This is a genomic window from Kingella sp. SNUBH-2017 (assembly GCF_028680565.1).
Taxonomy (GTDB): Bacteria; Pseudomonadota; Gammaproteobacteria; order Burkholderiales; family Neisseriaceae; genus Kingella_D; species Kingella_D pumchi.
The window spans coordinates 55235-110511 of the sequence record NZ_JAPHVK010000003.1 but is presented as its reverse complement, the minus strand read 5'-3'; the positions used below and the strand labels follow the sequence as shown (position 1 = coordinate 110511).

The window sequence follows — 55277 nt, the reverse complement described above, 5'->3', positions numbered from 1 at the left end:
GTGGGTCAGCATTTTGCTGTAGTCCACCGAGCTGGTGGCCACGGCTTTGAGCAGCATTTCGGTGGTGTTGCTGTTGACCAGGCCGGTGGTGATGGCCAGGTTTTTGATCCACAGTTTTTCCAGTTTGAAATCGACCGACTTGCCGTGCACGCCGACCACAGCAATATGGCCGCCGGGTTTGACGATGTCCTGGCACATATCCCAAGTGGCGGGAATGCCGACCGCTTCAATCGCGCAATCGACGCCGTCTTCGCCGACGATGGCAAAAACCTGCCGGGAAATGTCGCCCGACGCGGGATTGATGGTATGGGTGGCGCCCAGTTCTTTGGCCAGTTTCAAGCGGTTTTCGTCCATATCGCAGACGATAATCGTGGCGGGGCTGTAAAGCTGCGCAGTCAGCAGGGCGGACATGCCAACGGGGCCGGCACCGGCGATGAAGACGGTGTCGCCCGGTTTGACGTCTCCGCTCTGCACGCCGATTTCGTGGGCGGTGGGCAGGATGTCGGACAGCAGCAGGGCGATTTCGTCGTCCACGGCGGCGGGCAGCGGAATTAGGCTGTTATCGGCATAGGGCGTGCGCACATATTCGGCCTGCGTGCCGTCGATCATATAGCCGAGTATCCAGCCGCCGTTGCGGCAGTGGGAATAGAGCTGGGTTTTGCAGTAGTCGCAGGTGCAGCATTTGCTGACGCAGGAGATGATGACTTTATCGCCGACTTTGATGTTTTTCACCGCCGAGCCAACTTCTTCAACGATGCCGACGCCTTCGTGCCCCAAAATGCGCCCATCGGCCACTTCGGGGTTTTTGCCTTTCCAAATCCCTAAGTCGGTGCCGCAGATGGTGGTTTTGACGATTTTCACTACTGCGTCGGTGGGGTCAATGATTTGTGGTTTGGGTTTTTCTTCTAAACGGATGTCGTTGGCGCCGTGATAAACCATTGCTTTCATCGTATTCTCTCCTTCAAAAATGAAATAAGGCAGACAAACCGGCTTCACGCCTGCTTATCTGCCTTGTTTATAAAGCACAAAAACCGCAAAGTCAAACAAAAATTAACGAGAATTTGTTATATTATAACAACTCTTAACATTTCAAGCAGCCTGAAAACAGCAGCCAAGCCCGCACTCAGCCTGCTTTCACTTCCTTGGTGCTGCTGGCCACCAAATCCTGCAGCGCCTGAGGCTGCAATAAACGGATGTGCTTGTGATCGACGGCAATCCAGCCGTTTTGGTTGAAGCGCGACAAAGTGCGGCTGACGGTTTCCAGCTTCAGCCCCAAATAACTGCCGATTTCGTCGCGCGACATACGCAGGATAAAATCGCTGGCGGAAAAGCCGCGGTGCTGCAAACGCTGCGAAAGGTTGAGCAGGAACGCGGCCAGGCGCTCTTCGGCGCGCATATTGCCCAGCAGCAGCATCACGCTTTGGTCGCGCACGATTTCGTTGCTGAACAGGCGGAAAAAATGGGTGTTGATTTTCGGCGCGCGGCGGCCGGCCTCTTCCAGACTTTCCAAGCGCACTTCGCACACTTCGCTGTCTTCCAGTGCGATGGCATCGCAGCTGTAGCGGTTCATACCGATGCCGTCCATGCCCATCATCTCGCCGGACATAAAAAAGCCGGTTACCTGGTCGCGCCCGTCCTGCAGGGTAACGGTGGTTTTGAAAAAACCGGTACGCACGGCGAACAGCGAAGAAAATTCTTCGCCGGCGTGAAACAGATATTCGCCCTTTTTAATCCGGCGGCTCTGGCGCTCAACCGCGTCCAGAAGTTCGAACTCACCGTTTTCCAGCGTAACCGGCGTGCACAATTCGTAGAACGAGCAGGTTGCGCATTGCGAAGTCAGGGGGATGGATTTTTTCGTCATTGAGTGTGGCATCGGTTATCTGCTTGACAAAAGTCAATGAATTTTTATAAAAACAGGCTTATTCTAACAAAATTTATACCAACAATAAATAATCCTTATGAACACCCACACCATCCAATTCGACCGGCGCCTGATCGCCTCCCTGCCCGCCAACGGCCCCCGCTATACATCCTACCCCACCGCCGACCGCTTCCACGACGCTTTCAGGCAGCCTGAATACCAAAACACCCTGCGCGACACCCTTGCCGGGCAGCCTGAAAAACCGCTGTCGCTCTATCTGCACATCCCCTTTTGCAACACCATCTGCTACTACTGCGGCTGCAACAAAATCATCACCAAAGACAAAACCCGCGCCGACGAATACCTTAACTATCTGGAAAAAGAAATGGCGCTGCTCGCCCCCCATCTGGGCGGACGGCACCCGCTGGCGCAGCTGCATTTCGGCGGCGGCACCCCCACTTTTCTTTCCGACGACCAGCTCGAGCGCGTGTTCGCCATGATCCGCGAACACTTCCAGCTCTTGGACGACGGCGAATACTCCATCGAAATCGACCCGCGCAAAGTCGGCGCCGCCACCATCGGGCATCTCGGCCGGCTCGGTTTCAACCGCATGAGCGTCGGCATCCAAGATTTCGATCCCAAAGTCCAAGCCGCCGTCAACCGAATCCAAACCGTTGAAGAAACGCGAGAAGTCATCGAAGCCGCCCGCAATTCCGGTTTCAAATCCGTCAGCATCGATCTGATTTACGGCCTGCCGCATCAAACCCTCTCCAGCATCGAAACCACCTTCGATACCGTCCTCTCTCTCGCCCCCGACCGCCTTGCGCTCTACCACTACGCCCACCTGCCGCATATTTTCAAACCCCAGCGGCGCATCGACACCAATGCCGTCCCCTCCAGCGAAGAAAAACTCGACATCCTGCAATACGCCGTGCGCCGGCTGGATGCCGAAGGCTATGTGTTTATCGGCATGGACCACTTCGCCAAGCCCGACGACGAGCTCGCTGTTGCCCTGCGCGAAGGCCGGCTGCAGCGCAACTTCCAAGGCTATTCCACCTATGCCGACTGCGATCTGGTGGCCGTCGGCGTTTCCGCCATCGGCAAAGTCGGCGATACCTACAGCCAAAACGAGCGCGACATCGAAAAATACTACGCCGCCCTCGACGCCGGACAACTGCCCGTTATGCGCGGCTACCATCTCGATCGCGACGACCTTCTGCGCCGCAACATCATCCAAGACCTGATGTGCCGCTTCGCGCTGGATTTTGCCGACTACGCCGCCGAAACCGAAGTCCCCTTTGCGCGCTATTTCGCCGCCGAACTGGCCGACCTGCAGCAGCTGGCACAACTCGGCCTACTCAAAATCAGCAACAACCGCATCGAAGTAAGCGCCAAAGGCCGCTTCCTGATCCGCAACATCGCCATGGTTTTCGACCGCTACCTACGCCACAGCGAAACCCGTACCAAATATTCGCAAACCGTATAGCGCCGCAAAACGCAGCAAAAAGGCAGCCTGAAACTTTTCAGGCTGCCTTTTTCACTATTGTTTCAAATATCTTCCGTTCGGCGGCTGCGCGCTTGCTGGATTTGCGCCGCGAAATACAGCGCCAGGCCGGCGCCGCACAAGTCTGCGGCAAAATCGAGAATATCGCCGCTGCGGGTACGGGTCAGATAATGTTGCGCCAACTCGCTGGCGGCGGCGTAAATCACGGCAAACGCCAGCAGTGCGCGCAGCGGCAGCGGGCGTTTTTCGGCCAGCCAGGCTTTGGCCAGCAGCCAGAGTTGGGCGAAAAACAGCGCGGCGTGGACGAATTTGTCGAAATGGGAAAACGGTGCTTTCAGGCTGCCGTTGTCGTTTTCGCGCAGCACCAGCGCGTAGATGCCGGCCAGCAGCCACAAGAGCGCCAGCAGCAGCCATTTATTGCGCGGCATCGCCGGTTTCCTCCGCATAGCGCGCACAATTTTCGGCCAGTTTGGCAAAACGACCGCCACGCGCGGCAAAAAGCTGCTGCCAGCAGCGGGCTTCGGCGGCATCCGGCGCTTCGTCGCTGCCGGCTTCTTCCAAAAAGAAAGCCAGCGTTTCCGCCACTTCGGTATAGGCTTCTTCGCGGAAAAACCGTTCCAGTTCGTTATCGCTCATTTCAGGCTGCCTTTCTCGTTCTGCACCGCTTCTGCGGCAAAGCGGTCCATGCCGTTTTCGCAGCGGGTCAGGCTGCCTTCCAGCGCCTGCGCCAAGAGCCGGTCGTTTTCCGGCAGCGACTGGCGCGACGCTTCGTGGTGCCACAAATGATAGGTGACGGCGGCGAATTTCAAATTGGCGCGTTTGCCGCCGGCATTGAAAAATCGTGCGGCAAATTCGCTGTCTTCGCGTCCCCAGCCGACAAAATCGCTGTTAAAGCCGTTGATGCGCTGCGCGTCTTCGCGGAAAAAACCCATATTGCAGCCGCGGATGCCGGTGAGGTTACGGTTTTCCCTGCGGATCAGCAGTTTGGCCAGCAGAGGAATGCGGCACAAGCGCAGCCGTTTGTGCCAGGCGTCTGTTAGGCCGCGCCGATACCACGCCGGCAAAGACAAGCTGCCGTTTGCCGCCTGCGCCAGCACGGCATCGGTGGCGGCCTGATCCAATTGCCCTGCTGCGCCCTGCACCAACACGCCTTTTTTTGCCGCCTGCTTGTGGTCGGCGACAAATCGGGGATGCAGCAGGGTTTCGCTATCGGCCAGCAGCACGTAGTCGCAACGGCTGTGCAGCAGCGCGCGGTTTAACCATTCTGCCCTGCTGCCGTCTTTTTCAGGCTGCCTCAGCAGCTTTAAAGACGGTATCAGCGGCCGGTATTGTTCGACCACGGCGTCGGTGCGGGCATCGCATTCCGCGCAGGCAAGCAGCACTTCGTCGGGCGCCGTCTGCTGCGCCAGCACCGACTGCAGCACGGCGGCCAGCGCATCGGCGCCGCTGCGGACGCTGATAATCAGCGAAACGCTGAGCCGGCGGTTGGCTTCGGCCAGCTTGACGTATTTGTAATAGGAACCCTGTGCCTGCACGGCGGAAATCACCCAGCCGGTAGCGCCGTCGCGCCAGCCGCCGCGAAAAAGATAGCTTTTGACAAAAGCCGCGGCACCGTGGCCGACGGCAGACAAAAGAGAGGTGCGCTGTTTGAACTGCTGCTGTTCGGCAAACAAATCGGTATAGCGCTGGACTTTTTTCTCCACCAATTCGGATACGCCGTCAAACGAATAATGCAGCAAGTCCTGCCGCAGGCGCACGATAGCGGTGTTTTCCGGCAGCGCCAGCGATTCGTGGACGCGGCGGTCGTTGTAGCGCACGCGGCCGCGATGGTAGAGCCGCAGCACATAGTCGGGCGACCAGCCGCAGCTGCGGATCGGGCGGCCGCAGTAGTGGTTCAGCCGCGGCAGCGCGTAAACGGTATTTTCGTCCAGCGTCAGCGCGGCGATTTCGGCGGCCAGTTCGGGGGGGACGATTTCGTCGCTGTCGATATTCAGAATCCAGTCGTGCTCGGCCAGCGAAGCGGCTAGGTTTTTCAGCGGACCGAAGCCGATAAACGGGCTTTGGTGCAGGCGCACGTTGGCAAAACCGGCGGCGATTTCCATGGTGGCGTCGCTCGAGCCGTTGTCCAGCACGATGACTTCGGCGAAACCGGATAACGCCGCGAGCGACTGCGCCAGATATTTTTCGGCGTTTTTCACCGGCATGGTTACGCTGATGGGAAGGGGAGCCTGCATCGCTTTATCCTTGGAAAAATCTGCCTTTCAGGCAGCCTGAAAGCCTTTTTGCGCCATCACCCGCGCCACGGTGTCCACCACCGCCTGGGTTTGGGCGTCGATTTCGAGATTGACCGCATCGCCGGCGCGGCGGCTGCCGAACAGGGTACGCTCCAGCGTTTCCGGTATCAGGTGCACGCAAAAGGCGTCGTCGCCAACGATGCCGACAGTCAGGCTGCAGCCGTCGAGCCCGACAAAGCCTTTGGCAAACAGATAGGGTTTGAGTTTTTCAGGCAGCCTGAACCACAGCGTGCGGTTTAAGCCGTTCTCGTCGATGCGGATGATTTCGACGGTGGCCATAATGTGACCGCTCATCACATGGCCGCCGATTTCGTCGCCGAAGCGGGCGGCGCGCTCGAGATTGACGCGATCCCCGGCTTTCAGGCTGCCCAAATTGGTTTTGGCCAGCGTTTCCGCCATCAGATCAAACTCGGCCAGGCAGCCTGAAACGCGGGTTACGGTCAGGCAGCAGCCGTTGTGGGCGACTGAAGCGCCGGTTTCCAACCCACCGGCCAGATGCTCGGGCAATTCGACGGTGAAGCGGCGGAAATCGGGCGCGGGGCTGTCGATGGCACGGATCAGGCCGGTGCCCTGCACGATGCCGGTAAACATGGCGGTATCCTTATTGAATCAGTTTGGAGATGGCTTTGAACTGGGGATGTTTGGCATCGGCCAAAAGCTGGAACAGCACGCTTTCGCTGTTGCTGACAATGGCGCCGGCCACCTGCATCTGGCGCAGGCCGTTGGCTTTGTTGGCTTCGGTGCGCGAAGTAAGCGCGTCTTCCAGCGCGTAAACCCGCATGCCTTGCGCCAGCAGATCCAGAGCGGTCTGCAGCACGCAGATATGGGTTTCGCAGCCGAGCAGCACAACGTTTTCAGGCTGCTTTTGAGCGATGGCGGCAGCCACTTCGGGGGTGTAGGCGGAAAAACGGGTTTTCTCGAAGCGCGGCGCATCGGCGCAGGCGCGGGAAACCGGTTCGATGGTGGCGCCCAAGCCTTTGGGATATTGCTCGGTCAAGAGCAGCGGCACATCCAGCAGGCGGCAGCCTTCGATAAAGCGCACGGCGGCGGCGCTAAAGGCTTCGGCCTGCGACAGCGCGGGCAGCAGGCGCTCTTGGATGTCGATAACGAGAACGAGGGTATTGTCGGCAGTCGGCATAAGCATCTCCTGAAAACGCGGTTTCAGGTAGCCTGAAAACCGCGGGGGTAACAGCTAACGAAGCGTTTAACGGAAGCGTTTTTTGTTCTGGTTGGCAATGCCCATCAGCAGGGCGAGAATCGCCATAATCGACAGGGTGGCGGTGCCGCCGTAGCTAACCAGCGGCAGCGGCACGCCTACCACCGGCAAAATGCCGCTGACCATGCCCATATTGACGAAGGCGTAGCAGAAAAAGGTCATGGTCAGCGCGGCGGCCAGCGTGCGGTTGTAAAGCGTGGTGGCTTTGAACGAGATATACAGCCCGCGGCCGATGATGATGGTGTAAACCGACAGCAGCAGCAGATTGCCGATCAGGCCGAACTCTTCGCCGTACACGGCAAAGATAAAGTCGGTGGTCGATTCGGGGATGTAATCAAGACGGGTTTGAGTGCCGTTGAGCCAGCCCTTGCCCCACAGACCGCCGGAGCCGATGGCGATCATCGATTGCAGAATGTGATAACCCGAGCCGAGCGGGTCTTGGGTGGGATCGAGCAGAGTCAACACGCGGCGTTTCTGATAATCGTGCAGGCCGTAGTTCCAAATCAGCGGCAGCGAAGCGGCAAAGCCGATCAGCGCGGCAGCAATGACTTTCCACGGCAGGCCGGCAAAAAACACCACCAAGAGCCCCGAGGCCATAATCAGGGTGGCGGTGCCCAAATCGGGCTGTTTGAGAATCAGCGCGCCGGGCACCAGCACCACCGCCAGCGCAATCAGATAGTGGTACCAGCGCAGATCGTTTTCATAACGTTGGAAAAACCACGCCACCACCATCGGCAGGGCGATTTTCATAATCTCCGAGGGCTGCAGCCTGAACAGGCCGAGATTGAGCCAGCGGGTCGAGCCGTTGACGGTTACGCCGAAAAAATGCACGCCCAACAGCAGCAGCACGCCGAAAATATACATCGGCGGCGCGAAATTGCTCAAAGTCTGCGGCCGCACCCGCGCCACCACCAGCAGCACGCCGAACGCAAGCACGGTGTGCAGGGTTTTGCTTTCCAGCCGCCCCCAGTCCTGGCCGTCGGCGGAATACAAGAGAAACATGCTCATCAGATACACCGCCAGCATACTGTAAAACAGCCAGGGGTCGAGCGGATCCCACAGCAGGTGCTTGAGCTTCAGCAGCAGGTTTTCGTCGCGTTGCTTGGTCATGGTTGGCCCTTTGCCGGTTGCAGGGTAAGGGGAGCGGAGGCCGGCGCCGATGCTTCGGAGGCGCTTTGCGCGCGCTCTTTGGCTACGGCTTCAAAAGCAGCCTGAACGTTTTGCTGCGGCCTGGCCGTTTTCAGGCTGCCTTCCAACAGCGGATTGGCGGTACGGCGGCCGCCGCCGGATGCGGGCTGCAGTTTGTCTTCCTTCCAGCGCAAAAGATAAAAGTCGCTCAGCTGGCGGGCAATCGGCGCGGCACTGGCGCCCCAGCCGCCGTTTTCCAGAATCACCGCAATCGCAATCTGCGGCTTTTCAACCGGCGCGAAGGAAATAAACCAGGCGTGGTCGCGGTGCTGCACGCGCAGCGCGGCGGCGTTGTAGCGCTTGCCTTGGGCAATCTGCACCACCTGCGCGGTGCCGGTTTTGCCGCCCATGCTGTATTTGAGGCCGCTGTTGATGCGCTTGGCGGTACCGCTTTGGATTACCCGCGCCATCGCCTGTTTGACATAGTTGAAATTGCTTGGTGAAAACGGCAGTTTGTGGTCGGGATTGGGTTCGAGCTGGGTTAAGCGCTGGTTTTCATGGTCGAGCAGCTCTTTGACCAGATGCGGGCGGAATACCACGCCGTTGTTGGCGAGTATCGAAGTGGCCTGCGCCATCTGCAGCGGGGTATAGGCGTTATAGCCCTGGCCGATGCTCACCGGCACCATTTCGGCGATATTCCAGCGGCGGCGGTTTTCAGGCAGCTTGGAGAAGCGCTTGGCCTTCCATTCGGGCGAAGGCAGCACGCCCTGGTATTCGCCTGGCAGGTCGATGCCGGTTTTCTGCCCCAGGCCGAACTGCGCCAGATACAGCCGCGTTTTCTCGATGCCCAATTCAAAACCCAGGCGGTAGAAGAAAGTATCCGACGACACCTGAATGGCTTTCATCAGATTGGCCGAGCCGTGGCCGCTGCGCACCGAATCGCGAAACTGGTGCTTGGTGCCGGGAATGCTCCACGCGCCGGGCGCTGGAATGACGGTGTGCTGGTTGATTTTGCCGCTTTCGAGCAGCGCCATGCCCATAAACGGCTTAAAGGTCGAACCCGGCGGATACAAACCCTGGGTTACGCGGTTGATCATCGGCCGCTGCCAGTCTTCGTTGAGCGCTTTCCAGGTATCGCTATCGATGCCGTCGATAAACAGATTGGGATCGAAGCCGGGCTTGGAAACAAAGGCGATGATGCCGCCGGTTTGCGGGTCGATCGCCACCAGCGCGCCGCGGCGGCCGGCCATCAGGCGGTCGGCTTCCTGCTGGACGCGGATGTCCATCGCCAAACGCAGGGTCTGGCCGGTTTGCGGCGGGTCGGATTTGATTTCGCGGATAATGTTGCCGGCGGCATCTTTCTCCACTTCGCGGTAGCCGGGCACGCCGTGCAGCTGGGCTTCGTAAAAGGCTTCCAAGCCGGATTTGCCGATGTGGGTGGTGCCGTGGTAGGCGGCGGAGCGGCCGGCTTCTTCCAGTTTTTTCTGGTCTTTGTCGCTGATGCGGCCGATATAGCCGAGAAAATGCGCGGTCAGGCTGCCGTAGGGGTATTCGCGGAAGGTGCGGGCGTTGATTTCCACGCCGGGGAAGCGGTAAAGCTGGGCCGCCAGCCGCGAGGCTTCGTCGGGCGTGAGCTTCAGCTTCAGCGGTACTTTTTCATAGGCGCGCATATCGGCGCGGAATTTTTTGAAGCGCTTGATGTCGGTTTCGTCGATTTCGACATAAGCGCGCAGATCTTCGATCAGATCTTCAATTTTGCGGTGGGTTTCTTTGGGAATCACTTCCAGCGAATAGGCCGGATAGTTGCGCGCCAGCACCACGCCGTTGGCATCGATGATTTCGCCGCGCACCGGTGCGGTGGGAATCAGGCTGATGCGGTTGGTGGCGGCCTTAACGGTGTATTCGTCGTATTTGCTGATTTGCAGGTAGAAAAAGCGGGCGCCCAGCACGCCGAACATCACCAGCACCAACAGCAGCGCCGCCAGCAGGCGGATCAGAAAGTCTCGCTGCCGGTTGCGGGCTTCCCGCCCGGGGGCGGATAGGTAACGCGGGCTTTTCATCGTTTCAGACGGCGCAGATTGGTCAGGGAAACCATGACCTTATTCAGAATCGGCCACAGCAGTGCGCCGAGAAAGGGGGAAAGAAACACCAACCAGCCTGAAAAGCGGTGGTCGTAACGCAGGCGCACCAGCACCTGCACCACTTCGCTGCTCATCAGGGCGATGGCCACGACTACCGCCTGCTGGCCGTAGTCGTAAAGCACGATTTGGCGCAGGTTGCGGATCAGCAGATAGGCAGCCGCCATATACGCCAGCGAGTGCATGCCGGTGGGCGAGCCGGTGCCGATATCGACCAGCAGGCCGACGACAAACGCCGCGCCGATGCCGACGCGGTGCGGGGCGTTGATCACCCAATACAGCAGCAGCATCGCCGTCAGCTCGGGCAGCCAGTAAAACAGGCTGCCTGAAAACGGAATAAAGTCAACCATCATCGCAAATGCCAGACTCAACAGCAGCAGGCGTTTGGATGCGGTATCGGGATATTTTTCAAAATGGTTCATGGTTTGGCAGACGGAACAGAAGCGGCTGCGACATCGGACGCGGTTTCGCCGGTTTGCGGCAGCGGCTGCTGCGGCAATACCAGCACATATTTGCTGCTGCGCAGCGCCGCCACCGGTTTGAGCTGGGCGCTGTAATAAGGCATGCCGGTGTTGCGGCCGGTCTGCACCACTTTGGCTACCGGAATGCCGGCGGGATAGACGCTGTCAAGGCCGGAAGTAACCAGCAGGTCTTCAGGCTGCAAATCGGCATCGCTGGGGAAATAGCGCAGGCTGAGCTGGTCGCTGCCGCCGTACACCAGCGTGCGCACGCCGGTGCGCGCCACCATTACTGGAATCACCGCCTTGGCATCGGTGAGCAGATGGACTTCGGCGCTGAAAGGGTAACTTTGGCTGACTTGGCCGACCAAGCCGTTTTCGTCCACCGCCGCATCGCCGGCGCGGATGTTTTGGCGGCTGCCTTTATTGATGATGATGCGGTTGGCCAACGGCTCTTTGCCGTTGGACACCACTTCGGCGGTTTGCGCTTCGCCCAAGCCGTGGCTGCCGAGCGCCGCCAGCGATTTAAGCTGCTCGAGCTCCCGGGCGTTCATATCGGCGCGGTGCAGGTCGATTTTCAGCCGCGAGTTTTCCAAAGTCAGACGCTCGTTTTCGGTGAGCAGATAGTCTTGCGACTGAAACAGCGCGCTGCCGTACTCGTACCATTCCACCGGCTGCTGCGCCATCCACTGCAGCGGATACAGCGCGCCGGCGATATATTCCTTGGCACGCTGCATCGCCGTATAGCGCTCGTCGAGCACCATCAGCACCACCGACAGCAGCGACAGGCAGATCAGCTTATTGACCGGACTGATGCCGCGGCGGGCGAAGGGATAGGGTTGCGACATTTTTCAGGCTGCCTGAAAAATCAGATATTGGCAAAAACGGAATTGACCTTGCCGATCATGTCCAGCGCCTTGCCCGAACCGCGCGCTACGCAGGTGAGCGCATCTTCGGCAATCAACACCGGCAGGCCGGTTTCTTCGGCCAAAAGACGATCCAGCCCTTTGAGCAGTGCGCCACCGCCGGTCAGCACCAGGCCGCGGTCGGCGATGTCGGCGCCCAATTCGGGTGGAGTTTGCTCCAGCGCGTTGCGTACCGCCTGCACAATCTGGCTGAGCGGATCGGCCAGCGCTTCGAGCACTTCGTTGGATGAGATGGTGAAAGAGCGCGGAATGCCTTCGGCCAGATTGCGGCCTTTGACTTCGATTTCGGTAACTTCCAGGCCCGGGAAGGCCGAGCCGATGCGCTTTTTGATTTCTTCGGCGGTGGCTTCGCCGATCAGCATGCCATAGTTGCGGCGCACATAATTGATGATGGCTTCGTCGAAAGCGTCGCCGCCTACGCGCACCGAATGGGAATACACCACGCCGGAGAGCGAGATCACGCCCACTTCGGTGGTGCCGCCGCCGATGTCCACCACCATCGAGCCGGTCGGCTCTTCGATCGGCAGGCCGGCGCCGATGGCGGCGGCCATCGGCTCCTCAATCAGATTGACAATCGACGCGCCGGCATTAACCGCCGAGTCGCGGATGGCGTTACGCTCCACCTGGGTCGAGCCGCAGGGCACGCAGATAACGATGCGCGGCGCCGCCGCCCATTTGCTGCTGTTTACCTTGCGGATAAAGGCGCTGAGCATTTTTTGGGTAACGTCCAAATCGGCAATCACACCGTCTTTCATCGGGCGGATGGCCTGGATGCGGCCAGGGGTGCGGCCGAGCATTTTTTTCGCTTCCGCGCCCACCGCCAGCGTGACTTCCTTGCCGGTATCGATATCGGTCTGCACCGCCACCACCGAAGGTTCGTCCAACACAATGCCTTTGCCTTTGATGTAAATCAGGGTATTGGCGGTTCCCAAGTCGATGGCCAGGTCGTTGGAAAAGTAGCGGGTGAGAAAGCGGAACATAATCAATCCTAAAAATTGAGTTCAAACAATAAGTAAAGCATGACAACGCGGCAGCTTCGCCGGAAAATCGTCATGCCCGGGAAATTTTTTCAGTTATAATCGCGAGCTTTGCGGCTGCGACGGCGCGCAATCATACCCTACTTTCCCCGATTTGCTAAACGAAATTTAAAGGATTTAACCATGCCGCTGAGCATCGCCGATGTTGAAAAAATCGCCCGTCTTGCCCGTCTGACGCTGAGCGAAGAAGAAAAAATCCAATCGGTTAAGGAATTGGACAAACTGTTTGCCACCGTAGAAGCGATGCAGGCAGTAAATACCGACGGCATCGAGCCGATGACCCACCCGCACGAGCTGGCGCTGCGCCTGCGCTCGGACGAAGTGACCGAAAGCGACCACGCCGCCGAATACCAGGCCTGCGCGCCCGAAGTGCGCAACCGCCTGTACGTTGTGCCGCAAGTTATCGAAGAATAAAGCGGCAAAGGCAGCCTGAAAGCCGGCAACGGCGTTTTCAGGCTGCCTTTTCCCTATCCCCGCCTTTTTCAGGCTGCCTGCCGAAAGCCGTTTTGCCATGAACCCGATCCGCCGCGTCCTGCCCGAAACCGATTTTGCCGAACACTACCGGCGCCATATGCGGCGCGTCGGCTACCGCCCCAAGCCCAGCAGCGAGTGGGACGCCAAAGCTCCCGCGCTCAACCGCCGCGAAGGCGGCGAGAGCCGCTACATCCGCGCCCTGCTCGCTGCCATCGACTGGCCGCAAAACGGCACCCTGCTCGATGTCGGCTGCGGCACCGGCGCGCTTGCCCTTGCCGCCGCCGGCCGCTGCCGCCACGTTTATTGCCTGGACTACAGCCCGGTGATGCTGCAAACGCTGGAACAAAACGCCCGCGCCGCCGGCATCGCCAATTACAGCACTTTTCTGCTCGACAAAAACGCCGACTGGCCGCAGGTGCCGCACTGCGATACCGTTGTCTGCTCGCGCGCCGGTTTGGATCACGACTTGGCCGCGCTGTTTGCCAAGCTCTCGAAGCACGCCGCCAAGCAGGTTTATTTCAGCCAAATCGTCGGCGGCCGTTTCGATCTGCCGGAAATCTCCGCCCTGCTCGGCCGCGACCGCGAAGCCTTCCCCGACTACATACTCTCCGCCAATATACTGTACGAAATGGGCTACGACCCCGAAATCCGCTTTATCCGCAGTGAAGGCCGCTGGGCGCACTGCGAAAGCTGGCAGGATTTTCAGGCTGCCGCCACCGCCCAATACGGCAGCCTGAACGACGGCGAAACCGCCGCCCTGCACGACTGGTACCAAAACAACCATCACCGTCTCACCCCCGACTACTGCGGCATGAAATGGGCGCTGCTGTCGTGGCAGACCGCCTGAACCCGCCTTTTTTCAGGCTGCCCCAAGCAGCCTGAACAGCCAAACCGACCCACACGGAAACCCGAATAATGGACACCCTGCAAAACGACACCTATCTGCGCGCCCTGCTGCGCCAGCCCACCGACTACACGCCGGTTTGGATGATGCGCCAGGCCGGCCGCTATCTGCCCGAATACCGCGCCAGCCGCGCGCGCGCCGGCAGTTTTCTCGATTTGTGCAAAAACACCGAGCTGGCCACCGAAGTAACCCTGCAGCCCTTGGATCGCTTCGACTTGGACGCCGCCATCCTGTTTTCCGACATCCTGACCGTGCCCGACGCCATGGGCTTGGGGTTGTATTTTGCCGAAGGCGAAGGGCCTAAGTTTGAAAAACCGCTGCAGCACGAAACCGACATCGCCGCGCTGGCGGTGCCCGATATGGACAAGCTGCGCTATGTGTTTGACGCCGTCGCCTCCATCCGCCGTGCGCTCAACGGCCGCGTGCCGCTGATCGGCTTTTCCGGCAGCCCGTTTACCCTGGCCTGCTATATGGTCGAAGGCAGCGGCAGCAAAGAATGGCGCACCCTCAAAACCATGATGTACGCCCGTCCCGAGCTCTTGCACCGTATTCTCGACATCACCGCCCAAGCCGTTGCCGACTACCTCAACACCCAAATCGAACACGGCGCGCAGGCGGTACAGATTTTCGACACTTGGGGCGGCACCCTTAGCCCTGCCGCCTTTGAAGAATTCAGTCTCGCCTATATGCGCCGCATCGTCGGCAGCCTGAAACGCGAACACCAAGGCCGCCGCGTGCCGGTGGTGCTGTTTACCAAAGGTGGCGGCCTGTGGCTCGAACAGATGGCCGACGCCGGCGCCGACGCGCTGGGCTTGGACTGGACTTGCGACATCGGCAGCGCCCGAAGCCGCGTCGGCAGCCGCGTGGCGCTGCAGGGCAATCTCGACCCCGCCGCACTCTACGGCTCGCCCGAATCCATCCGCGCCGAAACCGCGCGCATTCTCGAATCCTACGGCAAAGGCAGCGGCCACGTTTTCAACCTCGGCCACGGCATCAGCCAGTTCGCCGACCCCGAACACGCCAAAGTGCTGGTCGATGCTGTGCACGAACTCTCCCGCCCCTACCATCAGGCCTAAACTGCGGATAAAGGTTCTCAGGCTGCTTTGCCGATAAGACCAGCAGCCTGAAAAGTTTTGGGCTCGGCAAAAAGCAGCCTGAAAATGCGAAAAAGCAGCCTGAAAGGTTTTCAGGCTGCTTTGCTTTCTGCAAAACAAACTACATCAGAACGAATAACGCATGCTCATATAGTAGCTGCGGCGGCGTTCGTTGTAGGTGCGGGCGGTGCCGGCGGTGCGCAGGACGGTTTTGTCGAACAGGTTGTTCACGCCTGCACGCAGGCTGATGGTATCTTTCCAGTTGTAGCCGATGTTGAACCCGAACACACCGTAGCTGCCTAATTCGTGCTCTTTCAGCTTGCTGCCGCCGTCTTCGTAGTACACGTCGATGAAGCGGATGGGCCGGGAGCCGGTTTTTTGACGGCCGTAGCGGGTGTACGTGGCGTTTAAGTCCCATTCGGGAGTGATTTGCCAGTTCAGTGTGCTGTTGATGGTGTATTTGGGCACAATCGATACGGGGTTGCCGTAGAACTTCTCTTCGTTACGCTGGAAATAAGTGAAGTTGGTGCTGAAGTTCAGTTTGTCGCGGATCAGCGGCAGGGTTAAGTTGCCTTCAAAGCCAGCGAGTACAGCCTTGCCACGGTTGCCCCATTGGTACACGTTGGTGGCGGTGTAGTTGCGCCAAATGTTGATGCCCGCGCGGTTGTTTGTGCGGCGTACATCGCGATCATAGCCGCCGGTGGGGGCGTCGATGGTGGTAATGAATTCACCGTTATCGATAATGCGGTTGCGGTAGTCGTTGTGAAAATAGGCCAGTGAGGCGATATAACCGTCTTTGTTGAACTCGAAACCGATTTCTTTGTTGATACTGGTTTCGGGTTTGATATTTTTATTGCCGACAAAGTAGCAGGCGCGGCCCCAGTCGAAGCCGCCAGGACGGTTGTTGAGATAGGGATCGGTCGGCCTCTGGTCGTTGCCCGCCCCGGTACCGCCGGTGGCGCTGTTATTTTGCGCATTTGGGTTGTCCCAGCGGTTGTGTTCGTCGATCGGACAGCCGTGGCTGGCATTGGTCAGCATGTAGTTGGGCTGGGTTTGGTATAAGTTGGGCGCTTTGAAGGCGCGGGCGATGCCGCCTTTGATCCGCCAGCTGTCGTTCAGGGCGTGGGAGAAGTTGAACGAGGGGGAGAAGGTGGAGCCGAAGGCGGTGTTGTAGTCCCAGCGCAGGCCAGGGATCAGGAAGGTGCGGCCTTGGTTGAGGGAAATATTGTCTTCCACATAGATGGCAAAATCATTCTGACTGCCTTTGCCGCTACGGCCGGTGCTGGCAAGCCACGGGATATTGCCGTAGGTTTGCATGGTTTGCTTCATGGAGGCGGAATCGTCGAGCACGGAGCGGCCGCCTTCCGCACCCACGGTGAGGGTGTGGCGACCCAAAGGCAAATCGGCACGGCTGCCGAAGCGGTAGTTTTTCAGGATACTGTCGGAAAAGCCGGTGGTGCTGTTGTAGGCACCCTCGGTGCTGCCAAGCAGGCCTTCTGGCAGGCGGCTGTTTACGGTTTTGTCGAAGCTGATGTAGCTTTCCAAATCACCCCATTCCCAGTTGCCGTTGTGAGTCAGGGTGTAGCTTTGGCGGTAGAGGCGGGCAGTTTCCGAGCCGATAAGCGGAAAGGCAACGTTGCGTACGGCAGGAACGAGTACGTTACTGCTTTGGGTGTCGCCGTTGTAGATATTGCCTTGGCGGCTGTAGGCGGCATCGAAAGTGAGGCGTTGGGTGGGGCTGATGTCCCATTGCAGGCGGCCGGCGATGTCGCGGTTGCGCACGCCTTCGCGGCCGGCGCTAAGGGCAGTGCCGGTGTTTACGCTGTTGTTGATGTCGAAATCATCGGGGCTGGTTTTGTTGAGGTTGCCGTAGAGGCGGAAGCCAAGTGTGTTTTTTACGACGGGGCCGGACACGATGAAGTTGGCACGGCGGGTGGCGCCTTGATCTGTGCCGCTCTGCGGTTGTTCGATATAAGTGCCCACGCTGCCGTGGAATTCGCGGGTGATGGGTTTGGTGCGGATGTTTACCACGCCACCCATCGCGCCGGAGCCGTAGCGGGCAGCGGCAGGGCCGCGCAACACTTCGATTTTTTCAATCATTTCGGGCGGTACCCAGTTGGAGTCACCGCGCGTGTTGCGCACGCCGCCGCGGCCGTAGCGTTCGGCATTGCGCGAGCGCACGGGTTTGCCGTCGATCAGAATCAGTGTGTTTTCCGGGCCCATGGCGCGGATGTCGATTTGGCGTTTGTTGCCGCGTGTGCCACCGGGCGAGTTGGTGCTGAGAGTAACGCCCGGCATTTTGCTGACGATTTCGGAGATGTCGTTGCTAACGGGCATCTTCTGCAAGTCCTGCGCGGTAATCACCGACGAGCCCAGCTGCTGCTTGGCCTGGCGTTCGGCGGTAACGTGGACGGTCTGCAATTCGCCGTTGTCGGCGGCTTCGGCATTATCATCGGTGTCGGCAGCGGCGCCGGTGGCAATCAGCAGCAGGGCGCTGAGCACATTGAGTTTGAACAAAGCGGGTTTCATGATTTGAGGCTTCCTGTGTAAGATTATGATTTGTCGCTTGAATTTTTGGTTTTCGGCTACGGCTGGAAAAAAGGTGCGAAATTGTAAGGTTTTGTTTGCGTATTGATATAGAACGTAAGGACTAATCCTTTCGACCAATCACAATCCGCCGCGCTTTATGGTCGAATCGCGCCCTTTTTGATTTTTCGTTTTCAGGCAGCCTGAAAAGGGAAAAACCGCCAGCCTTGCACCCAAAGCAGCCTGAAAGCGCAAATGCCGTCATTAGCTTCGCAAGTCCGCTACGCTACCCCCGCGCAGGCGGGAATCTTGTTTGAAGACAAACGACCGACGGTTTCCCAAACCATGCCCAAGCTCCGGCAAGATTCCCGCCTGCGCGGGAATGACGGAACAAATGGGGCAGCCTGAAAAGTCGGTTACGGGTATCCGACCTACGCAAACTGCCTTTTCAGACGGCATAAAAGGCTGTCTGAAACGGCTAATCCGACAGCAATCAAACTCCCTCCCCTGCGCCCGCGCGGGGGCGGGTTGGGGAGGGGGTGGCGGTTCGCAGAACCGCTTTGGCTGCGGAACCACAAACGTTTGTCCAGCCGCAAGCGCCCCCACCCTAGCCCTCCCCCGCAAGCGGGAGAGGGAACGCTGTTACCCGCCATGTTTCAGACGGCCTTTTCAGGCTGCCTGAAAGCACAAGGCAGCCTGAAACCCGCCAAACCCGCCCGCCATCCGAACCATAAAAAAGCAGCCTGAAACCCCGTTTAGGCTGCCTGTGCCACCGTTTCCTATGTCCCGCATTCCCTACCCCGTCCTGCTCGCCCTGACCGCCGCCGCGCTTGCTGCCGCCGCCGTGTTTTCCCTGTCGTGGGGGCGCTATCCCGTGCCGCTCGATGCCGTGTGGCAGACCCTGAGCGGCCACAACGCCGACGAAACCTACCAAAACATCATCTTCAACCTGCGCCTGCCGCGCATTGCCGCCGCGATGCTGGTGGGTATGGCGCTGTCGCTGGCGGGCGCGGTGTATCAGGGCATTTTCCGCAACCCGCTGGTGTCGCCCGATTTGCTCGGCGTATCCTCCGGCGCGTGCGTCGGCGCGGCGGCGGCGGTAATTGCCGGCGGCGGCATGCTTGCCATGCAGGGCGCGGCTTTCGGCGGCGGCATGCTGGCGGTGGCCTTGACCCTGACCCTGCCGCGCCTGATCGGCCGCGACTCGGCGGTGGTGCTGGTGCTCGCGGGCATTGTCGTGTCCGGTTTTATGGGCGCAACGCTCGGCGTGGTCAAATATCTGGCCGACCCCGAAACCGAGCTGGCCGAAATCGTCTATTGGCAGATGGGCAGCCTGGCCAAGGCGCAAACCGAGCAACTGGTGTGGCTTGTGCCGGTGATGCTGCTGCCCGCGCTGCTGTTGCTGCTGATGCGCTGGCGGATTAACGTGCTGTCGCTGGGCGAGCGCGAAGCACGGCTGGTGGGCGCCGACACCCGCAAAGAGCGGCTGCTGATGATTGTCTGCGCCACGCTGCTCACCGCCTCGGCCGTGTGCATCAGCGGCACCATCGGCTGGCTTGGTCTGGTCGTACCGCATCTGGCGCGGATGCTCGTGGGCGACAACAACCTGCGCAGCCTGCCGCTGTCGCTGCTGGTCGGCGCGCTGTTTCTGCTGTTGGCCGACACGCTGGCGCGCAACCTTTATACGCAGGAAATCCCGCTGGGCATCCTTACCGGCTTTATCGGCGCCCCGTTTTTCGCCTGGGTGCTGGTGCGGCAGAAACCGGCGGATTAGGCCGTCTGAAACAGTTAATTCAGCAGCAATCAAGCTCCCTCTCCTGCGCCCGCGCGGGGGAGGGCTGGGGAGGGGGTGGCATTTCGCAGAAATGCTTTGGCTGTCGAACCGCAAACGTTTATCCAGCCGCAAACACCCCCACCCTAACCCTCCCCCGCAAGCGGGAGAGGGAAAAAGAAACCATCTGCCCCAAAGCAGCCTGAAAACCAACACCCGAAAAATGCTCCAAATCCAAAACCTTCACTACGCCTACCGCAGCCGCGCCGTACTCCAAGGCGTGAATCTCGAGCTGCCTGCCGGCACGCTGCTCTCGCTGCTCGGGCGCAACGGCGCGGGCAAATCCACCCTGCTCAACTGCATTAGCGGCCTGTTCAAACCGCAGCAGGGGCGCGCGCTGCTCAACGGGCGCGATACCGCCGATCTTAACCCGCGCGAAACCGCCCGCAGCATCGCCTACGTTTCGCAAAATGCCCCGCAAACCTACCGCTACACCGTACTCGATTACGTATTGCTCGGCCGCGCCGCCCGCCTACCGCTGTATGCCAAGCCCGCCGAAGCCGATTACGCCGTGGCCGAAGCCGCGCTGGAGAAACTGGGCATCGCCCGTTTGGCGCAAAAAATCTACATGGAAACCAGCGGCGGCGAAAAACAGCTCGCCAACATCGCCCGCGCCCTGGCCCAAGAGCCGCGAGTGATTCTGTTTGACGAACCCACTTCCGCCCTTGACTACGGCAACGCCGCCGCCATCCTCAGCCTGATGGCCGATTTGGCCGAAGCGGGCTACACCGTAGTCAATACCACCCACAACCCCGAACACCCGCTGCTGCTGCACGGCCGCCACCCGCAAAGCCAAACCGCGCTGCTGTTGGCCGACGGCACCGTGCAAAGCGGCAACACCGCCGACATCCTGACCCAAGACGCGCTGCAGTCGCTCTACCAAACCGACCTGCGCCTGCTCGACATCCCCGGCTGGAGCCGCCGCGTCTGCGCCCTCGCACCGCTGCCGCCGAAAACGGGACAATAAAGGTTTTCAGGCTGCCTTCCAGACGGCATAAAGGCAGCCTGAAAAGGCCGTCTGAAAAACCTTTCAGGCTGCCGCCGAAACCATCCGGGAAGGAGAGAGCCATGCCCCAAACCGAACGCCAAGCCTTTTGGAACCAACGTTATCAAACCGACGATTATGCCTACGGCACCAGCCCCAACGTTTTTTTCAAAGAACAGCTCGACAAACTGTCCGCAGGCAGCATCCTGTTGCCCGCCGACGGCGAAGGCCGCAACGGCGTGTACGCCGCCGAACGCGGCTGGCAGGTTAGCGCCTTCGATTTGAGCCGCGAAGGGAAACGCAAAGCCGAAGCCCTGGCTGCCCAACGCGGCGTGCCCCTGCGCTACCTTGTCGGCACGCTGGACGACACCGGTTTTCAGGCTGCCTCCTTTGACGTGCTGGCACTGATATTCGCCCACTTTCCCGCAGAGCAAAAATCCGCGCTGCACCGCCGCCTGCTGAACCTCGTCAAACCCGGCGGCACGGTTATCCTCGAACTGTTCGCCAAAACCCATTTTGCCTTGGCAAGGCAAAATCCCGCGCTTGGCGGCCCCCAAAGTCCCGACATGATGTCTTCTGCCGATGAAATCCGCCGCGACTTTTCAGGCTGCGATATCCTGCTGCTGGAAGAAACCCAAACCGAACTGCACGAAGGCCGTTACCACAACGGCCTCAGCAGCGTCGTTCGCTTTGTCGGCCGCAAAATGTGCGAAGCAGCCTGAAAAGTCGGATACAAGTATCCGATCTACGCAAAACTACCTTTTCAGACGGCATCAAAGGCCGTCTGAAACAGTCAATCCGACAGCCACCAAACTCCCTCTCCTGCGCCCGCGCGGGGGAGGGTTGGGGAGGGGGTGGCATTTCACAGAAATGCCTGCACCGCGAACTGTTCAGAAGCTGTAACCGCCCCCTCCCTAGCCCTCCCCCGCAAGCGGGAGAGGGAACAAAAAACCATCCCCGCAACCCCAAACAAGGAAACCCGCCATGTTCCGATTCCCCGCAAAAACCCTGGCCGCCGCCCTGCTCGGTGCGGCACTGCTGTTTAACCCCGCCGATGCCCGCAGCGTGCGCGACATCAAAGGCAACGCTGTCGAAATCCCCGACCAGGTCAACCGCATCGCCGATTTGTGGCCGGCCAACAACCAAGTCGTGCTGCTGTTGGGCGGCGCGGACAAACTCGTCGGCACGGTCGAAGCCATCCACAAGCGCCCGTGGTTTGCCAAAGTCTATCCGCGCATCAAACAAGTGCCCGCGCTTAGCAACGGCTCGAGCGTGCAGAGCGAATCGCTGCTTGCTGCCCGCCCCGATGTGGTGCTGCTTTCCCAGCCGTCCATGCAGCAGCAGGTGAAACAGGCCGGGCTGAAAACCGTGCTGGTCAATTTCCAAACTTATGACGGCCTGAAAAAAACCGTCAGCATCACCGCCGACGTCATCGGCGGCAAAGCGCCGCAGATTGCCAAGCAGTACAACGCCGAGCTGGACGCCAATATCCGCCTGGTTTCCGAGCGCACCAAAGCCATCCCCGCCGCGCAAAAACCGCTGGTGCTGCACATTTCCGACGGCAGCAACCTGCGCAAAATCGACGGCGGCCGCTCCATCGTCGGCGACTGGATACGCATCGCCGGCGGCCGCACCGCCCTGCCGGACACCGCCAACCTGGCCGAAGTGCCGATGGAGGAAATCGTCAAAGCCAACCCCGACATCGTCATCATCGGCGGCCGCAATGCCGCGCAGGCCATCGCCAAAATCCGCAAAGACCCGTCCTGGCAGAGCATTAAGGCGGTGAAAAACAACCGTCTGCACGCCAACCCGGGCGGCACTTTCGGCTGGGACCGCTACAGCGCCGAAGGCGCGCTGCAAGTGTTGTGGGCGGGCAAACTGCTCCACCCCGAGCGCTTCCGCGACCTTGACCTGGCCGCCAAAACCCAGGCGTTTTACCAAAAATACTATCGCTACAATCTGAGCAAGGGCGACGCGCAAAGGATTGTGGACGGTTTGGATCCGCAGTAGTCCGTTCGGGCAAAAGGTTTTCAGGCTGCTTTTCCGTGCAGGAAGGCAGCCTGAAACTTTTGCCAAACCCGCAGACTGCTCCAAGCGGCACCATTCCCGCGCAGGCGGGAATGACGTTGCTTAGGGGGGCGCAATCAGCGTGTTGGCAAACTCAAAAATAAAAAAGGCCGTCTGAACCCGCAATCTGGTTCAGACGGCCTTTTCTTTTCAGATAAACCGCTTTACGCCGGTACGCCCAAAATCACGCTGCCGGCTTTGAACAGCGCGGTGGCGGTTTGGCCGACCTGCAGTTCGAGACCGTCGGAGCTTTCGATGGTGATGCCGGCGATGATGAAGACGCCGCTGCCGAGATCGATTTCCACCAAGGAATACACTGCGCCGCGGCTGATGTTGCTGATGGTGCCGGTCAGTCGGTTGCGGGCGGAGAGTTTGATGTGGGCGGCATCGGTGGCAATGATGACGCTGGTGGATTTAATCAGGGCGACGACGGGTTTGCCTTCTTTGAGTTCGAGATATTCGCGGCTGTCGCAGGTGATGGTTGCGGCCAGTTCCTGGCCGCCATTCAGGGCAACGATGACTTCGTCGTTGACCGCGCCGTGTTTGATGGCTTTGACAGTGCCGACCAATTGGTTGCGCGCGCTGGTTTTCATGTGGAGTCCTTTATCAGTATTTATATGAAATTATTGAAAAATATTTTACTTGAAACGGTCTTGGCGCCGCCTTGGCAAAAACGGGCACCATCTTAGCCGAAGTGTGATTTTTTGTAAATTTGACCGAAAGAATTAGGGTCTATTTCAGCCCAAACGGCGGCGGCGCTTTCAGGCTGCCTGTTGCGCCTGCCACGCAGCCAGCGCGGCGGCAAATTCGGCAGGGGTGTTGAAATTGGCGTAGGGCTGCCACGCCTCGGGCATGGCGGTATCACGGGCTTGGATTTGCGCCACCCAGCGCATCACGCGGCGGCTGCCGCTGTCGAGATAGGCGGCAAGGCCGTCTGAAAGGCACGACGGCCAGTAGGCCAAGAGCGGATAAGCGGTTTCGGGCGAGCGCAGCATCAATACGGTATCGCAATCGGGTGCGCCCGCAGCGTTCAGACGGCCGATCATCGCTTCGGGCTTAATCAAAGTATCGCAGGTCATCACAAAAATGCCCGCCAAACCCTGCCGCTGCGCTTGTTGCAGCGCCGACAACACGGCCGACAGCGGCCCTTGTTTGTCGGGCAAGGCATCGGGCAGGCGCACGGCGCGGGCAGGCGCGGGCAAACCGCTGCCGTCGTCGGCCAGCCACAGCGGGCGCTTGGGCGCGGTGTGCGCGGCAAGATAATCGAGCAGCGTGCCGCCTGCTACGGGCAACAGGGCTTTGGGGCTGCCCATGCGGCTGCTTTGGCCGCCGCAAAGGATAAGGAGCGGGAGTGGTTCGGTGTCGGGCATGGTGTGCGGGGCGGGATCAGACGGCCTTTAGCCATGCTGTTTCACCGTGTGCTGGGGTCGGAGAAGATTCCCGCCTGCGCGGGAATGACGGTGTTTAAGGTTTCAGGCTGCTTTGCGGCCGTCTGAAAAAGCAGCCTGAAAGCCGGTAGCTTGGGTCGGGATCCAACGGTTTTTGAAGCATACGGGATGTTGGGTTCGACAACCCAAGCTGCCTTACTGATTCAAAATATTCGCCAGCTGCGGCCAGCCGATTTCTTTGGCGTAATCGGCCGCGGTGTTGCCGCGCGCGTCGCGCAGCCGGGGATTGGCGCCCATCTCCAGCAGCACGCGCACGCTCTGTGCATTACCGGCGATGGCGGCGTGGTGCAGCATGGTTTGGCCGTTTTCATCGGCTTCATTGGCCGCTGCGGGATGTTTGTCCAAATAATCGCGCAGGCCGGGGGACATATTGATGTCGGCCGGATGCTGCTCAAGGTATTCGGGATGCTCTTCCTGACCGATGGCCAGCAGCACGTTTTGGCCGTCGCCGAAATCCAGCCCACAGGCTTCATCATGGGCACGGCGCTCTTGCTCGTCCATCTGCGCGCGCAGCGCCTGTATGCCGAAACCGCCGCAGGTTTTTTTACCGTAGGCCAGCAGCCAGTCGGTAATTTCGCGGTAGGGCAGATCGGTAATGCGCTCGCCTTTCCGAACGATGGTAAGAATATTCGGCTGGTTGATTAAGGTGCCGCTGATATTGACGCCGTCAAAGTAAATATCGTCCAGCTACATGTATTCGGTTTCGATAACTCCCTTGATTTCCTGAGAAAACGGAGCTTTTACTGCAGCATGGCTGAGCCCTTTGACGATACGGCGCTGTTCCCAGTAATACTCACGCCAGAAATATTTGAATGTCTCACGTGCTTTTTCGGCTGCCTGCCGAATTTGCTCGTTGTCTTCCCGAACGAAAGATACCGGTTCGGCAGCACGTTTTTTGCCGAAAAGTTTGTCGAAAAATCCCAATTTTTCTCTCCTTTGGTGTAAACGGTTTTCAGGCTGCTTTGGCAACAGGCCGTCTGAAAATCTCAGGCTTTATCCCACGCATTAAACACGCGTGTGAAGCCGCAGCTGTTGATGCGGGGGTCGAGTTGGGGGGCGATGACTTGTTCCCAGGCGGTGCGGCAGGCACCGGGGGAGCCGGGCAGGCAGAAGATCAGGGTGCGGTTGGCGATGCCGGCGGTTGCGCGGGATTGGATGGTGGACAGGCCGATTTCCTGCATGGAAACGGCGCGGAACACTTCGCCGAAACCGGGAATGCTGCGGTCGAACAGGATTTCTACCGCGTCGGGGGTGATGTCGCGCTCAAACATGCCGGTGCCGCCGGTGATGAGCAATACTTCGACGGCGGGGTCGGCGATGGCGGCGGATGCGGCGGCGCGGATGTCGTATTTTTCGTCGCGGCAGATTTGGCGGCCTTGCAAAATGTGGCCTGCGCCTTGCAGGGCTTCGGCCAGATAGTCGCCGCTTTTGTCGTCGGCGGCTTTGCGGGTGTCGCTGGCGGTGAGGATGCGGATGTTTAAAGGGCGGAATTCGGGTGCGGCTTTGTGCATGGTTTAGCCTCCGGTCATGGACAGGTTGGTAATCAGGCCGACTTTTTTGTCGTGCAGGTAATGGTGTTCGGGTTTTTGGGCGACGGTTTCGTAAAGATAGCGTTGCAGGCCGTCTGAATCTTGGTTTTTCAGATAGTCGCGCAAATCGTAGGCGATGCCGCCGAACAGGCACAGGTGCATTTTGCCTTGGGCGGTCACGCGCAGGCGGTTGCAGCTTTTGCAAAAGTCTTCGCTGTAGGGGGCGATAAAGCCGATGCTGCCGGCAAAATCGCGGTGGAAGTATTCGCGCGCGGGGCCGGCATGCGGCAGGCGCGGCATAAGCTGCCAGCCCTGCTCTTGCAGGCCGCGTTCGATTTTGGCGGCGGAAAGGTGCTGGCTGTTGAAGAAACCGAGGTTGTCGCCGGTTTGCATCAGCTCGATAAAGCGCAGGGTTACGGGGCGGTGTTTAACAAAATCGAGCGCGTCGGCCAGGGTGCGTTCGGCGTAGCGGCGCAGCAGCAGAGTGTTGATTTTGATGCCGTAAAAACCGCTCTCGAGAATGGCGTCAAGGTCGCGCAGGATGTTGCTGCACTCGCGTTTGCCGGTAATTTCGTAAAACACTTCGGGGTCGAAGCTGTCGATGCTGATGTTGAGTTTGTCGAGGCCGGCCGCGCGGTAGGCGGGAAAGAGTTTGCCAAGTCTAAATGCATTGGTAGTCAGGGCGACGTTTTCGATTTCGGGCGCGGCTTTGCAGGCGGCGATGATGTCGGCCAAATCGCGGCGCAGGGTCGGCTCACCGCCGGTGATGCGGATTTTGCGCGTGCCGCAGCGGGCAAAGGTGTTGACCAGCGTTTCGATTTCGGCAAGCGACATTTCGTCGGGCTTGGCCTTGCCCTGGTAGCCGTCGGGCAGGCAGTAGGTGCAGCGGTAGTTGCACAGGTCGGTAACGGACAGGCGCAAATAGCTCAGACGACGGTTGAAGGGGTCGGTAAGCGGGGCGGTGTTGTTCATGGCGTGTCTCGGGGGTGTGCGGGTGGGGTGGTTTGGGGTTTTCAGGCTGCTTTTTTTGTTTTTCAGACGGCCTTTGGCGGCTTTCAGGCTGCCTTTATGTGTTTGGCAACTGTGTGCGTGGCAATGACGGCATTTAAGGTTTCAGGCTGCTTTTCAGACGGCCTTTTGCCGTTTTGCAAACGGCTGTCGGATACAGGTATCCGACCTACGGTTTCAGGCTGCCTGCGCCAAGGCCGAGTCCACGGCCGCGAGCGCGTGGATGGCGGTGCTGTCGAACACGGGCAGCGGGCTGCTTTCTTCGTTTGCGATCAGGCAGATTTCGGTGCAGCCGAGTATCACGCCTTGTGCGCCCGCGTCTTTCAGACGGCCTATCGCGTTGTGGAAATACGCCGCCGACTCGCTCTTGATTTGGTTCAGGCACAGTTCTTCAAAAATAATGCGGTGGATTTCGTCTTGTTCCGCGCCGCCCGGCACCAGGGTTTGCACGCCCTGCGCGGCCATGCGTTCGGTGTAGAAGCCGTCGCTCATGGTAAAGCGGGTGCCGAGCAGGCCGACGGTGTCCAAGCCTTGCCGTTTGACTGCGGCGGCGGTGGCATCGACGATGTGCAGCAGCGGAATCTTGACGGCGGCTTCGATGGCGGGGGCGACTTTGTGCATGGTGTTGGTGGCCAAGAGCAGCAGATCCGCGCCTGCGGTTTCGAGTTTGGCCGCGCTTGCCGCCAGCACGCGGCCTGCCGCTGCCCAGTCGCCGCTTTTTTGCAGCCGGACGATTTCTTCAAAATCGACGCTGTGCATCACGATGTCCGCGCTGCGGTTGCCGCCGAGCCTGCGATTGGTTTCGCGGTTGATGGCCTGATAGTACAGCACGGTGCTTTCGGGGCTCATGCCGCCGATGATGCCGATGGTTTTCATGGTTTTCCTTTGTCTTGCGTCGCCGTTGCGGGCAGCGGTTTCGGGGTTTCAGGCTGCCTTTTGCCGCCTTGCGGGCGGCTGTCGGATACGGGTATCCGGCCTACGGGTTTCAGACGGCCTTTCTGATTTTTCAGGCTGCCCTGCCCTGTTTGGCAAAGGCAGCCTGAAACTGCGGGGCGTATTGTACCCTGCCCTGCCCCCATGCTTATAAATTCCTTATAAAAACGCGTCGGCAAAGGGCTGCACGGTTACGCTTTCGCCTGCTTCAAGCGAGCCGCTTTCGGCGGGGATGACCAGATAGGCGTTGGCGCGGGAGACTTGCAGGATGCGGTGCGAATCCTGGCTGCCGCAGGGGCGGGCGTGCCATGTGCCGTCGGCTTGGCGCTCGATGATGCCGCGCTGGATGTCCATGCGGCTGTGGTTTTTGGTAACGGGTTCGCTCAATACGGCGTTAAAGCGCAGCGGTTGGGGAATATCGGCCGCGCCGCAAATCTGCCACAGCGCGGCTTTAAGGAAGATGTCGAAGCCGACAAAGCCGGAAACGGGGTTGCCCGGCATTCCGAAAAACCAGGTTTTCATCATGCGGCCGAAGACGAAGGGTTTGCCGGGTTTGAGGGCGACTTTGTAGTGGTGGACGCTACCGACGCGCTCGACGGCGGTACGCATGAAGTCGTAGTCGCCTACGGATACGCCGCCGGTGGTGATGAGTACGTCGGCGGTGCGGATGACTTCGTCGAAGACGTGCAGGATGTCTTCCAAATCGTCGCCGACTTGTTTGAAGTCGATGATTTCGACGGGCAGGCGGGCGAGGCGGGCGGCGAGCATGGCGCGGTTGCTGTCGTAGATTTGGTCGTCGCGGCCGGTATCGGGTTCGCCGGGTTCTAAAAGTTCGTTGCCGCTGGAGAGCAGGGCGACGCGGATTTTGCGGTGTACGGGCACTTCGCCGTAACCGAGCGCGGCCAGGAGCATGATGTCGGCTTCGCGCAGGATGCGTCCGGCGGTAAGCACGGTGTCGCCGGCGGCGATTTCTTCGCCTTTGCGGCGGATGTTTGCGCCTTCGGACACGTCTTTTGCCAATGTGATGCGGCCATCTGAAAGGCTGACGTTTTCTTGAATAATGACGGTGTTGCAGTCGTCGGGAACAACCGCGCCGGTCATAATCCGCACGCACGCGCCTTTTAGCAGGCAGCCTGAAAAGGCTTGTCCGGCCACGGATTCGCCCACCACTGCCCACTCGCTGCCTGCGTTTGCAGCCGATTGCAGGGCGTAGCCGTCCATCGCCGAGATGTCGGCGGGGGGGATGTTGACGGCGGAGACGATGTCTTGGGCAAGAACGCGGCCGACGGCGGCGGCCACGTGCACGGTTTCGGTTTCGAGCGGCTGGGGATGGTCGGCGATTTTGTCGCGAATCAGGGTTTGCAGTTCGTGAACGGGGGTGAGTGCCATTGGGGTGTTCCTTTTGCGGTTTTGTGGCGGGTTTGGGGTCTCAGACTGCTTTGTGGCGGTTTAGGCCGTCTAAAAAGCTGGTTAGGCAGCCTGAAAGCAAAAACACAGGTAGGGCGTGCGGGGCATCGTGAATTAGGGGCTGTTGACATTTGGTATTGCGGCAGCTTTTTCGCCGTAAAACGGCATCTGCCACGTTGAAAACACTCGCCAATGGGCAGCATTGGCTCGCGTTTTCGCCTTGCATCTGCCGCTTTCCGACAAAAAATCCGCTTCGCAAACCAATTGTCAACAGCCCCCTAGGAGCAACCGTTGGGCAACGGCGATGCGCTTGGCCGCACGCCCTACTTGTGCTTTCGTGCGGGTGGGTTTGGGGTTTCAAACGGCCTTTCAGGCTGCTTGGTTGAGCTTGGGCGGCGTAAGACCGTCTGAACAGTCTGCCGCTTGATTCCCTCCCCCGCAAGCGGGAGAGGGAGTTCATAGCAGCCTGAAAATATCGCAACGGTTTTTCAGTCTGCCTTGTCCGTCAGCACTTGGTTTCGGCATTTTTGCGCAGGTAGTACCACCAGTTAATCGCAGCGCAGACGACGTACAGGCCGATAAACAGGTACAGGGCGGCATTGACGCTGTCGGTCATTTTGATGGAGAGGCCGTAGCTGGTGGGAATGAAAAAGCCGCCAAAGCCGGCAAACGCGGCGGTAAAGCCGACGACGGCGGCCGATTCGCGCAGCGCGTCGCGGCCTGCGGTGTCGTGGTCGGTGTGGCCTGCTTCGGCGCGGTTTTTGTGGAAAATGCTGAAAATGGCGGGCATCTGCATAAAGGTCGAGCCGTTGCCCAAACCGGCCAGTCCGAACAGCACCATAAAGCAGGAGAAAAAGCCCCAGAAGCTGCCGCCGTTGCCCTTTGCGTCGGGCAGGAAGGAGAGTACGCCGACGGTGCCTGCGATCATGCCGACGAAGACGATATTGGTGATAAACGCGCCGCCGAGTTTGTCGGCCACCCAGCCGCCGATGGGGCGCATCACCGCGCCGATGAGCGGCCCCCAGAAAATGTATTTAATCAGAATGATGTGCGGAAACAGGGTTTGGGCCAGCTGCGGAAAGCCTGCGGAAAAGCCGAGAAACGAGCCGAAAGTGCCCAAATACAAGACGCACATCAGCCAGGTGTGTTTGCGCTTGAAAATGCTGGCTTGGTCTTTGAAACTGGCTTTGGCGCAGGCCAAATCGTCCATGCCGAACCATGCGGCCAGCGCGGAGGCGAGAATAACCGGCACCCACACAAAACCCGCGTTTTGCAGCCAGATTTGGCTGGTGCCGGTTTCGTCGGTAAAGGTTTGCGGCTCGCCGCCCAAGCTGCCCAGCAGGCCGCCGGCAATCACGATGGGCACGACAAACTGCACCGCCGATACGCCCAAGTTGCCCAAGCCCGCATTCAAGCCCAGCGCCGTGCCTTTTTCCGAGCGCGGGTAGAAAAAGCTGATGTTGGCCATGCTCGATGAAAAGTTGCCGCCGCCAAAGCCGCACAACAGCGCGAGCACAATCATGGTGGCGTAGCTGGTGGAAGTATCCTGCACGGCCATGCCGATGCCGATGGCGGGCAGCAGCAGGCTGGCGGTGGAAATCGCCGTCCAACGGCGGCCGCCGAAAATCGGCACCATAAACGAATACACGGCACGCAATACCGAGCCGGACAGCGCAGGCACGGCGGTCAGCCAGAAAAGCTGGTTTTTGGTGAACTGAAAGCCGATACCGTTGAGCCGCAGGGTGGTTACGCTCCACACCTGCCACATGGCAAAGGCCAGAAACAGCGCGGGAATGGAAATCAGCAGGTTGCGTTTGGCGATTTTTTTGCCGGTAGACTGCCAGAACTGCGGGTCTTCCGGCCGCCAGTCTTGGATGGGTTGGGACATGGGTTGCTCCTCAATGGGTTGGATTTTTGGTTTCAGGCAGCCTGAAACAACGGCAGTTTGAAAAACGGTAATAAGCCGTCTGAAAGTACATCAGGCAGCCTGAAAACCGTTTTTGGGGTTTTCAGGCTGCCTGTTTGTGCTACTGCCCGCGGTTGGGCTTAAACGAAAAGTGCATCCACACCAGCGACACGCATACGGTGCCATAAAGCAGCATAAAGGCGGTCGAGCGGATGCCGGTGTAATCGAGCAGAAAGCCGAACATGCTCGGCAGCAGGAAACCGCCCATGCCGCCGGCCAAGCCGACAATGCCGGATACCGCGCCGATGTTGTCGGGGTAGTCGTTGGCGACGAATTTGAATACTGAAGCCTTGCCCACCGCCATCGCAATACCGGCGGCAAACATCAAAACGGTAAACACCACCACGTTCAAACTGATATGGAAAGACTTGGCGCCCTGCGTGGTGCTGATCACAAAATCGGTCGGCGGATAAGAGAGAATAAAGAAACACACCCACAGCACCCACATCACATACCAAGTTACCTTATAGGCGCCGTATTTGTCGGACAGCCATCCGCCCAAAGCCCGCAGCACACCGCCGGGCAGGGAAAAGCAGGCGGCCAGACGCGCGGCGGTGGTGAGTGACATGCCGTATTCGCCTTCGTAATAGTGCGTCATCCACAAAGCTAGGCCGACATAGCCGCCGAACACCACAGAGTAATACTGGCTGTAGCGCAAAACGCCGGGGTCTTTAAGCAAGGCTAGCTGCTGCTTCAGACTGACTTTGGAATCGGTCAGATGCTTGGGATCGTGGTAGCTGGTAAACCAAAACATAACGGCGGTTGCCAGCATAATCGCGGCATAGACATTGGGCACGATTTTCCACGCAGCGGCGGCCGCACCTGCCGCTGCCGCCCATGCGATTAACTGCGGCGCAATCAGCTTGGTGAGCGCGCTACCGGCATTGCCGGCGCCGAAAACGCCCATTGCCAAGCCCTGCTGTTCTTTGGGAAACCAGCGGGCAACATAGGGCGTACCCACCGAAAACGCACCGCCGGCCAAGCCCATAATCAGCCCGATGGTGAGAAACTGCCAATACTCAGTGGCATACTGCATCAGGAAAATAAACGGCACGCTGGCGAGCATCAGCACAAACATCACAATGCGGCCGCCGTACTTGTCGGTAAGAATCCCCAGCGGCACGCGCACCAGCGAGCCGGAGAGCACGGGAATGGCGGTGAGCAGGCCAAACTGGGCTTCGGTCAAACCCAGTTGCGCTTTAATCGGAATGCCGACCACCGCGAACATCATCCAAATCATGAAACATACGGTGAACGACACCGTACTGGACACCAATACCGAATAGCGTTTGTAAGCTGGAGATTTCATTTTCGTCCTTCTTGAGACCTGAAGTTATCCTGTAGAAAAACAAGCTTATTTATCTTGAAAATGCCCGCCGTTTCAGGGTTTCACCCCTGTGCCGCGGACAATGCCATTCTTAAGCAGCCGCCCGAAAAAAAACAGTTGCCCTAATACGGAAACCACCCTATCCGAAAGGAGTAGTCGGAACTATTCTTTAGTATTTGCGAACCATTAGCACTTTTCATCAGTTTTCAGGCTGCCTGAAACGGCAAAACGCCTGCATTGGGCAGGCGTGAAACGGAGTAATGAAAAAGGTTTTTAACTTTCAAAATATTAAACATGCAAAAAGCAGCCTGAAAAGTTTTCAGGCTGCTTTTTTGTTTCCGGCAGGTTTAGTTGCGGATCATGTTTTCCTTACCCACATTGCTGGGGCCAAAGGTTTCAAGATCGCGGCCGGGTTCTGCCAGCAGGTCTTCTTTGCTTACATTGGTAATGCTTTCCAAAATAATCGCCGAAGATACGTGGGGGCCGGCACGATAAATCATTGCCAAACCAATTTCCTGATTAGGCGTATTCACATAACGGCCTTTTTTATCTTCGCCGTCACGCGGACGCCATTCGGATTTGAGCAGTTTGCCGCGTTTGTAAATACCCAGCACGGTGCCTTTGTTCAAACCGTCGGCGGTACCGCGGTTCAGGATAAGGGTCTGCATGGTGCCGCTTTCGGAAACACCGTCCATGATTTCTACGATACGGGCATTAACCGGACGATCCGGAGCGTGCGGCATCATGTTGAACGCAGTATCGAAATCGCTGTTTTTCTTCAGCAGGTAATCACCCTTGCGGATTTCGGAAACCGCATTGTCCAGCAGCATGGCTTGGGCGGTGTGGGCGGTTACGCTTTTCGCGCGTTTGCCGTCTTGACGCTCTTCCAATGAAACTTCATAGGCGCTTTGATCAGCCAAAACCTGATCGCGACCGGCAACGGTATAGGCTTCGCCGCTGAATTCGATCAGTTTGCCCAAATTGCGGCCGTTTTCCGGGTCAATCAAATCTTTGCCCATACGGAAAACCAAATATTTACCGGGTTCTTTCACACCATCGGCATAGATACGGTCGCCGTTGGTGTACATCACGCGGCTGTCAGGGCCGCCCACCAAGCGCGGCAGATGGGTGGCCTGCTCGGCGCTCAGGAATTGGGGGTGTTTCATAAACAGGCGGTAGAAATCGACATTAATGGTCTGAATACCGTAGCCTGCGCTCAGCTCGCGCATTCTCGGGCTGAGTTTGATGGTGGGAATACCGCCTTTTTTGCTCTTGCCGCGTTTAACGCCGAGCACCGGACGGCCGTTTACATAATAGAGCACCAACACCTGACCCGGATAAATCAGATGGGGATTGGCGATTTTCTTACGGTTTACATTCCACAAAGACGGCCATTTCCACGGATGGTAGAGATATTTGCCGGAAATGCCCCACAGGGTATCACCTTTTTTCACGGTATATTGCTTGGGCGCATTCGGCCGGATGCGCAGTTTTTCTGCCATTGCCGGAGTGGAAATTATCATGCCTGCCGCACAAAGCAGGGTTATAATAGGCTTTTGCATTCGCATCCCCTTGGTTAGGATTACATGTTTTAACGGATAGGCGAAATAATAGTGCATTTAACCGTGTTTCGGCTAGTATTGCGCTGCTTTCCGTAAAGGCAAATTGGTAAGTTTGCCACACTCTGTCCCCTTGCAACGTGTTTTCCCGCCCGCATTAGTGGTGCCGGATGCAACATTTCACTTAAATTTTTCACACGCACACATAGCATTTATCAATTGAAAGAAAAAAACAAAATGGCATTACTCCCGATTTTGGTCCACCCCGACGAGCGCCTGCACCAGGTTGCCAAGCCCGTTGCCGCGGTGGACGAGCGTATCCGCAAGCTGGCTGCGGACATGGCCGAAACCATGTATGAAGCACGCGGCATCGGTCTGGCGGCAACCCAGGTCAATATCCAAGAGCGCATTATCGTTATCGACCTTTCCGAAGAACATGATTCCCTATTGGTGCTGATCAATCCCGTTATCACCCACAAAGACGGCCAGACCACCTATGAAGAAGGCTGCCTGTCGGTGCCCGGCGTGTACGACACCGTTACCCGTGCCGAGAGTGTGCGCGTCGAATTTCTCGATTTGGCCGGCGACAAGCAGGCATTGGAAACCGACGGCCTGCTTGCCATCTGCATCCAGCACGAAATTGATCATTTGGACGGCAAACTCTTTGTCGAATACCTCTCGCCGATGAAGCAGACCCGCATCCGCACCAAAATGAAAAAACGCAAAAAAGAAATGAAGCAGGCAGCCTGAAAATACTGCCGCCGCTTCCTGCCGCTTTATCTTTTCACCCTTTCAGGCTGCCTTTGCGCTTATCAAGGCAGCCTGAAAACATAAAAACTGCCAAACGCTCATGAAGATTATTTTTGCCGGAACCCCCGATTTTGCCGCCGCCGCATTAAAACGCATTGTCCAAGCTGGTTTTGAAGTGCCGCTGGTGCTGACCCAGCCCGACCGTCCCAAAGGGCGCGGCATGGCACTGCAGCCCAGTCCGGTCAAGCAAACCGCGCTCGAGCTCGGGCTGAATGTAGAGCAGCCTGAAAAACTGCGCGGCAACAACGACGCGCTGGCGCACATCCGCAGCATCGGCGCCGACGCAATGGTGGTCGCCGCCTACGGCCTGATTCTGCCGCAAGCCGTGCTCGACGCGCCCAAGCACGGCTGTCTGAACATCCACGCCTCGCTGCTGCCGCGCTGGCGCGGTGCCGCCCCCATCCAGCGCGCCATCGAAGCGGGCGATGCCGAAACCGGCGTGTGCATTATGCAGATGGATGCCGGATTGGATACCGGTGCCGTCGTCAGCGAACACCGCTACGCCATCGGCGATAACGATACCGCGCAGGACGTTCACGACGCGCTGATGGAGTTGGGTGCCGCCGCCATCGTCGAAGACTTGCAGCGTCTGGCACACGAAGGCAGCCTGAAAGCCGTTGCGCAGCCTGAAAACGGCGTCAGCTACGCCGCCAAATTCGGCAAGGAAGACGCCCATCTCGACTGGAACCAAGACGCCGCACTATTGCTGCGCAAAATCCGCGCCTTCAATCCGGTGCCGGCGGCGTGGGTCGAATACCAGGGCAAGCCGCTGAAAATCTGGCGCGCGGAGCCGGCAAACGGCAGCGGCCGCGCCGGCAGCATTATCCAAGCCGACGCCGGCGGTATTACCGTGGCCTGCGGCAGCGGCGCGCTGCGGATTACCGAGCTTCAGGCTGCCGGCAGCCGCCGCATGGACGCCGCCGCCTTTCTCGCCGGCCATGCGCTTGGTGCCGGCTATATGCTGTAAGCCTGCCCTGCCGTTTTCAGGCTGCCTGAAAGCAGCTTGGCCTTATTGATTATTTGATTTCCAAGACCGCCCTACCATGTCCCTTTCCCAAGTTCAGAAACTGGCCGCGCAAACCGTTGTTGCCGTTGGCGAAGGCCGTAATCTTGCCGACGAATTGGCGGCGCTGCTGCGGGCGCATCCCGATTTGTCGCCGCAAGACAAAGGCATGCTGCAAGACCTTGCCTACGGCGTGCAGCGCTACGCAGGCAGCCTGAAATTTATGCTCGGCCGTATGCTGAACAGTCCGCTGTCTAATCCGCAGCTTGAAGCGCTGCTGCTGGTGGCGCTCTACCAGCTGGCCTACACCCGCAACGCACCGCACGCAGTGGTGAACGAAGCGGTGGCGCAAATCGCCCGCATCGGCCGCGGCCAATACCGCTCGCTCGCCAATGCGCTGCTGCGCCGCTTTTTGCGCGAGCAGGAAAAACTTCAGGCTGCTGCCCGCCGCGACGACACCGCCAAATACAATCTGCCCGCCTGGCTGTTGGCCTATCTGCAAAACCGCTATCCGAAGCACTGGCACAATATCGCCACCGCTTTCCAATCGCACCCGCCGCTGACCTTGCGCGTCAACCGCCGCCACAGCGATGCCGAAAGCTACCTGACCACCCTTCAGGCTGCCGGTTTGGACGGCAAAATCCTCGGCAGCCACAGCATCCGGCTCGATCAGGCGGTGCCGGTGGCGAAACTGCCGGGCTTTGCCGAAGGTGTGGTATCCGTGCAAGACTTCGGCGCCCAGCAGGCAGCGTTGATTTTGGACGTGCAAAACGGCGAACGCGTGCTCGATGCCTGCGCCGCACCGGGCGGCAAAAGCGGGCACATACTCGAATCGGCCGACTGCGAGCTGACCGCTATCGACATCGACCCGCAGCGTCTGCAGCGGGTAAAAGACAATCTCGATCGCCTCGGTTTCAAGGCCGAACTGCACTGCGCGCCAGCGCAGGATTTGGCCGCGTGGTATGATGGCCGCCCTTTCGATGCCGTATTGGCGGACATTCCCTGCACCGCCTCGGGCACCGTCAAACGCAATCCCGACATCAAATGGCTGCGCCGTCCCGCCGACGGCGTCAAGACCGCCCGCCAGCAAGCCGCACTGCTTGATGCGCTGTGGCAGACGGTCAAACCCGGGGGACGGATGCTGCTGGCAACCTGCTCGCTGTTTGAAGAAGAAAACCAAGAACAGTGCCGCCGCTTTCTCAGCCGCCACCCCGATGCCGAATCCGTAACCGAACAGCTTCTGCTGCCAAACGACAAACAAGATGGCTTTTATTACGCGCTTATCCGCAAACGGCCGCCGTTGTGAGCCGTATTCCCCTTTCAGGCTGCTTTTTCGCCTTAAAAGCAGCCTGAAAAGGCTGCCTGCGTGCGTGCTGGCGCTGGCACTGCTGGCGCTGCCGCTGGGTGCCGCGGCCGAAGGCATCAAGCCCACCCGCCGCGAAGCCGTGCTGACGGCCGACGGCCGCCTGAGCATCAGCAGCCGCTTCCAAACCGACCTGCCCGACCAGCTCAAAGACGCGCTGCAGCAGGGCGTGCCGCTTGAATTTCTACTCTCCTACCAGCTGGAAAAACCGACGCTGGCGGCCTACCGCTTTCGCGTTACCCAGCTGATCAGCAACGAAAACACCGTCGGCTACAAACTCTCCTACCACCCGCTCACCCGCCGCTACCGCATTACCGTCGGCACCTTTTCCACCGAATACAACAGCCTGCAGACCGCGCTCAAAGCCGTCGGCGCAATCGCCAACTGGAAAGTGCTCAACAAAGACGCGCTCAGCGATATCGAAGCCAACGAAATCAAAGCGCAAATCCGTCTCAACCTGAGCATGGGAAACCTGCCCAAACCCTTCCAAATCAACGCGCTGACTTCCAAAAGCTGGAATCTGGATTCCGGCTGGCAGACCCTGCAGGTAAAACCCCAGCACTAACCCGCCGCACGTCTCTCAGGCAGCCTGAAAGCTTTTTTCCATCATGCAGCGTTTTCTTCTGATTCTCGGCTTTATCGCACTCTCCATTCTCTTCCTGCTCGTTCTTTCCACCGACAACAGCAGCCGTCTGGCGCCCTATTTCTGGTATATCGGCGGCGCCTGCCTGGCGCTGATCGCGGTGATGATCGCGGTGATTCTGCGTTATATCTGGCTGATTGTGCGCGACCGCCGCAGCCGCGTATTCGGCTCGCGCATCGCCCGCCGCCTGTCGCTCGCCTTCACGCTGGCGGTGATGGTGCCGGCGCTGCTGCTGCTCTTGGTTTCGGGGCAGATGATTACCCGCACCATCCATTCCTGGTTTGGCGACGACACCAGAGAAGCGCTCGAACGCAGCCTGAAACTCAGTCGCAGCGCTTTGGACGGCGCGGTACGCAAAACCACCGACCAGGCCGGTCTGCTGTATGCCGAGCTTACCGCCGCCAGCCTGCAAAACCGTCCGCAAGACGCGCTGCAAACCGCCCGCGCCCGCCAGTTCAGCCATGTGGCGGTATGGGAAATCAAACAACAGCCGCAGCTGGTATCCGAAAGTAATCCGCTGCATCTGCGCCAGCCCGAACTCGATGCCGAAACACTGACCCGCATCCGCATGAGCGGCAAAGAAAGCGGCGTGGAAAACATCAACGGCACCCTGTATGCCGGCGGCTGGCTGGCGCTGCCCGAGCGTAACGGCAAACGCTATGCGCTGTTTTTCCGCCAGCCGGTGCCCGCCAATACCGCCCAAGACGCGCAACTGATCGAAGCGGCCTGGTCGAAATATGCCGAGCTGGTCTTTGCCAACCGCGGCCTGCAAACCTTTTTTGTCATTACCCTGGCGCTGACAACCGTGCTGGCCAGCCTGGTTTCGCTGGCGCTGGCGCTGTATTTCGCCCGCCGCTTCGTTGAACCGATCCTGCTGCTGGCCGAAGGCGCGCAGGCGGTGGCGCATGGCAACTTCAGCCGCCGCATCACCGTTACCCGCCGCGACGAACTCGGCCGCCTGACCGAGCAGTTCAACCACATGACCGAACAGCTGGCCATTGCCAAAGTGTCGGACGAGTTGCACCGTAAAGAGCAGGAAGCCGCCCGCCATTATCTGGAGCGCGTGCTGGACAGTCTCAGCTCCGGCGTGATCACGCTCGACCGTTCAGGCTGCCTGAACACCTACAACCAAAGCGCGGAAAGCATTTTGGCGCTGCCGCTGCGCCAACTGATCGGCCACAACAGGCAAAATTGGGCAGATTTGTCGCCGCAACACCACACTTTGGCCGAAGTTTTCAACCGACTGCTGGCAAGCGAAGAAAGCGGCAGCGCCATAGAAATCGCCTACCCCACCGCAGAAGACGAGCGGATTTTGCAAGGCTTGGCGGTCAGGCTGCCTGAAGAAAACGGCAAAGGCATAGTGTTGATTTTTGACAACATTACCAATCTGGTTATGGCGCAAAAAGAAGCGGCATGGGGCGAAATCGCCAAACGGCTGGCGCACGAAATCCGCAATCCGCTCACGCCCATCCAGCTGTCGGCGGAACGATTGGCACGCAAATTGCATGGCAAGCTGGCTGAGGCCGACGAACAGATACTGCAGAAATCCACCGACACCATTGTCAAGCAGGTTGCCGCGCTGCAGGTGATGGTGGAAGCCTTCCGCAACTACGCCCGCTCTTCCGGCATCAAACGTTTGAGCAATATCGACTTAAACGTACTGATTGAAGAAATCTTGGTGTTGTACGAAAGCACGCCCTGCCGCTTTAGCGCCGATTTGGACGGGCATCTGCCCGAGTTGAAAGCCGACAACACCGCCATGCGCCAAGTGCTGCACAACCTGCTGAAAAACGCAGCGGAAGCGGCAGCGGCGGATGCCGAACCGCAGGTGCATATCCGCACCTTTGTGGAAAACGGGCAAATCGCCCTAGAGGTTTGCAACAACGGCCAGAGTTTCAGCAAGCACATGCTGCAGCACGCGTTCGAGCCCTATGTAACCGACAAAGCCGGCGGCACCGGTTTGGGGCTGCCGGTTGTGAAGAAAATCATCGAAGAGCAGCACGGACGCATCGCCCTGTCCAACCGCCAAAGCGGCGGCGCCTGCGTCAGCATCACATTACCACCCGCACAAGAAACCAACGAATCATGCGAAACACCGACATCCTGATCGTAGACGACGAAATCGGCATCCGAGAGGTTTTACAGGAAACGCTGGAAGACGAAGGCTATACCGTGGCCTTGGCCGAAAACGCAGGCGAAGCCCGCAGGCTGCGCAACCAAACCCGGCCGGCCATGGTTTTATTGGACATCTGGATGCCCGACAGCGACGGCATCACCCTGCTCAAAGAATGGGCGACCAACGGCCAGCTCACCATGCCGGTGGTGATGATGAGCGGCCACGGCAGCATCGACACCGCCGTCGAAGCCACCAAAATCGGCGCACTGGATTTCTTGGAAAAGCCGATTACCATGCAAAAATTGCTCTCGACGGTAGAGCGGGCGATGAAATACAACGCCAGCCAGTCTGCCGCCGCCATCTCGCTCGACAAGCTGGGCAAAAGCACGGTGATAAAAGAGCTGATGCAGCAAGTGGAAAACGCTGCCGCGCAAACCAGCCCGGTGATGCTCTTGGGCGAATCCGGCTCCCCTTTCGAAACCGTTGCCCGCTGCCTGCACAAAAACAATACCCCGTGGATCGAACCCACCAAAGCCGCCCACATCGCCGAAATGCCCGGCGATCTGCTCAACCGCGCCACCGGCGGCATTCTCTATCTGGGCGACATCGCCCAATATCCGCGCGACATCCGCAAGAGCATCAATTTCATCGTCGGCAAAGCCGCCCAGCACCGCACCCGCATCATCTGCACCAGCACCATACCCCTGCCGCAGCTTATCAGCGACGGCGCCCAAGATACCGACTTGCTCGGCCTGCTCTCCAGCGTAACCGTTTCCATCCCGCCGCTGCGCTTCCAATCCGACGACATTCCGTTTCTGGTCGAACAAATCGCCGAAGAATCGTGCACCGGCCAGCACATGCCGCGCGTGCGTTTCACTTCCGCCGCCCTCACCAAGCTGCGCCAATACGAATGGCCGGGCAATTTGGAACAACTCAAAAGCGTGGTCAAAAGTCTGGTGCTCAACAGCGGCTGCGGCGAAGTGAACGATGGCGCCGTGGCACGGATGCTCAACCAGTTCAACCAGGAAAGCGGCGGCGACGGCAAAAACGGCTTCAATTTCGACCTGCCGCTGCGCGAATTGCGCGAAGAGTTGGAACGGCGCTATTTCGAATACCACATCCACCAGGAAAACCACAATATGAGCCGCGTAGCGCAAAAAGTCGGCCTGGAGCGTACCCATCTCTACCGCAAACTCAAGCAGCTGGGCATCACCATTACCCGCCGTGGTGCCTGCGACAAAGAGAAAAACTAAGCGTCCGTTAAACGCGAGCCGGCCTGTCAGTTAACGACAGGCCGGCTTTATCGTTTGCCCAAGCAGTAACAATCTTGCGCCAAACGTTTTCAGGCTGCCTTTGCGAGCCAAACGCCCAAAGCAGCCTGAAAAGCAGGCATATAGGGACAAAAAAGGTGCTATTTTCGAGAACCAGTCTGCTATAGGACAAAAAAGGTGCTACTCATCACTAGAGATAGAGAAATAATCTTTAATAAAGCGAACCTTATTTGCCATCCGCATGCCGTGATGACACGCCAAATGCCGCTTTAACCCGGCAAATGCACCATCAAGCAGATTGGTGGTGTTTGGGATGTTCAGATCGGGATGCTCTTCAAACACAAACAGGTTGCCCATGTTCCGTTTCAGGCTGAAATAGGCGCTGCGTAGTCTTGGGTGGGTGTAGTGGGATTTGCCCGTTTCGGGGTTCTTTGTGCGTTCGTTGAAGAAGTCTTTGTGCTGTTCGAACCATGCTTTCAGGCTTCTTTCAAAGTCGGCTCTGCGGCTGCTTTTTAATGTCAGTGCCAAGTGCCACAGCTCTTGCCCCGCAGCCGTTTGTGGGTTGCGCGTCAGGTAGCGGCCGACGGTTTTGACTTGGTGGAAATGGCATAGTTGCACGGGAATATCGGGGAATAACTGCGGCAGACCTTTACGGCCGTCGCAAACGATGCTTTGTATTTCAATGCCTTTGGCTTTCAGACTGCCGATGGCTTCGGCGTAAAGGGCGTTGGTTTCGTTTTTGACTTCGGTAACAGAAAGCGCTTTGCCGCTGATGCTGTCGAACAAAACCATGATGCCGAAACGGCGCCCGAAGTAGGTGGTATCCATCACGACGTTGGCGCATTGGGGTGCGGCAAACTGTGCTTTGGGCGCGGCTTTTTTGAGATGGCGCAGGATGGTTTGGCGGCTGCATCCGCAGGCGGCGGCAAGCTGTGCGGCAGTTTGTTGCCTGCGGTGTAGGCTTGCCATAGGGCTTGTGGGTTTATCCGTCTGCCGCCGTCAAACTGCCTGCCACAATCATGGCATTTGTAGCGCTGCTTGCCGTTTTGTCTGCCGTTCTTTTTGACCTGTTTTGAGCCGCAGAAAAAGCATTTTTTGTGTTCAAAGGTTTTGACCCCGCTTAAAGCCTTGCAGCATAAGGCTTGCAGCGATTTTTAGCACCTTTTTTGTCCTATATGCCGAAAAGCAAAACCAGCGCCGGCCGCCCATAGTTTCCGACACGGCCACCCGCCGATACGGATAAACCGCTAAAAAACGCCGCGTTTCAGGCAGCCTGAAACGCGGCGTTTTGATCTACATAAACCTTCAGCGGTTTTCTTCTTTGCTGTCGCTGCCGAACAAAGCCAGCAGCACACCGCCCAGCAGCAGGCGGTATTTCCATTTGGACGGCAGCAGCGCCAGTTTCAGCAGGCCGCGTTGCTGCAGCAGGCGGTTGCCCAGTTCGAGCAGTTGCGGCAGGGCGTGGTGTTTGCGGTTTTCCTGCGCTTGGCGGCGGCGGTGCAGGCGGCTTTCGGTTTGCAGTTTGAGACGGGCGAGCCGGCATTGCAGCTGCAAGAGTTCGCGTTCCTGCTCGCGGGTCGGGCGCGGATGCTCATTCATTTTCCGTCTCCTGTGTTGGTTCGGCCGGCGGCGGCTTGCTGCCGGCGGCGCGGCGCAGGCGAGCGATGTCTTCCTGCAGATCGGCCAGCGTTTCGCCGACGCGGCCGCTGTGAAAACGCCAGATGGCGGGAATCTGCCGCAGCAGCAGGTAAACCGCCAGCAGCAGCGCCGCGGCAACGGCGGCAAACACCGGCACCCGCCAATGCGGCGGCAGCAGCAGGTAAAGCAGCAGCAGCGCCACGGCCAGGGCGATAAAGGCGAGCACCGCGGCGGCGGCAATCAGGGCGGCGATTTTCAGCGCGCCGCCCAACTGGCCTTCGGCATCCAGCCGCAGCAGGCGCAGGCGCAGCAGCAGCAGTTCGGCGCCCTGCCCCAGCTGGTTTTTGGCGTGGCGGATTTCCTGTTTGAGATTCATGACGTGTCTGGTTTGGTTTTTTCAGGCTGCCTGAAAACGGGGAAAAGCAGCCTGAAACCGTCTTTTTCATCATCACTTGCGGTTTCAGGCTGCCACGGAGCCGCTCTTTAGCGGCGGTTGAGCAAAATGCCCACCACCAGGCCGACCAGCGCGGCAAAACCCATGGCGTAATAGGGTTTGTCGTTGATGTATTCGTCGGCCTGTTTCACGCGGTATTTCACTTGGTCTGCCGCGCGTTCTTCAAAATCGGCCAGTTTGCCTTTGGCCTGCTCGAACTGGCGCTGGAGTTTCTGGCGCAGTGCCTGGGTTTCTTCCGCGCCGCGCTCCACGGTGTTGTCGTACAGGGTTTCGGCCTGTTCCAGAACGCTTTGGATTTCGCGCATCAGCGCTTCTTTCTGGCTTTCAAAATCACGTTTGGACGAATTGTGTCTCATGTTGAGATTCCTTCTTCAAGTTGCGGCAGCGGCGGCTGCCGAAACGGCGGAATTGCCGTTTGCGTCACTATATAAGACGGCAGGCAGATTTGGCAAGCCGCCTGTTGCGCGCGTGGCCTGCAGCGGTTTTCAGGCTGCCTGAAAACTGTTTGAAAGGGTTAAATCATGTTAGTATGAACGGCATGAAAAACGCCTTTCGCGGCAGAAAAACAAACGTACGCACATCAGGAAACAACCGCCCCTTTTTACCCACGCTTAACAACAGAAAGGACACTTCCATGAGCGACCACCAACCCCAGCCGTTTGAAAAAATCGAATTGGGCGAGCAGCGCGAAAGCCTCAAAATCTTTGAAGAAGCCGTCGTCAAATACGAAGGCCGCGTCAGCAGCGAAGACAGCAGCACCGCCCCGCTGCCTGAGGACTACCCTTACAAAACCCGCATGGGGCGGCGCGAATACGAACGCGAAAAGAAAAAACTGCAAGTCGAACTCTTGAAAGTGCAAAGTTGGGTTAAAGAAAGCGGCCAGCGCATCGTCAGCCTGTTTGAAGGCCGCGACGCCGCCGGCAAGGGCGGCACCATCAAGCGTTTTATGGAACACCTCAACCCGCGCGGCGCCCGCGTGGTGGCATTGGAAAAACCCACCGAAACCGAGCGCGGCCAATGGTATTTCCAGCGTTACGTCCAAAACCTGCCCACCGCCGGCGAAATGGTGTTTTTCGACCGCTCCTGGTACAACAGAGCCGGCGTCGAGCGCGTAATGGGCTTCTGCACCCCGCAGGAGTACCTGCTGTTTATGCGCCAAACCCCCGAGTTCGAACGCATGCTGGTGGCCAGCGGAATCCACCTTTTCAAATTCTGGTTTTCCGTATCGCGCGAAGAGCAGCTGCGCCGCTTCGTCTCCCGCTATTCCGATCCGCTCAAGCATTGGAAGCTCTCGCCGGTAGATGTGCAGTCGCTTGATCGCTGGGACGACTACACCGAAGCGAAAAACGCCATGTTCTTCCATACCCACACCAAAGACGCGCCGTGGGTCATCATCAAATCCGACGACAAAAAACGCGCCCGTCTCAACTGCATCCGCCACTTCCTGAGCGTGCTCGACTACCCGAACAAGGATGAAAAAGCCATCGGCCGCATCGACCCGCTGCTGGTGCTGCATCCGGATATGAACGCCACTTCGCAGGAGCGCGGCTAAAGCAGACAGGCAGCCTGAAAACGCAAAAAATGTTTTTCAGGCTGCCTTTTGTTTATTCCGATTTCCGATAACAGGAGCCGGTATGCTTAAAATCAATAGGGTCATCGGCATTCTCGGTGGCAATACCATCACGAAAATCCTAGTTGCCTACGCAGTTTACAGCCTGATTTGCAAATGGATTGTTTCATGGGGCGGCGCCGAATTTCTCGAAGGCCGCTGTCTTTCATGGCTGTTTGATTTCGATCAGGAAGACTCTGCCGAAACCATCCGCAACTGGACAAAATTAAGCTGACTGGGCATTAGTGTGCTGCTGGTTTTGATTTTGCTCGTACGCTTTTTTTGACTGTGAGAAAACCATGACTTTTTCCCGTATTTTTCCCGCTGCCCTGCTGCTGGCAGCTTTTAGCGTTCATGCTGCGCCGGATACGGCGGCAAGTACAAAACTGCCGCCGCTGATTGCCGCTGCTGCCGTAAACAGCCAGAATTTTCCGCAAACCGGCCGGGCGGTTTTTCTGCTGGATGTGGATGAACAAGGCAAGGTAACGCGCGTACGCCTGCAGCATGTCGACCGCACCGTTGCCAAACAGGCAGCTGCTTTGGCCTTGACGAAAAAAATCCAGCCCATCCAAGAATGCAGCAACGGTACCGCCCCCGATTACCGGCCCTCATGCCGCAATGTGGCAGGCACGGCGGTTCAGGAAGCATTTTTTGTCGTGGGTGCCCAGCAAAAACGGGATTTGGATATCAGCGGTATTAGTAAAGTGCCCCTGCCGCCGCCGCCCTACCCGCCGGTTTCGATAGAAGAAAACGAACAAGGCATGGTGCGCGTGCGTTTTGTTGTCGGCAGCGACGGCAAAACATACGGCGCGCGTGTTACCCGCTCTTCCGGCTACCACCGCCTAGATCGCGCCTCCGTACGCGCTATAGAACGCCAACCACAATTTGAACCTGCGCGTTTGCAGGGCAAACCGGTATGGATTGAGATGGAGCGCGGCTTTAATTACGCATTCTAAGCAGCACCCCGCCTGCTATTTTCAGGCTGCCTTTTTCCCTTTTCCGCCCAAGGCAGCCTGAAAACCCACCATTCCCTTTTTCAGGCTGCTTTTCAGGCCGCCGCACAGGAGATACCCCATGAGCTTCAAAACCGATGCCCAAATCGCCCGCGAAGCGGACATCCAGCCCATCCGCCACATTGCCGCCAAACTTGGCATCGGCGAAGAGCAGCTTGAGCCATACGGCCGTTACAAAGCCAAAATCAACCCCGCCGACGCGTTCAGGCTGCCCAATAAAAACGGCCGCCTGATTCTGGTTACCGCCATCAACCCCACACCCGCCGGCGAAGGCAAAACCACCGTCACCATCGGCCTGGCCGACGCGCTCAACCGCATCGGCAAACAAGCCGCCGTCGCCATCCGCGAACCCTCGCTCGGCCCCGTGTTCGGCATCAAAGGCGGCGCGGCCGGCGGCGGTTACGCGCAAATGCTGCCGATGGAAGACATCAACCTGCACTTTACCGGCGATTTCCATGCCATCGGCGCCGCCAACAACCTGTTGGCCGCCATGATCGACAACCACATCTACCAAGGCAACGCGCTCAATATCGACCCCAAACGCGTGCTGTGGCGCCGCGCCATCGATATGAACGACCGCCAGCTGCGCAACATCGTCAGCGGCAACGGCAAGCCCACCGACGGCGTGCTGCGCCCCGACGGCTTCGACATCACCGTCGCCAGCGAAGTGATGGCCGTGTTCTGCCTGGCCCGCGACCTGGCCGATTTGAAAGAGCGGCTGGGCAATATGCTCGTCGCCTACGCCAAAGACGGCAGCCCCGTTTTCGCCCGCGACCTCAACGCCCAAGGCGCAATGGCCGCCTTGCTCAAAGACGCGCTCAAACCCAATCTGGTGCAAACCATCGGCGGCACGCCCGCCTTCGTCCACGGCGGCCCCTTCGCCAACATCGCCCACGGCTGCAACTCGGTAACCGCTACCCGCCTTGCCCTGCATCTGGCCGACTACGCTGTTACCGAAGCCGGCTTCGGCGCCGATTTGGGCGCGGAAAAATTCTGCGACATCAAATGCCGTCTCTCCGGTCTCAAACCCGACGCCGCAGTCGTCGTCGCTACCGTGCGCGCGCTCAAATACAACGGCGGCGTCGCCAAAGAAGAGCTGGGCGCGGAAAACCTTGCCGCGCTGGAAAAAGGCCTGCCCAACCTGCTCAAACACATCGCCAACCTTAAAACCGTCTTCGGCCTGCCCGTGGTCGTCGCCATCAACCGCTTCGTGTCCGACACCGACGCCGAACTCGCCCTGATTCAGGCTGCCTGCGCCGAACGCGGCGCCGAAGTCGCCCTCACCGAAGTGTGGGCGCACGGCGGCGCGGGTGGCGAAGACCTGGCGCGCAAAGTCGTCACCGCCATCGACAGCCAGCCCAACCGTTTCGCCTTCGCCTACGACACCAACGACAGCATCCCCGACAAACTCCGCGCCATCGCCACCAAAATCTACGGCGCCGCCGACGTCGAATTCAGCGCCGAAGCCCGCGCCGAAATCGCCTCGCTGGAAAAACTCGGCCTAGACAAACTGCCGGTGTGCGTCGCCAAAACGCAATACTCATTTAGCGACAATCCCAAACTCTTGGGCTGCCCGAGCGGCTTCACCATTACCGTACGCAGCCTCACCCTGTCGGCCGGCGCCGGCTTTATCGTCGCCGTATGCGGCAGCATCATGAAAATGCCCGGCCTGCCCAAAGTGCCCTCGGCCGAGAAGATTGATGTGGATGCAGACGGCAATATTACGGGGCTGTTCTAAACCCCAAAGGCAGCCTGAAAGCCGTTTCCCGCTTTTCAGGCTGCCTTTGAATCCCCAGCCGCTGCCGCTATAATCGCGCCCTTTTTCCCCGAAACGAACCCGATATGCAAGACCAAAACAATCTGTGCTGGCTGGATATGGAAATGACCGGCCTGAATCCCGACAACGACAAAATCATCGAAGTGGCGATGATCATCACCGATAAAGATCTGAACGTGCTGGCGCAGTCGGAAGTGTATGCCGTGCATCAGAGCGACGAAATCCTAAACGGCATGGATGCCTGGTGCACCGCCACCCACGCCCGCACCGGCCTTACCGAGCGCGTACGCCAGTCCAAGCTGGATGAGCGCGAAGTCGAGCAAAAACTGCTGGAATTTATCCGCCAATGGATACCGGCCAACGCTAGCCCGATGTGCGGCAACACCATCCACCAAGACCGCCGCTTTATGGCGCGCTATATGCCCGAATTGGAAGCGCATTTCCACTACCGCAATCTCGACGTTTCCACGCTCAAAGAGCTGGCGCGCCGTTGGAATCCGCCGGTTTACAAAGGCTTTGCCAAAAAAGGCGCCCACAAGGCGCTGGACGACATTTTGGAGAGCATCGAAGAGCTGCGCTACTACCGCGAACACTTCCTGCGTCTGCCGCAAACTACGGAGCAGTAAGGGCACATCAGCACGGCAAAAAGCAGCCTGAAAACTTTTTCAGGCTGCTTTTTGCTCTTTTTCTTATCTTTTCGGCGCAACAGAAATCCGCTTTGCCAACCTTGCCCGCCGCCCATCTGGCGCCAAAGTTTCAGGCTGCTTTTGCCCGGCAAGCAGCCTGAAAAAGCAGCCGTCCGCTTTCAGGCTGCCGTAAAAGCCCTATCCGTCTGCGCTATAATCCGCCGTTTTCCCGCGTTCAGGCAGCCTGAAAAAATGCAAGTCATCCAATACGAAAACTCCCCCTTCAAACTCCACCAGCCCTTCCCGCCCGCAGGCGACCAGCCCACCGCCATTGCCGGCCTGCTCGAAGGGCTTTCAGACGGCCTTTCCTACCAAACCCTGCTCGGCGTAACCGGTTCGGGAAAAACCTACACCATGGCAAACGTCATCGCCCAAAGCGGCCGCCCCGCCATCATCATGGCGCACAACAAAACCCTGGCCGCCCAGCTTTATGCCGAGATGCGCGAGTTTTTCCCTGAAAACGCCGTCGAATATTTCGTCTCCTACTACGATTACTACCAGCCCGAAGCCTATGTGCCCAGCCGCGATTTGTTCATCGAAAAAGACAGCGCGATTAACGAACACATCGAGCAGATGCGCCTTTCCGCCACCAAAAACCTGATGACGCGCGACGACGTGATTATTGTCGCCACCGTGTCCGCCATTTACGGTATCGGCGACCCGACCGAGTATCAACAAATGGTGTTGTCCGTCAAAGAAGGCGACACTATCGAGCAGCGCGACATCATCGCCACGCTCGTTTCCATGCAGTACGAACGCGGTGATTTGGATTTCAAACGCGGCAGCTTCCGCGTGCGTGGTGACGTGATTGACGTGTACCCCGCCGAAAGCTCCGAAAACGCCTTGCGCATCAGCCTGTTCGACGACGAAATTGACCGCCTCGATATGTTCGACCCGCTTTCAGGCAGCCTGCACCAACGCGTCGGTCGCTACACCGTCTTCCCGTCCAGCCACTACGTTACCCCGCGCGACACCGTCTTGCGCGCCTGCGAGAGCATCAAAGACGAATTGCGCGAACGCATCGAATTTTTCGCCCGCGAACAACGCCCCGTCGAACAACAACGCATCGAACAACGCACCCGCTTCGACCTCGAAATGCTCTACGAAATGGGCTTCTGCAAAGGCATCGAAAACTACTCCCGCCACTTCTCCGGCAAAAAAGAAGGCGAACCGCCGCCCACGCTGATGGACTACCTGCCCGACAACGCCATCATGTTCATCGACGAAAGCCACGTTACCGTTACCCAAATCGGCGGCATGTACAAAGGCGACGCATCGCGCAAGCAAAACCTTGTAGATTACGGCTTCCGCCTGCCTTCCGCCCGCGACAACCGCCCGCTCAAATTCCACGAATTTGAAAAAGTCATGCCGCAAACCATTTTCGTTTCCGCCACCCCCGCCAAATACGAAGAAGAACACGCCGGACAAGTGGTCGAACAAGTCGTCCGCCCCACAGGGCTGGTCGACCCCCAAATCATCATCCGCCCAGTCGCCACTCAAGTCGATGACTTAATGAGCGAAATCAACGAGCGCATCCAAAAAGGCGAACGCGTGCTCGTTACCACCCTCACCAAACGCATGGCGGAGCAACTCACCGACTATTACAGCGAACTCGGCATCAAAGTGCGCTACCTGCACAGCGACATCGACACCGTCGAGCGCGTTGAAATCATTAGAGATTTGCGGCTCGGGCTGTTTGACGTACTCGTCGGCATCAACCTCTTGCGCGAAGGTCTCGACATCCCCGAAGTCTCCCTCGTCGCCATCCTCGACGCCGACAAAGAAGGCTTCCTGCGCTCACACCGCAGCCTGATTCAAACCATAGGCCGCGCCGCGCGCAACGTGAACGGCGTCGCCATCCTGTACGCCGACAAAATCACCGATTCCATGAAAGCCGCCATCGACGAAACCGAACGCCGCCGCGAAAAACAGATGAAATTCAACGAAGAACACGGCATCGTGCCGCAGCAGATTAAAAAACAGGTTAAAGACATCATCGACGGCGTGTACCACGAAGAAGACAGCGGCAAAGGTCGTAGACAAGGCAAAAACAAAGTCAAAGTCGGCGAAATCCACAACGAAGAAGACGCGATTAAAGAAATCGCCAAACTCGAAAAAGCCATGCAACAGGCGGCGCGAGATTTGCAGTTTGAAGAGGCGGCGGTGTTGCGGGATAGGATTCGGGGGATTAAGGAAGGGTTGTTGTTTGGGGCAGAGTGATTAATTTTTATGGATTTTTTGGAGGATTAAATGGAAAATAAACTTTTTGGGGCTGACGTAGATTAGCAGTTATGCTAGGCTATGAAAATGAAGATAACCAATTGTAAATTAAGCAAGAGAATTCAAAAGAAACTGCTTGAATTTTTTGTGCTCCAAGTTACCGCCCGTTCCGCTGCCGATATTTTGGGCATTCAGCCCAACTCCGCCATTCTGTTCTACCGCAAAATCCGTATGGTTATCAGCCATCATTTGGCCTTGGCTGCCGATGAGGTTTTTGAGGGCCCCGTCGAGTTGGACGAAAGCTATTTCGGCGGACGGCGTAAAGGCAGACGTGGTCGCGGTGCGGCAGGAAAAGTGGTTATTTTCTACACCACAATCCGATTTTTATCCACTTTATACAAAGGAATATCCATGAGCATCGCAAATTACCCCATCATCCCCAATGACCAAACAGGCAAAACCGATTTGTTTTTGGCAACTGCCGAGGATATTGCGCAATGCGAAGCGGCGTTGAACACCCAGTTTGAAGCCGATTACCGCGAATACGTTACCCGCTACGGGGAGGGCGATTTGGGCGTGTATCTGCGCGTTTATCTGCCTGAGCAAATTATGAAGGAGCGGCCTGAATGGCTGGAACGCATCACGCGATATTGGTTTTGGGACGAGGGCGCGGACGTGCTCACCAAAGAGCAGGTGTTGCAATCTATCGCGGTGGCGGATACTTTGGATGGCGACGAGATTATTTGGTTTGAAGGTCGCTATTATGTGTTGCCGCGCGAGGAGGAAAAAATCTACGATTTGGGCGCAACGCTGGGCGAGGCGATTACTTGGCTGTTTGAATCGGGCGTGCTGGGGAATTTTGAAGACGAGGATGAAGACGAGAACGAGGATGGTGGCGAAATCAAATTTAAGCCGTATGACCCCAGCCAATATTCCGATAACGAAGACTAACATTCAGGCGGCCTGAAACAGCTAAACAGCGTTTTCAGGCTGCTTAATTTGTAGAAAATAACCGCGTTGTTTTCTACACATAACGGCATTGAGAATTTTTGGAATCAGGCAAAACGCGTCTTGCGCAAATACAACGGGACTGACCGCAAATCTTTCCCACTGTTCTTGAAAGAATGCGAATTTCGATTTAACTTCGGCACACCGTCCCAACAGCTTAAAATCCTGCGGGATTGGTGTGGAATTTAGGGCCAATCTACGTCAGCCCCCAATATAAAGCAGCCTGCACTTTGAATTTTCCAAGTGCAAGCTGCTTTTTCAATACTTCATCAACCCAATGCCTTGGCCAACGCCACCCCTACGCCTTTGGCGGATGCAGGGTTTTGACCGGTAATCAGACGGCCGTCCACCACCACGTTTTCCGCCCAGTTCGGCGCGGCATGGTGTTTTGCGCCGTGTTCAACGAGCTGGGTTTCCAGCAGGAAGGGGACGATTTTAGCTCCGCCCGTTGCTTCTTCTTCGGCGTTAGTGAAAGCAGCAACGTTTTTGCCGCTAACCAGATATTCGCCATTAGAAAGTTTCGCGTCCACCAGCGCAGCAGGGCCGTGGCAGACGGCGGCAACGATACCGCCGTTTTCATACACTTCACGGATAAGGCGTTGCGCATCAAGGTTTTCGCGGAAATCCCACATCGTACCGTAGCCGCCGGTAAACAGAATGGCGGAATAGTCCGCGCCGTTCAGGTCATCCAGCCCGGGCACAGCTTGCAAGCGTTGTTGCAGGTCAGTTTGCTGCCAGTAATGGGCGTTCACGGGGTCATCCATATTCAGGCTATCGGCATCAACGGGGGCGACTCCGGCTCGGATGGCGGCGATTTCGCTTCGGTGCCCAGCGGCTTCGGTTTCATGCATGGGGTGCGTGAGTTCGGACAACCAAAAGCCGGTGGGTTGACCGCTTGCGCCTTTAACGGCATTGCTGGTTACAACGTAGAGAATGGGTTTGTCGGACATATGTGTCTCCTGTCTGCAAGGTTGGTAAACAAAGGCTGGTTTCCAGAGGAACTTTTGGCTGTATTCAGCAGTCTGAAATTCAAAAAAAACAAGAGTTTAAGAAGCAAAATTTATTTTAAAGGATTTTCACGCAACATTCGAAGCGTAAAAAGAAAACAGCACGCCCGCGTATTTTTTCGGCAGTTTTTTCATCTCGTTCCCATCAAAAAATCCATATTGCACAGTTTATACCGTTTATAAAAACACGAAAATAATATAAATTGGCAAACGCAGCTAAAAAATGCACAAAGGAAGCAATAATGGATTGGGACTGGAACGGCATCCGCCACTTCACCGCCCTCGTGGAAAAACAAACCCTTACCGCTGCCGCCGAACACTTGGGCGTGCAGCACAGCACCGTCTCGCGGCAAATCACCCAGCTGGAAAACGCCCTCGGCCTGCGCCTGTTCGACCGCATCGGCAAACGCTACCTACTCACCCCCGAAGGAGAACGGCTTTACCGCCATGCCTGCGAAATCTGCAAAGATATGAGCATGTTGCAGCGTACCGCGCGCGAACAGGCCGAACTGCGGCACAGCGTCGTCATTTCCGCACCGCCATTCGTCGCCCGACTCCTGCTGATGCCCCACATTACCGATTTCTACAGAAAACACAACGATATACGCCTTATCATCCAAAGCGATGCCGCACTCGCCGACCTGCACGGCCGCCAAGCCGACATCGCCCTGCGCCTCGTCCGCCCCACCCAAAACGACCTTACCGTGCGCCGCATCGCCCATTTTTCCTACCGCATCTACGGCGATGAGGGCTACCTGGAAACCACCCGCCGCAAAGACTGGCGTTTCGTGCAGATTGCCGTAAACACCCGCTTTTCCCGCTGGTTTGCCGAACAAATCGGCGAAGATGCAGACATTTCCTTCGCCAGCAACGATTTCGCCGCCGTCAAACAAGCCGTGTGCGAACAAATCGGCATCGGCATCCTGCCTGATTTCGCCGTTTTCCCCGCCGACAGGCTGCATCCCGTCTCATTCAATCCGGATGCCCCGCCGCCCGAATTCTCGGAGGAACTCTTGCTGGTGATGCACGAAGACGTGCGCCGCAGCCCCAGCGTAAGGGCAGTGGCGGATTATTTCGCGGAGGCATTGGAACACATGTCGGCAATATGAAAAAGCAGCCTGCACTTTATCAAAACCCAAATGCAGGCTGCCTGAAAACGAAGTCCGTAGGCCGTCTGAAAGCGGTGTTGCTCCAACAGTTCGGCAAGGTGCCGGCCTGCGCGCCATTCGATTTGCCGCAAATAGGCTTGCGCGGCTTCGGGCTGGGGGAGTTGGCGGTATTCGGTGAAGTTCATGTGATTCTCCTGAGGCTGGCATTCGTTTGCGCGGGATTTTATAGTGAAAAGATATAGTGAAATAAAATAAGAAAGATACAAGGCAGCAAGCCGCAGTCTGCAGGGTGCGAGCAAGCGTAGCGTGGGTCATGCGTAGCAAGCGTAGTCTGTATGCGTAGTCTGTGTGGTTCTGCCACGCACGCGGTTTCCAATCTCTCAAAAGCCCCGTACATGCCTGCGCCACCCCACCACAAAAGGCAGCCTGAAAGCCGTTTCGGCAGATTCAGGCTGCTTTTTTAAGGTTAAATTTTCCGCTTTTGGGGCAAATTTCTTTAATTTGGTTTAATTTCTGTTAAACTCGCTACCCGATAAGCGAGACTCCCTATGAACCGAGACAACCATCTGCCCGCGAGCATCCATGCTTTTGCCGGCAGCGACCACCAAGACTGGCACGTGCGCTTTAAGCTGCTGTGGCAGGCGCTGGTGCCGGCCAGCGGCTATGCGCCAACCCTGCAGGGCGAAGTTTTGCGCTTAAGCGGCCGGGTGTGGGAATCGGTTTATCTCCACGACGGCGCCAACTGGGACAGCGCAGGCTGCGCCCGTATGCTCGAGCGTCTCGAACAACTGCTCGCCGGCGGCCGCCGCCTGCCGGACTTTGCGGAATTCTCCCGCTTAAATCAGGCCGCCGCCGCGCGCAGCAGTGATCATACCGTTTACGACCGCATCTGCCGCCTGGCGCTGGAATGGGTCGAACTCAATCCCGAGCTGCAAAGCATAGCGTATACGGAAAGCAGCCTGAAAAGCGGTTGGTTCGGTCGGATTAGGCGCTGGTTCGGTTACTGAACAGCCGTTGTGTTGATAAGGCTGTTGCCCCGTAACATTCAGGCAGCCTGAAAGCATTTTGCCTTTTTCAGGCTGCTTTCGTTTGGCGGCAGCCTGAAAGGGGCAAACAGACAATCCCCTGCTTTTCCGCTACAATCCGCGGCTTTTGCGGATGCTTGTCAGAATCACGCCGCATTGTCGTCTGAACATTCTGTTTCTCCGATTTCCCCAAATATTATGACTTCCGTATCGCTTGGCGGACGCAGCGTCCGCGCCAACAATATTTTCTGCATCGGCCGCAATTACGCCGCCCACATCAGCGAGCTGGGCAATGAAAAACCCGCCGCGCCGCTGGTGTTTCTCAAGCCCAACAGCAGCCTGCTGCAGGGGCCGGCCAAGCTGATGCTGCCGGCGGATGCGCACAATGTCCATTACGAAACCGAATTGGTGCTGCTGATCGGCCGTGCGGCAGACGAACTGACGCCGCAAACCGCGCTGGATGTGGTGGCGGGGCTGGCAGTCGGGCTGGATCTGACCGAGCGCGGCTGGCAGCGGCAGGCGCAGGAAAAAGGGCTGCCGTGGACGCGCGCCAAAGGCTTCAAACACGCCGCCTGCGTATCGGAATTTGTGGCGGCCGACGCGCTGGATGAAGTGCGCGAACACGGTTTCAGCCTGCATTTGAACGGCCGCCTGCAGCAGCAGGGCAGCCTGAAAAACATGATTTTTCCGCTGGAAGAGATTCTGTGCACGCTGGCGCGCGATTATGGTTTGAACGAAGGCGATCTGGTGTTTACCGGCACGCCCGAAGGCGTCGGCGCGCTGGTGGCGGGCGATGTGCTGGAATTGGATTTGGCCGGCCAAGTGCAAACCCGCTTTGAAGTGGCCGCCGGCTAAAGCGCCCGAGTTTGCCGCCGCCTGCTTTCAGGCTGTCTGAAAACGGCGCC

The 55277-nt window shown here is 58.2% G+C and carries 55 protein-coding genes and 4 pseudogenes (1 of these 59 cut by a window edge); 27 read left to right on the top strand and 32 right to left on the bottom strand.

The features are described from left to right. Both OP500_RS03980 and fnr read right to left on the bottom strand, forming a co-directional pair. Positions 1–948, bottom strand: partial view of a zinc-dependent alcohol dehydrogenase family protein gene (locus tag OP500_RS03980; protein ID WP_274070238.1) — the 5' portion only. It extends 93 nt beyond the left edge of the window; the window shows 948 of its 1041 coding nt (coding positions 1–948); the start codon lies at positions 946–948; its stop codon lies off the left edge, out of view. Between the two features lie 175 nt (positions 949–1123). Continuing rightward, positions 1124–1861 carry a fumarate/nitrate reduction transcriptional regulator Fnr gene (fnr, locus tag OP500_RS03975; RefSeq protein ID WP_274070237.1) on the bottom strand — a complete coding sequence of 246 codons (738 nt, stop codon included), beginning with the start codon at positions 1859–1861 and terminating at the stop codon, positions 1124–1126. Positions 1862–1958: 97 nt separating this feature from the next. Here fnr and hemN point away from each other — a divergent pair, with 97 nt between their 5' ends. Beyond that, positions 1959–3347, top strand: coding sequence for an oxygen-independent coproporphyrinogen III oxidase (hemN, locus tag OP500_RS03970; protein ID WP_274070236.1), 1389 nt, complete (start codon positions 1959–1961; stop codon positions 3345–3347). Between the two features lie 62 nt (positions 3348–3409). Here the strand turns inward: hemN and OP500_RS03965 are convergent, their stop codons facing one another. From OP500_RS03965 to OP500_RS03920, 10 genes are all read right to left on the bottom strand, one after another. Beyond that, positions 3410–3793, bottom strand: coding sequence for a VanZ family protein (locus OP500_RS03965; RefSeq protein WP_274070235.1), 384 nt, complete (start codon positions 3791–3793; stop codon positions 3410–3412). Beyond that, a complete protein-coding gene (locus OP500_RS03960; protein ID WP_274070234.1) occupies positions 3780–4001 on the bottom strand; it encodes a dioxygenase in 222 nt (73 codons plus the stop codon). The genes OP500_RS03965 and OP500_RS03960 overlap by 14 nt, the downstream gene beginning before the upstream one ends. Next, complete coding sequence (locus OP500_RS03955; RefSeq protein ID WP_274070233.1) at positions 3998–5599, bottom strand: glycosyltransferase family 2 protein; 1602 nt, start codon at positions 5597–5599, stop codon at positions 3998–4000. Before OP500_RS03955 ends, OP500_RS03960 begins: the two co-directional genes overlap by 4 nt. A 27-nt stretch (positions 5600–5626) precedes the next feature. Next, positions 5627–6250 carry a riboflavin synthase subunit alpha gene (locus OP500_RS03950; protein WP_238747773.1) on the bottom strand — a complete coding sequence of 208 codons (624 nt, stop codon included), beginning with the start codon at positions 6248–6250 and terminating at the stop codon, positions 5627–5629. 10 nt (positions 6251–6260) lie between these two features. After that, positions 6261–6797 (bottom strand): isochorismatase family protein, encoded by a 537-nt coding sequence (locus OP500_RS03945; RefSeq protein ID WP_274070232.1) that lies wholly within the window; start codon positions 6795–6797, stop codon positions 6261–6263. A 66-nt stretch (positions 6798–6863) separates the two neighbouring features. Then, the gene (rodA, locus tag OP500_RS03940) at positions 6864–7985 is read right to left on the bottom strand and encodes a rod shape-determining protein RodA (protein ID WP_274070231.1); all 1122 of its coding nucleotides are present in this window, start codon (positions 7983–7985) and stop codon (positions 6864–6866) included. Then, positions 7982–10063: a penicillin-binding protein 2 gene (gene mrdA, locus OP500_RS03935; RefSeq protein ID WP_274070230.1), complete on the bottom strand. Its 2082-nt coding sequence runs from the start codon at positions 10061–10063 to the stop codon at positions 7982–7984. Before mrdA ends, rodA begins: the two co-directional genes overlap by 4 nt. After that, on the bottom strand, positions 10060–10563 hold the full coding sequence (mreD, locus tag OP500_RS03930; protein ID WP_274070229.1) for a rod shape-determining protein MreD: 504 nt from the start codon (positions 10561–10563) through the stop codon (positions 10060–10062). Before mreD ends, mrdA begins: the two co-directional genes overlap by 4 nt. After that, a complete protein-coding gene (gene mreC, locus OP500_RS03925) occupies positions 10560–11447 on the bottom strand; it encodes a rod shape-determining protein MreC (protein ID WP_274070228.1) in 888 nt (295 codons plus the stop codon). The genes mreD and mreC overlap by 4 nt, the downstream gene beginning before the upstream one ends. 20 nt (positions 11448–11467) lie before the next feature. Then, positions 11468–12505: a rod shape-determining protein gene (locus OP500_RS03920; protein ID WP_238747760.1), complete on the bottom strand. Its 1038-nt coding sequence runs from the start codon at positions 12503–12505 to the stop codon at positions 11468–11470. A gap of 180 nt (positions 12506–12685) precedes the next feature. Here OP500_RS03920 and gatC point away from each other — a divergent pair, with 180 nt between their 5' ends. From gatC to hemE, 3 genes are all read left to right on the top strand, one after another. After that, positions 12686–12976: an Asp-tRNA(Asn)/Glu-tRNA(Gln) amidotransferase subunit GatC gene (gatC, locus tag OP500_RS03915; RefSeq protein WP_238747758.1), complete on the top strand. Its 291-nt coding sequence runs from the start codon at positions 12686–12688 to the stop codon at positions 12974–12976. Positions 12977–13073: 97 nt separating this feature from the next. Beyond that, complete coding sequence (locus OP500_RS03910) at positions 13074–13883, top strand: class I SAM-dependent methyltransferase (protein ID WP_238747756.1); 810 nt, start codon at positions 13074–13076, stop codon at positions 13881–13883. Positions 13884–13951: 68 nt separating this feature from the next. Continuing rightward, positions 13952–15016: a uroporphyrinogen decarboxylase gene (hemE, locus tag OP500_RS03905; RefSeq protein ID WP_238747754.1), complete on the top strand. Its 1065-nt coding sequence runs from the start codon at positions 13952–13954 to the stop codon at positions 15014–15016. 144 nt (positions 15017–15160) lie between these two features. On the opposite strand, the gene OP500_RS03900 is transcribed toward hemE, so the two are convergent. Next, positions 15161–17563 carry a FepA family TonB-dependent siderophore receptor gene (locus tag OP500_RS03900; RefSeq protein ID WP_238747753.1) on the bottom strand — a complete coding sequence of 801 codons (2403 nt, stop codon included), beginning with the start codon at positions 17561–17563 and terminating at the stop codon, positions 15161–15163. Positions 17564–17815: 252 nt separating this feature from the next. Here OP500_RS03900 and OP500_RS03895 point away from each other — a divergent pair, with 252 nt between their 5' ends. The 5 genes from OP500_RS03895 (at position 17816) to OP500_RS03875 (ending at position 22386) form a co-directional block, all read left to right on the top strand. Beyond that, positions 17816–17968 carry a hypothetical protein gene (locus tag OP500_RS03895; RefSeq protein ID WP_238747751.1) on the top strand — a complete coding sequence of 51 codons (153 nt, stop codon included), beginning with the start codon at positions 17816–17818 and terminating at the stop codon, positions 17966–17968. Between the two features lie 373 nt (positions 17969–18341). Further along, on the top strand, positions 18342–19334 hold the full coding sequence (locus OP500_RS03890; RefSeq protein WP_274070227.1) for a FecCD family ABC transporter permease: 993 nt from the start codon (positions 18342–18344) through the stop codon (positions 19332–19334). 220 nt (positions 19335–19554) lie between these two features. Next, positions 19555–20358, top strand: coding sequence for an ABC transporter ATP-binding protein (locus tag OP500_RS03885; RefSeq protein ID WP_274070226.1), 804 nt, complete (start codon positions 19555–19557; stop codon positions 20356–20358). A 101-nt stretch (positions 20359–20459) separates the two neighbouring features. Then, positions 20460–21098: a class I SAM-dependent methyltransferase gene (locus OP500_RS03880; RefSeq protein WP_274070225.1), complete on the top strand. Its 639-nt coding sequence runs from the start codon at positions 20460–20462 to the stop codon at positions 21096–21098. A 262-nt stretch (positions 21099–21360) separates the two neighbouring features. Further along, positions 21361–22386, top strand: a complete 1026-nt coding sequence (locus tag OP500_RS03875) for an ABC transporter substrate-binding protein (RefSeq protein WP_274070224.1) — start codon at positions 21361–21363, stop codon at positions 22384–22386. 221 nt (positions 22387–22607) lie between these two features. Here OP500_RS03875 and OP500_RS03870 read toward each other — a convergent pair whose 3' ends face one another. The 11 genes and pseudogenes from OP500_RS03870 to OP500_RS03820 all read right to left on the bottom strand — a co-directional run bounded on the left by OP500_RS03870 (position 22608) and on the right by OP500_RS03820 (position 33623). After that, on the bottom strand, positions 22608–23036 hold the full coding sequence (locus OP500_RS03870; RefSeq protein WP_238747743.1) for a TOBE domain-containing protein: 429 nt from the start codon (positions 23034–23036) through the stop codon (positions 22608–22610). 168 nt (positions 23037–23204) lie between these two features. Next, positions 23205–23813, bottom strand: coding sequence for a molybdenum cofactor guanylyltransferase (gene mobA / locus OP500_RS03865; protein WP_255778571.1), 609 nt, complete (start codon positions 23811–23813; stop codon positions 23205–23207). 213 nt (positions 23814–24026) lie between these two features. Then, positions 24027–24392, bottom strand: a complete 366-nt coding sequence (locus OP500_RS03860; RefSeq protein ID WP_274070300.1) for an ankyrin repeat domain-containing protein — start codon at positions 24390–24392, stop codon at positions 24027–24029. Positions 24393–24401: 9 nt separating this feature from the next. Continuing rightward, a pseudogene (locus OP500_RS03855) lies at positions 24402–24815 on the bottom strand (YegJ family protein); the annotation flags it as partial. A gap of 62 nt (positions 24816–24877) precedes the next feature. Next, the gene (gene moaB, locus OP500_RS03850) at positions 24878–25402 is read right to left on the bottom strand and encodes a molybdenum cofactor biosynthesis protein B (RefSeq protein WP_238747737.1); all 525 of its coding nucleotides are present in this window, start codon (positions 25400–25402) and stop codon (positions 24878–24880) included. Positions 25403–25405: 3 nt separating this feature from the next. Continuing rightward, positions 25406–26392: a GTP 3',8-cyclase MoaA gene (gene moaA / locus OP500_RS03845; RefSeq protein ID WP_238747735.1), complete on the bottom strand. Its 987-nt coding sequence runs from the start codon at positions 26390–26392 to the stop codon at positions 25406–25408. A gap of 213 nt (positions 26393–26605) precedes the next feature. After that, entirely contained in the window at positions 26606–27304 is a 699-nt protein-coding gene (locus OP500_RS03840) for an aspartate/glutamate racemase family protein (RefSeq protein WP_238747733.1), read from the bottom strand. 216 nt (positions 27305–27520) lie between these two features. Beyond that, on the bottom strand, positions 27521–28750 hold the full coding sequence (locus OP500_RS03835; RefSeq protein ID WP_238747731.1) for a molybdopterin molybdotransferase MoeA: 1230 nt from the start codon (positions 28748–28750) through the stop codon (positions 27521–27523). A gap of 523 nt (positions 28751–29273) precedes the next feature. Continuing rightward, positions 29274–30656 carry an MFS transporter gene (locus OP500_RS03830; protein ID WP_238747729.1) on the bottom strand — a complete coding sequence of 461 codons (1383 nt, stop codon included), beginning with the start codon at positions 30654–30656 and terminating at the stop codon, positions 29274–29276. Positions 30657–30795: 139 nt separating this feature from the next. Next, the gene (locus OP500_RS03825) at positions 30796–32043 is read right to left on the bottom strand and encodes an MFS transporter (RefSeq protein WP_274070223.1); all 1248 of its coding nucleotides are present in this window, start codon (positions 32041–32043) and stop codon (positions 30796–30798) included. Between the two features lie 365 nt (positions 32044–32408). Further along, positions 32409–33623, bottom strand: a complete 1215-nt coding sequence (locus tag OP500_RS03820) for a LysM peptidoglycan-binding domain-containing protein (RefSeq protein ID WP_407659230.1) — start codon at positions 33621–33623, stop codon at positions 32409–32411. A 234-nt stretch (positions 33624–33857) separates the two neighbouring features. Between OP500_RS03820 and def the strand changes: the two genes are divergently transcribed. The 6 genes from def (at position 33858) to OP500_RS03790 (ending at position 40808) form a co-directional block, all read left to right on the top strand. Then, complete coding sequence (gene def, locus OP500_RS03815) at positions 33858–34370, top strand: peptide deformylase (protein WP_238747724.1); 513 nt, start codon at positions 33858–33860, stop codon at positions 34368–34370. Positions 34371–34470: 100 nt separating this feature from the next. Then, positions 34471–35397: a methionyl-tRNA formyltransferase gene (gene fmt, locus OP500_RS03810; protein ID WP_274070222.1), complete on the top strand. Its 927-nt coding sequence runs from the start codon at positions 34471–34473 to the stop codon at positions 35395–35397. Between the two features lie 76 nt (positions 35398–35473). After that, positions 35474–36739, top strand: a complete 1266-nt coding sequence (rsmB, locus tag OP500_RS03805; RefSeq protein WP_238747720.1) for a 16S rRNA (cytosine(967)-C(5))-methyltransferase RsmB — start codon at positions 35474–35476, stop codon at positions 36737–36739. Then, on the top strand, positions 36696–37361 hold the full coding sequence (locus OP500_RS03800) for a DUF4390 domain-containing protein (RefSeq protein WP_238747718.1): 666 nt from the start codon (positions 36696–36698) through the stop codon (positions 37359–37361). The genes rsmB and OP500_RS03800 overlap by 44 nt, the downstream gene beginning before the upstream one ends. Positions 37362–37404: 43 nt before the next feature. Continuing rightward, positions 37405–39546: a sensor histidine kinase gene (locus tag OP500_RS03795; RefSeq protein ID WP_274070221.1), complete on the top strand. Its 2142-nt coding sequence runs from the start codon at positions 37405–37407 to the stop codon at positions 39544–39546. Continuing rightward, complete coding sequence (locus OP500_RS03790) at positions 39525–40808, top strand: sigma-54-dependent transcriptional regulator (RefSeq protein WP_238747714.1); 1284 nt, start codon at positions 39525–39527, stop codon at positions 40806–40808. Before OP500_RS03795 ends, OP500_RS03790 begins: the two co-directional genes overlap by 22 nt. Before the next feature lie 198 nt (positions 40809–41006). On the opposite strand, the gene OP500_RS03785 is transcribed toward OP500_RS03790, so the two are convergent. The 5 genes and pseudogenes from OP500_RS03785 to OP500_RS03770 all read right to left on the bottom strand — a co-directional run bounded on the left by OP500_RS03785 (position 41007) and on the right by OP500_RS03770 (position 43274). Continuing rightward, positions 41007–41795, bottom strand: a complete 789-nt coding sequence (locus OP500_RS03785) for an IS256 family transposase, variant Zn-binding type (RefSeq protein WP_443135139.1) — start codon at positions 41793–41795, stop codon at positions 41007–41009. A 44-nt stretch (positions 41796–41839) separates the two neighbouring features. Further along, positions 41840–41974: pseudogene (locus OP500_RS11260) on the bottom strand (IS1/IS1595 family N-terminal zinc-binding domain-containing protein); the annotation flags it as partial. Between the two features lie 157 nt (positions 41975–42131). Next, positions 42132–42425 carry a hypothetical protein gene (locus OP500_RS03780; protein ID WP_238746162.1) on the bottom strand — a complete coding sequence of 98 codons (294 nt, stop codon included), beginning with the start codon at positions 42423–42425 and terminating at the stop codon, positions 42132–42134. Next, positions 42418–42840, bottom strand: coding sequence for a phage holin family protein (locus OP500_RS03775; RefSeq protein ID WP_274070220.1), 423 nt, complete (start codon positions 42838–42840; stop codon positions 42418–42420). The genes OP500_RS03780 and OP500_RS03775 overlap by 8 nt, the downstream gene beginning before the upstream one ends. Positions 42841–42947: 107 nt before the next feature. After that, a complete protein-coding gene (locus OP500_RS03770; RefSeq protein WP_274070219.1) occupies positions 42948–43274 on the bottom strand; it encodes a DUF883 family protein in 327 nt (108 codons plus the stop codon). Between the two features lie 278 nt (positions 43275–43552). Here OP500_RS03770 and ppk2 point away from each other — a divergent pair, with 278 nt between their 5' ends. After that, on the top strand, positions 43553–44470 hold the full coding sequence (ppk2, locus tag OP500_RS03765; protein WP_274070218.1) for a polyphosphate kinase 2: 918 nt from the start codon (positions 43553–43555) through the stop codon (positions 44468–44470). Positions 44471–44552: 82 nt separating this feature from the next. Next, positions 44553–44762, top strand: coding sequence for a hypothetical protein (locus OP500_RS03760; protein WP_274070217.1), 210 nt, complete (start codon positions 44553–44555; stop codon positions 44760–44762). 7 nt (positions 44763–44769) lie between these two features. Here OP500_RS03760 and OP500_RS03755 read toward each other — a convergent pair whose 3' ends face one another. Next, positions 44770–45099, bottom strand: coding sequence for a hypothetical protein (locus tag OP500_RS03755; RefSeq protein ID WP_274070216.1), 330 nt, complete (start codon positions 45097–45099; stop codon positions 44770–44772). 84 nt (positions 45100–45183) lie between these two features. Here OP500_RS03755 and OP500_RS03750 point away from each other — a divergent pair, with 84 nt between their 5' ends. From OP500_RS03750 to OP500_RS03725, 7 genes and pseudogenes are all read left to right on the top strand, one after another. Continuing rightward, on the top strand, positions 45184–45483 hold the full coding sequence (locus tag OP500_RS03750; RefSeq protein WP_274070215.1) for an energy transducer TonB: 300 nt from the start codon (positions 45184–45186) through the stop codon (positions 45481–45483). A 118-nt stretch (positions 45484–45601) separates the two neighbouring features. Next, a complete protein-coding gene (locus OP500_RS03745) occupies positions 45602–47278 on the top strand; it encodes a formate--tetrahydrofolate ligase (protein ID WP_274070214.1) in 1677 nt (558 codons plus the stop codon). A gap of 104 nt (positions 47279–47382) precedes the next feature. Continuing rightward, positions 47383–47943, top strand: a complete 561-nt coding sequence (orn, locus tag OP500_RS03740; RefSeq protein ID WP_238746171.1) for an oligoribonuclease — start codon at positions 47383–47385, stop codon at positions 47941–47943. Positions 47944–48195: 252 nt separating this feature from the next. Then, a complete protein-coding gene (gene uvrB, locus OP500_RS03735) occupies positions 48196–50223 on the top strand; it encodes an excinuclease ABC subunit UvrB (protein ID WP_238746173.1) in 2028 nt (675 codons plus the stop codon). Between the two features lie 87 nt (positions 50224–50310). Beyond that, positions 50311–50589 (top strand): annotated as a pseudogene (locus OP500_RS03730) (IS1595 family transposase); the annotation flags it as partial. 45 nt (positions 50590–50634) lie between these two features. Then, the gene (locus tag OP500_RS11240; protein ID WP_337992791.1) at positions 50635–51174 is read left to right on the top strand and encodes an SMI1/KNR4 family protein; all 540 of its coding nucleotides are present in this window, start codon (positions 50635–50637) and stop codon (positions 51172–51174) included. Positions 51175–51255: 81 nt separating this feature from the next. Continuing rightward, positions 51256–51420 (top strand): annotated as a pseudogene (locus tag OP500_RS03725) (IS1595 family transposase); the annotation flags it as partial. A gap of 80 nt (positions 51421–51500) precedes the next feature. On the opposite strand, the gene OP500_RS03720 reads toward OP500_RS03725, so the two are convergent. Beyond that, positions 51501–52181: a type 1 glutamine amidotransferase domain-containing protein gene (locus OP500_RS03720; RefSeq protein WP_238746177.1), complete on the bottom strand. Its 681-nt coding sequence runs from the start codon at positions 52179–52181 to the stop codon at positions 51501–51503. A gap of 299 nt (positions 52182–52480) precedes the next feature. On the opposite strand from OP500_RS03720, the gene OP500_RS03715 reads away from it, so the two are divergent. Next, entirely contained in the window at positions 52481–53347 is an 867-nt protein-coding gene (locus OP500_RS03715; RefSeq protein ID WP_274070213.1) for a LysR family transcriptional regulator, read from the top strand. Here OP500_RS03715 and OP500_RS03710 read toward each other — a convergent pair. After that, the gene (locus OP500_RS03710) at positions 53308–53532 is read right to left on the bottom strand and encodes a hypothetical protein (RefSeq protein ID WP_274070212.1); all 225 of its coding nucleotides are present in this window, start codon (positions 53530–53532) and stop codon (positions 53308–53310) included. The two genes, OP500_RS03715 and OP500_RS03710, sit on opposite strands and share 40 nt — an antisense overlap. A gap of 363 nt (positions 53533–53895) precedes the next feature. On the opposite strand from OP500_RS03710, the gene OP500_RS03705 reads away from it, so the two are divergent. Further along, positions 53896–54354 carry a hypothetical protein gene (locus OP500_RS03705; protein WP_274070211.1) on the top strand — a complete coding sequence of 153 codons (459 nt, stop codon included), beginning with the start codon at positions 53896–53898 and terminating at the stop codon, positions 54352–54354. 216 nt (positions 54355–54570) lie between these two features. Continuing rightward, positions 54571–55227: a fumarylacetoacetate hydrolase family protein gene (locus tag OP500_RS03700; protein WP_274070210.1), complete on the top strand. Its 657-nt coding sequence runs from the start codon at positions 54571–54573 to the stop codon at positions 55225–55227. Positions 55228–55277 lie beyond the last annotated feature (50 nt).

What these genes read in the sequence shown, in the direction of transcription:
- OP500_RS03820 (WP_407659230.1), bottom strand. Translation starts at nt 33,623, where the DNA reads ATGCAAAAGCCTATTATAACCCTGCTTTGTGCGGCAGGCATGATAATT.
- OP500_RS03870 (WP_238747743.1), bottom strand. Translation starts at nt 23,036, where the DNA reads ATGAAAACCAGCGCGCGCAACCAATTGGTCGGCACTGTCAAAGCCATC.
- ppk2 (WP_274070218.1), top strand. Translation starts at nt 43,553, where the DNA reads ATGAGCGACCACCAACCCCAGCCGTTTGAAAAAATCGAATTGGGCGAG.
- uvrB (WP_238746173.1), top strand. Translation starts at nt 48,196, where the DNA reads ATGCAAGTCATCCAATACGAAAACTCCCCCTTCAAACTCCACCAGCCC.
- OP500_RS03825 (WP_274070223.1), bottom strand. Translation starts at nt 32,043, where the DNA reads ATGAAATCTCCAGCTTACAAACGCTATTCGGTATTGGTGTCCAGTACG.
- OP500_RS03795 (WP_274070221.1), top strand. Translation starts at nt 37,405, where the DNA reads ATGCAGCGTTTTCTTCTGATTCTCGGCTTTATCGCACTCTCCATTCTC.
- OP500_RS03720 (WP_238746177.1), bottom strand. Translation starts at nt 52,181, where the DNA reads ATGTCCGACAAACCCATTCTCTACGTTGTAACCAGCAATGCCGTTAAA.
- OP500_RS03955 (WP_274070233.1), bottom strand. Translation starts at nt 5,599, where the DNA reads ATGCAGGCTCCCCTTCCCATCAGCGTAACCATGCCGGTGAAAAACGCC.
- OP500_RS03910 (WP_238747756.1), top strand. Translation starts at nt 13,074, where the DNA reads ATGAACCCGATCCGCCGCGTCCTGCCCGAAACCGATTTTGCCGAACAC.
- rsmB (WP_238747720.1), top strand. Translation starts at nt 35,474, where the DNA reads ATGTCCCTTTCCCAAGTTCAGAAACTGGCCGCGCAAACCGTTGTTGCC.
- OP500_RS03900 (WP_238747753.1), bottom strand. Translation starts at nt 17,563, where the DNA reads ATGAAACCCGCTTTGTTCAAACTCAATGTGCTCAGCGCCCTGCTGCTG.
- mreC (WP_274070228.1), bottom strand. Translation starts at nt 11,447, where the DNA reads ATGTCGCAACCCTATCCCTTCGCCCGCCGCGGCATCAGTCCGGTCAAT.
- OP500_RS03760 (WP_274070217.1), top strand. Translation starts at nt 44,553, where the DNA reads ATGCTTAAAATCAATAGGGTCATCGGCATTCTCGGTGGCAATACCATC.
- gatC (WP_238747758.1), top strand. Translation starts at nt 12,686, where the DNA reads ATGCCGCTGAGCATCGCCGATGTTGAAAAAATCGCCCGTCTTGCCCGT.
- rodA (WP_274070231.1), bottom strand. Translation starts at nt 7,985, where the DNA reads ATGACCAAGCAACGCGACGAAAACCTGCTGCTGAAGCTCAAGCACCTG.
- OP500_RS03800 (WP_238747718.1), top strand. Translation starts at nt 36,696, where the DNA reads ATGGCTTTTATTACGCGCTTATCCGCAAACGGCCGCCGTTGTGAGCCG.
- OP500_RS03700 (WP_274070210.1), top strand. Translation starts at nt 54,571, where the DNA reads ATGACTTCCGTATCGCTTGGCGGACGCAGCGTCCGCGCCAACAATATT.
- OP500_RS03895 (WP_238747751.1), top strand. Translation starts at nt 17,816, where the DNA reads ATGCCGTCATTAGCTTCGCAAGTCCGCTACGCTACCCCCGCGCAGGCG.
- mreD (WP_274070229.1), bottom strand. Translation starts at nt 10,563, where the DNA reads ATGAACCATTTTGAAAAATATCCCGATACCGCATCCAAACGCCTGCTG.
- OP500_RS03785 (WP_443135139.1), bottom strand. Translation starts at nt 41,795, where the DNA reads ATGGCAAGCCTACACCGCAGGCAACAAACTGCCGCACAGCTTGCCGCC.
- moaA (WP_238747735.1), bottom strand. Translation starts at nt 26,392, where the DNA reads ATGAACAACACCGCCCCGCTTACCGACCCCTTCAACCGTCGTCTGAGC.
- OP500_RS03705 (WP_274070211.1), top strand. Translation starts at nt 53,896, where the DNA reads ATGAACCGAGACAACCATCTGCCCGCGAGCATCCATGCTTTTGCCGGC.
- OP500_RS03790 (WP_238747714.1), top strand. Translation starts at nt 39,525, where the DNA reads ATGCGAAACACCGACATCCTGATCGTAGACGACGAAATCGGCATCCGA.
- OP500_RS03775 (WP_274070220.1), bottom strand. Translation starts at nt 42,840, where the DNA reads ATGAATCTCAAACAGGAAATCCGCCACGCCAAAAACCAGCTGGGGCAG.
- OP500_RS03715 (WP_274070213.1), top strand. Translation starts at nt 52,481, where the DNA reads ATGGATTGGGACTGGAACGGCATCCGCCACTTCACCGCCCTCGTGGAA.
- OP500_RS03880 (WP_274070225.1), top strand. Translation starts at nt 20,460, where the DNA reads ATGCCCCAAACCGAACGCCAAGCCTTTTGGAACCAACGTTATCAAACC.
- orn (WP_238746171.1), top strand. Translation starts at nt 47,383, where the DNA reads ATGCAAGACCAAAACAATCTGTGCTGGCTGGATATGGAAATGACCGGC.
- fmt (WP_274070222.1), top strand. Translation starts at nt 34,471, where the DNA reads ATGAAGATTATTTTTGCCGGAACCCCCGATTTTGCCGCCGCCGCATTA.
- OP500_RS03920 (WP_238747760.1), bottom strand. Translation starts at nt 12,505, where the DNA reads ATGTTCCGCTTTCTCACCCGCTACTTTTCCAACGACCTGGCCATCGAC.
- OP500_RS03965 (WP_274070235.1), bottom strand. Translation starts at nt 3,793, where the DNA reads ATGCCGCGCAATAAATGGCTGCTGCTGGCGCTCTTGTGGCTGCTGGCC.
- OP500_RS03770 (WP_274070219.1), bottom strand. Translation starts at nt 43,274, where the DNA reads ATGAGACACAATTCGTCCAAACGTGATTTTGAAAGCCAGAAAGAAGCG.
- OP500_RS03875 (WP_274070224.1), top strand. Translation starts at nt 21,361, where the DNA reads ATGTTCCGATTCCCCGCAAAAACCCTGGCCGCCGCCCTGCTCGGTGCG.
- hemE (WP_238747754.1), top strand. Translation starts at nt 13,952, where the DNA reads ATGGACACCCTGCAAAACGACACCTATCTGCGCGCCCTGCTGCGCCAG.
- def (WP_238747724.1), top strand. Translation starts at nt 33,858, where the DNA reads ATGGCATTACTCCCGATTTTGGTCCACCCCGACGAGCGCCTGCACCAG.
- OP500_RS03745 (WP_274070214.1), top strand. Translation starts at nt 45,602, where the DNA reads ATGAGCTTCAAAACCGATGCCCAAATCGCCCGCGAAGCGGACATCCAG.
- hemN (WP_274070236.1), top strand. Translation starts at nt 1,959, where the DNA reads ATGAACACCCACACCATCCAATTCGACCGGCGCCTGATCGCCTCCCTG.
- OP500_RS03835 (WP_238747731.1), bottom strand. Translation starts at nt 28,750, where the DNA reads ATGGCACTCACCCCCGTTCACGAACTGCAAACCCTGATTCGCGACAAA.
- OP500_RS03710 (WP_274070212.1), bottom strand. Translation starts at nt 53,532, where the DNA reads ATGAACTTCACCGAATACCGCCAACTCCCCCAGCCCGAAGCCGCGCAA.
- OP500_RS03840 (WP_238747733.1), bottom strand. Translation starts at nt 27,304, where the DNA reads ATGAAAACCATCGGCATCATCGGCGGCATGAGCCCCGAAAGCACCGTG.
- OP500_RS03830 (WP_238747729.1), bottom strand. Translation starts at nt 30,656, where the DNA reads ATGTCCCAACCCATCCAAGACTGGCGGCCGGAAGACCCGCAGTTCTGG.
- OP500_RS03960 (WP_274070234.1), bottom strand. Translation starts at nt 4,001, where the DNA reads ATGAGCGATAACGAACTGGAACGGTTTTTCCGCGAAGAAGCCTATACC.
- OP500_RS03950 (WP_238747773.1), bottom strand. Translation starts at nt 6,250, where the DNA reads ATGTTTACCGGCATCGTGCAGGGCACCGGCCTGATCCGTGCCATCGAC.
- mrdA (WP_274070230.1), bottom strand. Translation starts at nt 10,063, where the DNA reads ATGAAAAGCCCGCGTTACCTATCCGCCCCCGGGCGGGAAGCCCGCAAC.
- OP500_RS03885 (WP_274070226.1), top strand. Translation starts at nt 19,555, where the DNA reads ATGCTCCAAATCCAAAACCTTCACTACGCCTACCGCAGCCGCGCCGTA.
- fnr (WP_274070237.1), bottom strand. Translation starts at nt 1,861, where the DNA reads ATGACGAAAAAATCCATCCCCCTGACTTCGCAATGCGCAACCTGCTCG.
- mobA (WP_255778571.1), bottom strand. Translation starts at nt 23,813, where the DNA reads ATGCCCGACACCGAACCACTCCCGCTCCTTATCCTTTGCGGCGGCCAA.
- OP500_RS11240 (WP_337992791.1), top strand. Translation starts at nt 50,635, where the DNA reads ATGAGCATCGCAAATTACCCCATCATCCCCAATGACCAAACAGGCAAA.
- OP500_RS03780 (WP_238746162.1), bottom strand. Translation starts at nt 42,425, where the DNA reads ATGAATGAGCATCCGCGCCCGACCCGCGAGCAGGAACGCGAACTCTTG.
- OP500_RS03890 (WP_274070227.1), top strand. Translation starts at nt 18,342, where the DNA reads ATGTCCCGCATTCCCTACCCCGTCCTGCTCGCCCTGACCGCCGCCGCG.
- moaB (WP_238747737.1), bottom strand. Translation starts at nt 25,402, where the DNA reads ATGCACAAAGCCGCACCCGAATTCCGCCCTTTAAACATCCGCATCCTC.
- OP500_RS03860 (WP_274070300.1), bottom strand. Translation starts at nt 24,392, where the DNA reads ATGGACGAGCAAGAGCGCCGTGCCCATGATGAAGCCTGTGGGCTGGAT.
- OP500_RS03945 (WP_274070232.1), bottom strand. Translation starts at nt 6,797, where the DNA reads ATGCCGACTGCCGACAATACCCTCGTTCTCGTTATCGACATCCAAGAG.